Origin of the sequence: Isoptericola sediminis (genome assembly GCF_013085345.1) — a bacterium.
GTDB classification, from domain to species: Bacteria; Actinomycetota; Actinomycetes; order Actinomycetales; family Cellulomonadaceae; genus Isoptericola; species Isoptericola sediminis.
The window spans coordinates 57403-98474 of the sequence record NZ_JABFAJ010000007.1 but is presented as its reverse complement, the minus strand read 5'-3'; the positions used below and the strand labels follow the sequence as shown (position 1 = coordinate 98474).

At 72.9% G+C, this 41072-nt stretch carries 41 protein-coding genes (1 of these 41 running past the window's edge); 23 read left to right on the top strand and 18 right to left on the bottom strand.

Going from position 1 to position 41072, the window contains the following annotated elements; genetic code table 11:
• Positions 1-19: 19 nt before the first annotated feature.
• Genes HLI28_RS04220 through HLI28_RS04210 form a run of 3 tightly spaced genes read right to left on the bottom strand, consistent with a single transcriptional unit; the run spans position 20 to position 2224 of the window.
• Positions 20-187: a hypothetical protein gene (locus HLI28_RS04220; RefSeq protein ID WP_171246258.1), complete on the bottom strand. Its 168-nt coding sequence runs from the start codon at positions 185-187 to the stop codon at positions 20-22.
• Between the two features lie 25 nt (positions 188-212).
• Positions 213-485: a metal-sensitive transcriptional regulator gene (locus HLI28_RS04215; protein WP_171246257.1), complete on the bottom strand. Its 273-nt coding sequence runs from the start codon at positions 483-485 to the stop codon at positions 213-215.
• A 29-nt stretch (positions 486-514) separates the two neighbouring features.
• Positions 515-2224, bottom strand: a complete 1710-nt coding sequence (locus tag HLI28_RS04210) for an FAD-dependent oxidoreductase (RefSeq protein WP_171246256.1) — start codon at positions 2222-2224, stop codon at positions 515-517.
• Positions 2225-2354: 130 nt separating this feature from the next.
• On the opposite strand from HLI28_RS04210, the gene HLI28_RS04205 reads away from it, so the two are divergent.
• The 6 genes from HLI28_RS04205 to HLI28_RS04180 all read left to right on the top strand — a co-directional run bounded on the left by HLI28_RS04205 (position 2355) and on the right by HLI28_RS04180 (position 9024).
• Entirely contained in the window at positions 2355-5138 is a 2784-nt protein-coding gene (locus tag HLI28_RS04205; protein WP_171246255.1) for a cation-translocating P-type ATPase, read from the top strand.
• Positions 5139-5186: 48 nt separating this feature from the next.
• Positions 5187-5447, top strand: a complete 261-nt coding sequence (locus HLI28_RS04200; RefSeq protein ID WP_171246254.1) for a GlsB/YeaQ/YmgE family stress response membrane protein — start codon at positions 5187-5189, stop codon at positions 5445-5447.
• Between the two features lie 116 nt (positions 5448-5563).
• Positions 5564-6514, top strand: coding sequence for a metal ABC transporter substrate-binding protein (locus tag HLI28_RS04195; protein ID WP_171246253.1), 951 nt, complete (start codon positions 5564-5566; stop codon positions 6512-6514).
• Entirely contained in the window at positions 6511-7269 is a 759-nt protein-coding gene (locus HLI28_RS04190; protein ID WP_171246252.1) for an ATP-binding cassette domain-containing protein, read from the top strand. The genes HLI28_RS04195 and HLI28_RS04190 overlap by 4 nt, the downstream gene beginning before the upstream one ends.
• Positions 7266-8132, top strand: a complete 867-nt coding sequence (locus HLI28_RS04185; protein ID WP_171246251.1) for a metal ABC transporter permease — start codon at positions 7266-7268, stop codon at positions 8130-8132. Before HLI28_RS04190 ends, HLI28_RS04185 begins: the two co-directional genes overlap by 4 nt.
• Before the next feature lie 106 nt (positions 8133-8238).
• The gene (locus tag HLI28_RS04180) at positions 8239-9024 is read left to right on the top strand and encodes a CPBP family intramembrane glutamic endopeptidase (RefSeq protein WP_171246250.1); all 786 of its coding nucleotides are present in this window, start codon (positions 8239-8241) and stop codon (positions 9022-9024) included.
• Between the two features lie 57 nt (positions 9025-9081).
• Here the strand turns inward: HLI28_RS04180 and HLI28_RS04175 are convergent, their stop codons facing one another.
• Complete coding sequence (locus HLI28_RS04175) at positions 9082-10098, bottom strand: NADP-dependent oxidoreductase (RefSeq protein WP_171246249.1); 1017 nt, start codon at positions 10096-10098, stop codon at positions 9082-9084.
• Between the two features lie 44 nt (positions 10099-10142).
• Positions 10143-10541, bottom strand: a complete 399-nt coding sequence (locus HLI28_RS04170; protein WP_171246248.1) for a DUF1304 domain-containing protein — start codon at positions 10539-10541, stop codon at positions 10143-10145.
• A 98-nt stretch (positions 10542-10639) separates the two neighbouring features.
• On the opposite strand from HLI28_RS04170, the gene HLI28_RS04165 reads away from it, so the two are divergent.
• From HLI28_RS04165 to HLI28_RS04145, 5 genes are all read left to right on the top strand, one after another.
• On the top strand, positions 10640-11227 hold the full coding sequence (locus tag HLI28_RS04165) for a TetR/AcrR family transcriptional regulator (protein WP_171246247.1): 588 nt from the start codon (positions 10640-10642) through the stop codon (positions 11225-11227).
• Between the two features lie 63 nt (positions 11228-11290).
• The gene (locus HLI28_RS04160) at positions 11291-11563 is read left to right on the top strand and encodes a hypothetical protein (RefSeq protein ID WP_171246246.1); all 273 of its coding nucleotides are present in this window, start codon (positions 11291-11293) and stop codon (positions 11561-11563) included.
• A gap of 44 nt (positions 11564-11607) precedes the next feature.
• Entirely contained in the window at positions 11608-13446 is a 1839-nt protein-coding gene (glmS, locus tag HLI28_RS04155; RefSeq protein ID WP_171246245.1) for a glutamine--fructose-6-phosphate transaminase (isomerizing), read from the top strand.
• 90 nt (positions 13447-13536) lie between these two features.
• On the top strand, positions 13537-14976 hold the full coding sequence (locus tag HLI28_RS04150) for a basic amino acid/polyamine antiporter (protein WP_171246244.1): 1440 nt from the start codon (positions 13537-13539) through the stop codon (positions 14974-14976).
• Between the two features lie 16 nt (positions 14977-14992).
• Positions 14993-16246 carry an arginine deiminase gene (locus tag HLI28_RS04145; protein ID WP_171246243.1) on the top strand — a complete coding sequence of 418 codons (1254 nt, stop codon included), beginning with the start codon at positions 14993-14995 and terminating at the stop codon, positions 16244-16246.
• 6 nt (positions 16247-16252) lie between these two features.
• Here the strand turns inward: HLI28_RS04145 and HLI28_RS04140 are convergent, their stop codons facing one another.
• The 3 genes from HLI28_RS04140 to HLI28_RS04130 form a co-directional block, all read right to left on the bottom strand.
• Entirely contained in the window at positions 16253-16678 is a 426-nt protein-coding gene (locus tag HLI28_RS04140) for a hypothetical protein (protein ID WP_171246242.1), read from the bottom strand.
• An 81-nt stretch (positions 16679-16759) separates the two neighbouring features.
• Positions 16760-18577 carry a Na+/H+ antiporter NhaA gene (gene nhaA / locus HLI28_RS04135; RefSeq protein ID WP_171246241.1) on the bottom strand — a complete coding sequence of 606 codons (1818 nt, stop codon included), beginning with the start codon at positions 18575-18577 and terminating at the stop codon, positions 16760-16762.
• A 136-nt stretch (positions 18578-18713) separates the two neighbouring features.
• Positions 18714-19487, bottom strand: coding sequence for a thioesterase family protein (locus HLI28_RS04130; protein ID WP_171246240.1), 774 nt, complete (start codon positions 19485-19487; stop codon positions 18714-18716).
• A 167-nt stretch (positions 19488-19654) separates the two neighbouring features.
• Between HLI28_RS04130 and HLI28_RS04125 the strand changes: the two genes are divergently transcribed.
• Positions 19655-20119 (top strand): DUF2255 family protein, encoded by a 465-nt coding sequence (locus HLI28_RS04125; protein WP_171246239.1) that lies wholly within the window; start codon positions 19655-19657, stop codon positions 20117-20119.
• Between the two features lie 20 nt (positions 20120-20139).
• Here the strand turns inward: HLI28_RS04125 and HLI28_RS04120 are convergent, their stop codons facing one another.
• The gene (locus tag HLI28_RS04120; RefSeq protein ID WP_343035646.1) at positions 20140-21234 is read right to left on the bottom strand and encodes a PQQ-dependent sugar dehydrogenase; all 1095 of its coding nucleotides are present in this window, start codon (positions 21232-21234) and stop codon (positions 20140-20142) included.
• Positions 21235-21394: 160 nt separating this feature from the next.
• On the opposite strand from HLI28_RS04120, the gene HLI28_RS04115 reads away from it, so the two are divergent.
• Positions 21395-21715: an STAS domain-containing protein gene (locus HLI28_RS04115; RefSeq protein ID WP_246246377.1), complete on the top strand. Its 321-nt coding sequence runs from the start codon at positions 21395-21397 to the stop codon at positions 21713-21715.
• A gap of 13 nt (positions 21716-21728) precedes the next feature.
• Positions 21729-22172 carry an ATP-binding protein gene (locus tag HLI28_RS04110; protein ID WP_171246236.1) on the top strand — a complete coding sequence of 148 codons (444 nt, stop codon included), beginning with the start codon at positions 21729-21731 and terminating at the stop codon, positions 22170-22172.
• Between the two features lie 61 nt (positions 22173-22233).
• Here HLI28_RS04110 and HLI28_RS04105 read toward each other — a convergent pair whose 3' ends face one another.
• The 3 genes from HLI28_RS04105 to HLI28_RS04095 all read right to left on the bottom strand — a co-directional run bounded on the left by HLI28_RS04105 (position 22234) and on the right by HLI28_RS04095 (position 25743).
• On the bottom strand, positions 22234-24486 hold the full coding sequence (locus tag HLI28_RS04105; RefSeq protein ID WP_171246235.1) for a SpoIIE family protein phosphatase: 2253 nt from the start codon (positions 24484-24486) through the stop codon (positions 22234-22236).
• 149 nt (positions 24487-24635) lie between these two features.
• Positions 24636-25259, bottom strand: a complete 624-nt coding sequence (locus HLI28_RS04100) for a vitamin K epoxide reductase family protein (RefSeq protein ID WP_171246234.1) — start codon at positions 25257-25259, stop codon at positions 24636-24638.
• 40 nt (positions 25260-25299) lie between these two features.
• On the bottom strand, positions 25300-25743 hold the full coding sequence (locus HLI28_RS04095; RefSeq protein WP_171246233.1) for an Lrp/AsnC family transcriptional regulator: 444 nt from the start codon (positions 25741-25743) through the stop codon (positions 25300-25302).
• A 116-nt stretch (positions 25744-25859) separates the two neighbouring features.
• On the opposite strand from HLI28_RS04095, the gene ddaH reads away from it, so the two are divergent.
• Together ddaH and HLI28_RS04085 are read left to right on the top strand one after the other, a co-directional pair.
• Positions 25860-26765, top strand: coding sequence for a dimethylargininase (ddaH, locus tag HLI28_RS04090; RefSeq protein ID WP_171246232.1), 906 nt, complete (start codon positions 25860-25862; stop codon positions 26763-26765).
• Positions 26762-27829 carry an ornithine cyclodeaminase gene (locus HLI28_RS04085; protein ID WP_171246231.1) on the top strand — a complete coding sequence of 356 codons (1068 nt, stop codon included), beginning with the start codon at positions 26762-26764 and terminating at the stop codon, positions 27827-27829. The genes ddaH and HLI28_RS04085 overlap by 4 nt, the downstream gene beginning before the upstream one ends.
• A 31-nt stretch (positions 27830-27860) precedes the next feature.
• On the opposite strand, the gene HLI28_RS04080 is transcribed toward HLI28_RS04085, so the two are convergent.
• Positions 27861-28952, bottom strand: a complete 1092-nt coding sequence (locus HLI28_RS04080) for an FUSC family protein (RefSeq protein ID WP_171246230.1) — start codon at positions 28950-28952, stop codon at positions 27861-27863.
• 132 nt (positions 28953-29084) lie between these two features.
• On the opposite strand from HLI28_RS04080, the gene HLI28_RS04075 reads away from it, so the two are divergent.
• Positions 29085-30368: a hypothetical protein gene (locus HLI28_RS04075; RefSeq protein ID WP_171246229.1), complete on the top strand. Its 1284-nt coding sequence runs from the start codon at positions 29085-29087 to the stop codon at positions 30366-30368.
• 63 nt (positions 30369-30431) lie between these two features.
• Here HLI28_RS04075 and HLI28_RS04070 read toward each other — a convergent pair whose 3' ends face one another.
• The 3 genes from HLI28_RS04070 to HLI28_RS04060 form a co-directional block, all read right to left on the bottom strand.
• Positions 30432-31928, bottom strand: a complete 1497-nt coding sequence (locus HLI28_RS04070; protein WP_171246228.1) for a M20/M25/M40 family metallo-hydrolase — start codon at positions 31926-31928, stop codon at positions 30432-30434.
• A 130-nt stretch (positions 31929-32058) separates the two neighbouring features.
• The gene (rlmC, locus tag HLI28_RS04065) at positions 32059-33312 is read right to left on the bottom strand and encodes a 23S rRNA (uracil(747)-C(5))-methyltransferase RlmC (RefSeq protein WP_171246227.1); all 1254 of its coding nucleotides are present in this window, start codon (positions 33310-33312) and stop codon (positions 32059-32061) included.
• 19 nt (positions 33313-33331) lie between these two features.
• Positions 33332-33916 carry a mycothiol transferase gene (locus HLI28_RS04060; protein ID WP_171246226.1) on the bottom strand — a complete coding sequence of 195 codons (585 nt, stop codon included), beginning with the start codon at positions 33914-33916 and terminating at the stop codon, positions 33332-33334.
• Between the two features lie 137 nt (positions 33917-34053).
• Between HLI28_RS04060 and HLI28_RS04055 the strand changes: the two genes are divergently transcribed.
• The 4 genes from HLI28_RS04055 to HLI28_RS04040 all read left to right on the top strand — a co-directional run bounded on the left by HLI28_RS04055 (position 34054) and on the right by HLI28_RS04040 (position 37241).
• Positions 34054-34467: a YciI family protein gene (locus HLI28_RS04055; protein WP_171246225.1), complete on the top strand. Its 414-nt coding sequence runs from the start codon at positions 34054-34056 to the stop codon at positions 34465-34467.
• Between the two features lie 38 nt (positions 34468-34505).
• Positions 34506-35684 (top strand): DUF6596 domain-containing protein, encoded by a 1179-nt coding sequence (locus HLI28_RS04050; protein WP_171246224.1) that lies wholly within the window; start codon positions 34506-34508, stop codon positions 35682-35684.
• A 61-nt stretch (positions 35685-35745) separates the two neighbouring features.
• Positions 35746-36399 carry a biliverdin-producing heme oxygenase gene (locus tag HLI28_RS04045; protein WP_171246223.1) on the top strand — a complete coding sequence of 218 codons (654 nt, stop codon included), beginning with the start codon at positions 35746-35748 and terminating at the stop codon, positions 36397-36399.
• A 32-nt stretch (positions 36400-36431) separates the two neighbouring features.
• A complete protein-coding gene (locus HLI28_RS04040) occupies positions 36432-37241 on the top strand; it encodes a CPBP family glutamic-type intramembrane protease (RefSeq protein WP_171246222.1) in 810 nt (269 codons plus the stop codon).
• A gap of 15 nt (positions 37242-37256) precedes the next feature.
• Here the strand turns inward: HLI28_RS04040 and HLI28_RS15735 are convergent, their stop codons facing one another.
• Complete coding sequence (locus HLI28_RS15735) at positions 37257-37922, bottom strand: DUF305 domain-containing protein (protein ID WP_171246221.1); 666 nt, start codon at positions 37920-37922, stop codon at positions 37257-37259.
• A gap of 142 nt (positions 37923-38064) precedes the next feature.
• On the opposite strand from HLI28_RS15735, the gene HLI28_RS04030 reads away from it, so the two are divergent.
• On the top strand, positions 38065-39513 hold the full coding sequence (locus HLI28_RS04030; protein WP_343035644.1) for an LVIVD repeat-containing protein: 1449 nt from the start codon (positions 38065-38067) through the stop codon (positions 39511-39513).
• Between the two features lie 52 nt (positions 39514-39565).
• On the opposite strand, the gene HLI28_RS04025 is transcribed toward HLI28_RS04030, so the two are convergent.
• Positions 39566-40579, bottom strand: a complete 1014-nt coding sequence (locus tag HLI28_RS04025; RefSeq protein ID WP_343035642.1) for a DMT family transporter — start codon at positions 40577-40579, stop codon at positions 39566-39568.
• 60 nt (positions 40580-40639) lie between these two features.
• On the opposite strand from HLI28_RS04025, the gene HLI28_RS04020 reads away from it, so the two are divergent.
• Positions 40640-41072, top strand: partial view of a YibE/F family protein gene (locus HLI28_RS04020; RefSeq protein WP_343035641.1) — the start only. Its footprint extends 893 nt past the window's final position; the window shows 433 of its 1326 coding nt (coding positions 1-433); its start codon is at positions 40640-40642; its stop codon lies beyond the right edge, outside the window.

Below are 41072 nucleotides of genomic sequence, written 5' to 3'. Positions count from 1 at the left end.
GGGCCGGCCGACAGCCGTCTCAGCGGTTGAAGAGGCGCGAGAAGAAGCTCCCGCCGCCGCGGGGGGCGTCGGCGTGCCCGTCGCACCACTGGGAGGCGGGCACGGAGCGGCGCACGTCGGCGACGTGCTGGCCGCAGCCGCTCCACGTCGTCTTGCCGCAGGTGGAGCAGGTGGCGGGGTAGCACATGGGGTCGTTCTCCTTCGGGTCCGGGTCAGGCGAGGGTGAGGAAGAGCTTCTCGAGCTCGGCGGGCGTGAGCCCGTCCTCGGTGGTGTGGTCGGGGTCGACGAGGCACTCCTGCATCGCGTTCGCGATGACGGCGTAGCCGGCCTTGTCGAGCGCGCTGGCGACGGCGGAGAGCTGCATGACGACGTCACGGCAGCTCCGGCCGTCCTCGACGGCGGTGATGAGCGCGTCGAGCTGGCCGCGCGCGCGCTTCAACCGGTTGACGATCTTGCGCTGGGCGGCAGCGTCCTGTGTCGACATCGGTCAGGTCCTCTCGGGGAAGGTGCGGTTCAGGCCACGGAGCTGGACTCGGTGGAGGCGGCGGGTGCGGTGCTGATGAGCAGGTCGTCAGCGGTGGCGCCGAGGGCGGCGCGCAGCGTGAGCATGCCGCCGGACAGCGAGGCCGAGTCGAACCCGGCCTGCGACAGCACGCGGTGGGCGATGTTGGAGCGCACTCCCGAGGCGCACAGCACGCGGACCGGGTGCCCGGACGCCGCGGCGGTGACCTCGTCGAGCCGCTCGCGCAGCTCGGTGTGCGGGATGTTCAGCGACCCGGGGATGTGCCCGGTGGCGAACTCGTCGCGGCTGCGGACGTCCAGGACGAGCGTGTCGCGCCGGACCTCCTCGAGCTGGTCGACGTGCCAGATCCGCAGGGTGCCGTCGAGCACGTTGCTGGCGGCCATCCCGGCGAGGTTCACCGGGTCCTTGGCCGCCCCGTACGGCGGGGCGTAGGCGAGGTCGAGGTCGATGAGGTCGGCCACGGTCATCCCGGCCCGCACGGCGGTGGCGAGCACGTCGATCCGCTTGTCCACGCCGGCGCGGCCGACGGCCTGGGCGCCGAGCAGCACGCCGTCGCCGGCCCGGAAGTGGATCATCATGTGGATCTGCTCCGCACCGGGGAACCAGCCCACGTGGTGGCCGGGGTGCAGGTGCAGCGTCTGGAAGTAGACGTCCGCGGCCCGCAGGTCGGCACGCGTCGCGCCGGTGGCCGCCGCGGTCATCTCGCCGACCCGCACGACGGCGGTCCCGACGGTGGGCGGCACCGGCCGGGCGGACCCGGGGCGCAGGATGTCGTCGGCGACCAGGCGGCCGGCGCGGTTGGCCGGACCGGCCAGCGCGACCGGGCGGCGCACCCCGGTGACGGCGTCGGTGCTGGTGACCGCGTCGCCGACGGCCCAGATGCCGTCGGTGCTGGTGCGGCCGTGGTCGTCGACGACGATCGCACCGCGTTCGGTGGCGATCCCCGCCTTCTCGAACACGGCGGTGTCGGGGCGGACGCCGACGGACAGCACGACGACGTCGGCGGGCAGGCGGGTGCCGTCGGCGAGGACGACCGTGTCGTGGTCGGCGCCCTGCTCGATGCTGGACGCGCCCAGGCCGGTGCGTACCGTGACGCCGATCCGCTCGAGCTCGGCGGTGACCCGCCAGGCGACCTCGTGCTCCAGCGGGGGCAGCACGTGGGAGGACAGCTCGACGACGGTGACGTCCAGGCCGCGGGCGGCGAGCGTCTCGGCCGCCTCGAGGCCGATGAAGCCGGCCCCGAGGACCACGGCGCGTCCCGCTCCGGCGTCGATGCGCTCGCGCAGCGAGGTGGCGTCACCGATGGAACGCAGCGTGTGCACCCGTGCCGAGTCGATCCCGTCGAGGGGCGGGCGCACGGCCTTGGCGCCGGGGGAGAGCACCAGGGCGTCGTAGTCGACCGTGTCCGTGCCGTCGTCGGTCAGCACCGTGAGCCGGCGTGCCTCGGGGTCGAGGCCGACGACGTCGTGCCGCGTGCGCACGTCGAGGTCGAGGGCGGCGCGGAGCTTCTCAGGGGTCTGGACGAGCAGCTCGTCGGCCTCGGCGATCTCTCCACCCACGTGGTAGGGGAGCCCGCAGCTCGCCCACGAGACGTGCTCGCTGCGGTCCAGCACGACGATCTCGGCGCTCTCGTCGAGCCGCCGGGCCCGGGCCGCCGCGCTCATGCCGCCGCCGACCCCACCCACGATGACGATCTTCATGGCTGCGAGAATATACCCCTTGGGGTATCACATCAAGATGACGTCCGCGTGGGCCTCGTCACCACGATCCAGGGTACGCCCGCCCGGTGGTCGTCTCGCGGGAGTCGCCGATCGGCGGTGAGATGGAGGTATGGGATCCCCGTCGGATCTCGGTCCGGCCGCGGTCGGCACAGCCGTCCCGTCGCCGCCCGAGGCGCCCTGGTCGTCACCGCCCGCGGAGGTGCTGGCCGCCCTGGGGTCCGGGCACGCGGGCCTGAGCGCCGAGGAGGCCGCCGACCGGCTGGAGGCGGTCGGGCCGAACCGGCTGTCCACCGTGCAGCGCGACCCCCTGTGGAAGCGGGTGGCGGTCCACTTCGACGACGTGCTCATCGAGATCCTGCTCGTGGCGGCGGTGCTCAAGGCCTTCCTCGCCGACTGGGTCGACGTGACCGTCATCCTCGCCGTCGCGGTGATCAACGCCGCCGTCGGCTTCGTCCAGGAGGGCCGGGCGGAGAAGGCCCTGGAGGGCATCCGGCGGATGCTGTCGGCCTCGGCCCAGGTGCGGCGCGACGACGCCTGGACCGAGATCGGGGCGGACGGCGTCGTGCCCGGGGACCTGCTGCGCGTGGGGTCCGGCGACCGGGTGCCGGCCGACGTGCGCCTGCTGCGCGCGACCAACCTGCGGGTGGACGAGTCCGCGCTGACCGGTGAGTCGGTGCCCGCGGACAAGGGCGTGGACGCCGTGCCCGAGGGCGCCGGCATCGGGGACCGCACCGACATGCTGTTCTCCGGCACGTTGGTCGCCGCGGGCCAGGGGGTCGGCGTCGTGACCACGACCGGGCGGGCGACCGAGATCGGCCGGATCCAGACGATGATCTCCGAGGTCCAGGCCCTGGAGACACCGCTGACCCGACGGCTGGACCGGTTCGGCAAGATCCTCGCGGCCGGGATCGTCGCGATGGCCCTGGTCATGGTGGCCGTCGGCCGGTTCGTGCACGGGTTCGGCGTCGACGAGCTGATCTCGGCCTCGATCGGCTTCGCCGTGGCCGCCGTGCCCGAGGGGCTGCCGGCCCTCGTGACGATCACGCTGGCCCTGGGGGTGCAGCAGATGGCGCGGCGCCGGGCGATCACGCGCAAGCTGCCGGCCGTCGAGACGCTGGGGTCGGTGACGACGATCTGCTCGGACAAGACCGGCACGCTGACCAAGAACGAGATGACCGCGCGCACCGTCCGCACCGCCGCGCGGTCCTTCCTGGTGTCGGGGGCCGGCTACGCCCCGCACGGGGTGGTCGAGCTCGCCCCGGACCACGGCGGCCGCCCGGTCGACCCGGACGCCGACCCGGACCTCGTGGCCGTCGCCGAGGTCATGATGCTCTGCAACGACGCCCGCATCGTCCCGGACGGCTCCGACGAGGGCGGCTGGGCCCTGGTCGGCGAGCCCACCGAGGGTGCGCTGCGCTCCCTCGGCCACAAGGCCGGGATCGAGCCGGCCGGGTGGCGCCGCGTCGACCTGGTGCCGTTCGAGTCGGACACGAAGTTCATGGTCACCCTCGACGAGGACCCGGACGGTCTGCTGCACGTGCACCTCAAGGGCGCCCCGGACCACGTGCTGGACCGCTGCACGACCCAGGTCGGCCCGGACGGCTCGGCGCAGCCGCTGGACCGCGCGTTCTGGGACGCGCAGATCGACGCGCTCGGTGAGCAGGGGCTCCGCGTGCTCGCCGCCGCACGCTCCGCCGCGCCGGACGGCACGACCGAGGTCGACGTGCCCGACGTCGACGGCGGCATGGAGCTGTGCGGGCTGGTGGGGATCCTCGACCCGCCCCGTCCCGAGGCCGTCGACGCCATCGCCCGCTGCCGCGACGCCGGGGTCCAGGTCACGATGATCACCGGCGACCACGCGGGCACGGCGATCTCCGTCGGCCGCGAGATGGGCATCGGCGACACCGCGGTGCTGACCGGCGCCGAGCTGGAGGCGATGAGCGACGCGGAGCTGCGCGCCGTCGTGCGGGACGTCCACGTGTACGCCCGCACCAGCCCCGAGCACAAGATCCGCATCGTCTCGGCGCTGCAGGCCCACGACGAGGTCGTGGCCATGACCGGCGACGGCGTCAACGACGCCCCGGCGCTGACCCAGGCCGACGTCGGCGTGGCGATGGGGATCAAGGGCACCGAGGCCACGAAGGAGGCGGCGGACGTCGTGCTGGCCGACGACAACTTCGCCACCATCGAGCGGGCGGTGGAGGAGGGGCGGCGGATCTACGACAACATCCGCAAGTCGGTGCTGTTCCTGCTGCCCACCAACGGTGCCGAGTCGCTGGTGATGCTGGTGGCGGTGCTGTTCGGTCTCGCGCTGCCGCTCGAACCGGTCCAGGTGCTGTGGATCAACCTCATCACGGCGATCACCCTGACCCTCGCCCTGGCCTACGAGCCCGCCGAGCGCGACATCATGGCCCGCCCGCCGCGCCCGGCCGACACCCCGATCCTCGACGGCGTGCTGCTGCGCCGGGTCGTGCTGGTCTCCCTGCTCATCGGCGGCGCGACCCTGTTCCTCTTCTACACGGCCCGGGCGTCCGGCGTGCCCGTGCCCGAGGCGCAGACCGTGGCGGTGACGATGCTCGCCCTCGGCCAGCTCGCCTACCTGTTCAACAGCCGTCTGCTGGACCGCTCCAGCCTGACCGTCGACGTGCTGCGCGGGAACCCTGCGGTGTGGATCTCCGTCGCGGTGCTGCTGCTGCTCCAGGCGGCGTTCGTGTACGCGCCGTTCATGCACACGTGGTTCGGCTCGGCGCCCATCGGCCCGGCCGACTGGGCCGTGGCGGCCGCGCTGGCCGCGGTGGTGTTCGTCCTCGTCGAGGGAGCGAAGTGGTGGGGGCGGCGGCACGGTCGCTCCCGGCCGCGTCCCGAACATGCACCTTCGTCCGACGTGTCCTAGGTTCACTGGTGTCCGGCCCACCGTTCGACCCTGGAGAGTGAACCGCGCATGGAAGTGACCGGGATCATCACCGCCATCATCATCGGCGCCATCATCGGCGTCCTGGGACGACTGGTGGTGCGCGGGAAGCAGAACATCTCGATCATCGCCACGATCCTCGTCGGCATCGTGGCCGCGCTGGTCGGCACCTGGCTCGCCAGCCTCGTCGGTGTGGCCGACACCGGCGGGATCGACTGGATCGAGCTGGCCTTCCAGATCGGCCTCGCGGCGATCGGTGTCGCGATCGTGGCGGGTGCCGGTCGCCGCTGATCCGCCGGACCTGCCGCACCCGGACGGGGTGCCGCCGACGCCTCCGGGCGGACGGCGGCACCCCGTCGGTCGTCGGAGCTGGAGCGCGCGGCGGTCCATGAACTACAGTTTTCGGTATGCCGAAAACTCTGACGCGGACCTCCGGATCAGCGCTCTCCCTGGCGGCCGCCGCGGCGCTGCTCGCCGGGTGCGCCGTGCCGACCGGCCAGGCCGCCGACGGGGACGACCGTCCCGTCGTGCTGACCACGTTCACCGTGCTGGCCGACATCGCCGAGAACGTCGCCGGTGACCACCTGCGCGTCGAGTCCATCACCAAGGTCGGCGCCGAGATCCACGGGTACGAGCCCACGCCCGGGGACGTGCGCCGCGCCGCCGACGCCGACCTCATCCTCGACAACGGCCTCAACCTCGAGGCGTGGTTCGGCCAGTTCGTCCAGGACGCCGACGCCCCGCACGTCGTCGTCTCCGAGGGGGTCGAGGTGCTCGACATCGCCGAGGACGCCTACGCCGGCACCCCGAACCCGCACGCCTGGATGAGCCCGCTGAACGTCCAGACCTACGTCGACACCATGGTCGACGCGTTCTCCGACCTCGCGCCCGAGCACGCCGAGGACTTCGCCGCGAACGCCGAGGCCTACGACGCCGAGCTCCAGGCGGTCCAGGACGACCTCGTCGCGGCGCTGGAGACCCTGCCCGCCGAGCAGCGGGCGCTGGTCACCTGCGAGGGCGCCTTCTCCTACCTGGCCCGCGACGCCGGGCTCAGCGAGCAGTACCTGTGGGCGGTCAACGCCGAGCAGCAGGCCACGCCGCAGCAGGTCGCCGACGTCATCGAGTTCGTCGGGGCGAACGACGTGCCCGCCGTGTTCTGCGAGTCCACCGTCTCCGACGCGGCGATGCAGCAGGTCGTCGAGGCCACGGGCGCCCGGTTCGGCGGCACGCTCTACGTGGACTCGCTCTCCGAGCCCGACGGGCCCGTGCCGACCTACCTGGAGCTGGTGCGGCACGACGCCGACCTCATCGTCGCGGGCCTGACCGGCGCCGCGGCGGGCGACGGGGCCGGCTCGTGACGGAGGCGGCCCCGGTGATCGAGGCCGACGACGTCACCGTCCGCTACGGGGACGTGCTGGCCCTCGACGGGGTCACCCTGCGCGTGGGCGCCGGGACCGTCTGCGGGCTGGTCGGGATGAACGGTTCCGGCAAGTCCACGCTGTTCAAGGCCCTCATGGGCATGGTCGACGTGACGCACGGCGGCGTGCGGGTCGCGGGCCACACCCCCGCGCGTGCCCGGCGCCAGGGCCTGGTGGGCTACGTGCCCCAGACGGAGGCGGTCGACTGGGGGTTCCCGGTCTCCGTGCACGACGTGGTGATGACGGGACGCTACGGCCACCTCGGCCTCACGCGCCGCCCCCGCCCCGCCGACCGGGAGGCCGTCGCCGAGGCGCTCGACCGGGTCGAGCTGACGGACCTGGCCGACCGTCAGATCGGCCAGCTCTCCGGCGGCCAGCGCAAACGCGCCTTCGTGGCCCGCGGCATCGCCCAGGACGCGCGCCTGCTGCTGCTCGACGAACCCTTCGCGGGGGTGGACAAGCGCTCCGAGGCCACGATCGTGCGCCTGCTGCGCGAGCTCGCCGCGGACGGACGGACGGTCCTGGTCTCCTCCCACGACCTGCACGCCCTGCCGCAGCTCGCCGACGAGGCGGTCCTGCTGCTGCGCCGGGTGCTGTTCCACGGGTCGGTCGCCGAGGCGCTGGAACCGGACCACCTGGCGCGGACCTTCGGCCTCGAGGTGCCGCCGGACGCGCTCGGAGGGGAGGCCTCGTGACCCTCCTCGACCTGCTCCTCGAACCGCTGTCCTACGACTTCATGGTCCGCGCCTTCGTCACGACGACGGTCGCCGCCGTCGTCGCGGCGCTGCTGTCCTGCTGGCTCGTGCTCGTCGGCTGGTCGCTCATGGGCGACGCCGTCTCGCACGCCGTGCTGCCCGGCGTCGTCATCGCCTACATCCTGGGAGCCCCGTTCGCGCTGGGTGCGCTCGTCTTCGGCGGGCTGGCCGTGGTGCTCATCGGTGCCGTGCGCGACTCCGGCCGGGTCAAGGAGGACGCCGCGATCGGCATCGTGTTCACCACGCTGTTCGCCCTCGGGCTGGTGCTCGTCTCGGTGACGCCCAGCCAGACCGACCTGAGCCACATCATCTTCGGCAACGTCCTGGGGATCTCGTCGGTCGAGCTGGCGCAGGTGCTCGCGCTCGCCGTCGTCGGCTCGACCGTGCTGCTGGTCAAGCGGCGCGACCTCGTGCTGTTCGCCTTCGACCCCACCCACGCCCACGCCATCGGGCTGTCGACCCGTCGGCTGTCCGCACTGCTCCTGGGCGTCCTCGCCCTGACCGCCGTCGTGACGCTGCAGGTGGTCGGTGTGATCCTGGTCGTGGCGATGCTGATCATCCCCGGGGCGACGGCGTCGCTGCTCACCCAGCGGTTCGGACGGATGCTGGTGCTGGCGCCGACGATCTCGGCGCTGTCCTCGATCATCGGGATCTACCTGTCGTACTGGCTCGACGCCGCCTCGGGCGGGATGGTCGTCCTGGTGCAGGGGGCGGTGTTCACCGTGGTGCTGCTGACCAGTCCGCGGTACGGCCCGCTGCGTCGGTGGCGGGCGCGGTCGGTCCCGGCCGGCGTGCGGGCCTGAGACAGCGGGTGAAACCGGGGGGATCGCGTTCCCGCCGCGCGCGGGCGCGCCATGCCGGTAGGAAGGGACCTGTCGGGCAGTGCACCCTCCGGAGACGGGAGCCTTCATGGCGACGACCGACCCGACCGGCTCGACCGAGTCCCGCACGGCGCAGGAGCCGGCCACGAGGGACTTCCCCTTCTATGCCGGCGACCCGGTTCTGCTGCGCGGTCCTCAGTGGGCGGTCGTCCTGGTCGGCGTCGCGGTGGCCTTCGTCCTGCTGATCCTGCTGCCCGTGCCGGGCGCACCGTTGGTCGGCCAGTGGGTCCGGGCGCTGCTGTTCGCCGGGGTCCCGCTGGCGGCCCTGGCGGTCGTCGCTGGGCGGCACTGGACGGCGCTGTTCCACCGCGTGGGGTGGAAGGACGTGGGGATCATGGTCGCCTTCGCCGCGTTCAACGTCGTCGTGACGCTGGTCGTCGGGGGCATCGTCCGGGCGACGGTGGGGGCGGCGACCAACGCGGCGGGCGCCGAGATCCAGGAGATGGGCGCTGGGGAGCGCGTGCTGCGGTTCGCCTCGATGGTCCCGCAGCTCGTCGGCGAGGAGCTGCTGACGATCCTGCCCTTCCTGGCGCTGCTCTACCTCGGGGTGACGCGGCTGGGCTGGTCACGCCGCGCCACGATCGTGACCGCGTGGATCGGCACGGCGCTGCTGTTCGGCGCGGTGCACCTGCCGACCTACGACTGGAACGTGGTGCAGTGCTTCGTGGTCATCGGGACCGCCCGGCTCATCCTGACGATCCCGTACCTGCTGACCAAGAACCTCTGGGTCTGCGCGGGGGCGCACGTCCTCAACGACTGGACCCTGTTCGGCGTCGGCCTCCTCGGCGCCGGCGTCCCGTTGCTCGCGGGGTGAGTGCCGCCGTCCGGCGGGCAGGCCCGAGCGGCCCGCGCGCCGGACGGCGCGGTGGCCTCAGGCGCCGGTGCGGACCAGCATCTTGCCGACGTTGCCGCCGCTCATCATGTCGAGGAACGCCTGCGGGGCCTTCTCGATGCCGTCCACGACCGTCTCGTCGTAGGCGATCTTCTCCTCGGAGAACCAGCCGGTCATCAGCTCGCGGAACCGGGGGGCGTGGTCCAGGTAGCCGCCGAGGGTGAATCCGCGCAGGGTGAGGCCGCGCGTGATCGCGTTCGCCAGGTTGTCCGGGCCGGGCGTGCGCTCGGTGTCGTTGTACTGCGAGATGGCACCGCACAGGGCGATGCGTCCGCCGGTGTTCATCCGGTCCAGCGCCGCCTCGAGGTGGTCGCCGCCGACGTTGTCGAAGAACACGTCGACGCCGTCGGGGGTGACCTCGCGCAGCTGTTCCCGCACCGGGCCGTCCTTGTAGTTGAACGCGGCGTCGTAGCCGTACCGGCTGGTGAGCAGCTCGACCTTCTCGGCCGAGCCCGCGGAGCCGATGACGCGTCCGGCGCCGAGGAGGCGCGCGATCTGGCCGACGGCCGTGCCGACAGCACCGGCGGCACCGGAGACGAACACGGTGTCGCCCTCGTGCAGGTCGGCGATCGTGGTGAGACCGACGTAGGCGGTCAGGCCGGTCATGCCGAGGATGCCGAGGTAGAGGGACGACGGGACGCCGGGGATCTCGGGGAGGACCTGGAACCCGCCGGCGTCCTCCTGGACCACGTCGCGCCAGCCGTACTGGTGCAGCACCAGGGCGCCGACGGGGACGTCGTCGGACGCGGACTCGACGACCCGGCCGACGGCGCCGCCGGTCATGGTCTCGTCCAGCGCGAACGGCGGGACGTAGCTCTTGACGTCGTTCATCCGACCGCGCATGTAGGGGTCGACGGACACGTACTCGTTGGCGACGCGGACCTGGCCGGGCTCGAGGTCGCCGTAGGTGACCTCGACGGTGCGGAACGTCTCCGCAGTGGGCCAGCCGGTGGGACGGGCCGCGAGCTGGATCTGGGTGGAGGTGGCCTGGGACATGGGGGAACTCCGAGAAGGGTGGGGTGCTGCGGTCGGTCGGTGGGTCAGGAGAGGAGGGCCGCCGTCACGGCGACGACGGCGAGCAGCGGCAGCGTGCCCTGCACGACGGCGGCGCGGCGCTTGTCCGGCGAGGAGACCAGGAGCACCATCGCCGCCGCCGTCATCGCGCCGGTGCCCGCGAGGAGGAGCGACGCGCCGGCCGGGCTCGGGTCGTCGGACGCTCCGGTCAGCAGCGTCAGGACGATGCCGGTCACGGCGATGATCGCGAGGAACAGGTTGTAGAACCCCTGGTTGAAGGCGAGCTCGCGGGTCGCGGCCGCCTGGTCCGCCGTCGTGCCGAACACGGCGCGCGCCCGGGTGGTCCAGGCGAAGGACTCCAGCCAGAAGATGTAGACGTGCAGTGCAGCGGCGAGGCCGGCCAGGACCAGTCCCGTGACGATCATCGGAGTCGCTCCTCGGTCGGTGGACGGCACGGTCGTTCTGCACTGCTCGTTCCACAACGTATAGTGGAATGATCGTTGCAGCAAACGGGGAGCGTGGCATGGGTAGGGCGCAGACCTTCGAGACCGCCGAGGTGGTGCGCGCCGCGCTCGGCGTGTTCTGGAGGTCCGGGTACGAGGCGACCTCCGTCCCCGCCCTGGAGCGGGCCACCGGGCTGAACCGCTCGAGCCTGTACCACGCCTTCGGGTCCAAGCGCGGCCTCTTCGACGCCGCCGTGCAGGCCTACCTCGACGACGTCGTGCGTCCCCGGTTGCGCCCCCTCGTCGTCGACCCCGTCGGCCCGGACGTGGTCGTCGACTACGTCGTGGGCCTGCGGTCGGCGCTCCTGCGCGCCGACTCGATCCAGGCGGACAGCGGCTGTCTGCTCGTCAACACCTCCGGGTCGCCGATCTCCCGCGACGAGACCGTCCGTCGGACCGTCGCCGCCTACCGGGCCGAGCTGCGGTCCGCGCTGGGCCGCGGCGTGGACGCCCGGTTCGGCGATCGGGACGTCGCCGAGCGGGACCGCGTCGCGGACCTGTGCACGGCGCTCGTGGTCAGCGCCTTCGCCACCGTGCGGGTCGACCCCGCCGGGGCCGTCAGCGCCCTCGACGGAGTCCTCGGCCTGCTCGAGGCCGAGTCGACATAGCGCTTCCTGCCCGAAATCGGGCAGGAAGTGGACAGTCGGCCCGCCGTGGCGCACCATGGCGGGATGCAGGAGCACGGCATCGACCCCGAGCTCGTCGCGCGCATCGCCGCGACGACCGGCCTCACGGCGTCCGAGGGCGCCCGCGTGGTCGAGGACGTCCTGGCCTGGTACGCCGAACCCGTCGAGGACTACGTCCGCCGCCGGCACGCGAGCCTGCGGGCCGCCGGCCACCGGAACGACGCGGTCTACGCCCGGATCGTCGCCGAGCTGCGGGCCCGGGTCGTCGCCGCTCCGGTCCTGACCGAGCGGCAGGTCCGCCGCATCGTCACCGGCTGACCTGCTCGTCTACCCGTCCAACCACACCCTCCGGAGCAGCAACCATGTGCGGAATCGTCGGCTACGTCGGCCCCCAGCAGGCCGCCCCCGTCCTCGTCGAAGGCCTCACGCGGCTCGAGTACCGCGGCTACGACTCGGCGGGCGTCGCCGTGCTCAACCCGCGGTCCTCCGTGCACCCGTCACGCGTGGTCCGCGCCCGGGGCCGCGTCCGCGACCTCGAGGCCGCGCTGCCGGCCCGGCTCGCCGGCACCACGGGGATCGGGCACACCCGGTGGGCCACGCACGGTGAGCCCAGCGAGCGCAACGCCCACCCGCACACCTCGGCCGACGGCCGGGTGCACGTGGTCCACAACGGGATCATCGACAACTTCGCCACGCTGCGCAGCCGTCTGGCCGACGACGGTGTGGACCTCACCTCGGACACCGACACCGAGGTCGTCGCCCACCTCGTGGCCCGCGAGCTCGACGCCGGGCTGAGCGTCGAGGACGCCGTCCGGGCCGCCGTCGCGCAGATCGACGGCACCTACGCCCTCGCCGTGCTCGACGTCGAGACCCCCGACCGCGTCGTGGTGGCCCGCAACGGGTCCCCGCTGCTGCTGGGCGTGGGTGACGGCGAGATGTTCGTGGCCTCCGACCCGGCGGCGATCGTGCGGCACACCAGCCAGGTCGTGCTGCTCGACGACGGCGACTTCGCCACCGTGACCGCCGACGGATTCCACAGCTTCACCGCCGGCGAGGAGCGAACGGCCCGGTCCGCCGTCACCCTCGACCTCACCGTCGAGGAGCTGGAGCTCGACGGCCACGCGCACTTCATGCACAAGGAGATCCACGAGCAGCCCGACAGCGTCGAACGGATGCTCACCGGCCGCCTCGACGACCGGTTCGGCACCGCCAAGCTGGCCGGCCTCAACCTCGAGCCGCGCGACCTGCGCCGCTTCGACCGGGTCAAGGTGCTGGGCTGCGGGTCGGCGTACTACGTCGGCCAGCTCGGCGCCTCGATGATCGAGGACCTCGCGCGGATCCCCGCCGACGCCGAGCCCGCCAGCGAGTTCCGCTACCGCAACCCGATCATCGAGCCCACCACGCTGTACGTCGTGGTCAGCCAGTCCGGCGAGACCGCCGACACCCTCTTCGCGGTCCGCGAGGTGCAGCGCAAGGGCGGCACCGTCGTCGGGCTCGTCAACGCGGTCGGGTCCTCGATCGCCCGCGAGGTCGACGGCGGCATCTACCTGCACGCGGGGCCCGAGGTCGCGGTCGCCTCCACCAAGGCGTTGACGCACATGTCGATCGGTTTCGCGCTGCTCGCCCTCGTGCTGGGCCGGGTCCACGACCTCTCCTACGCCGACGGCCGGCGCATCATCGCCGGTCTGCGGGCGATCCCCGGGCAGATCCGCGAGATCCTCGCCGACGAGGAGGCGCTCGCCGAGGCGGCGCGCGAGCTCGCGACCGCCGCGAGCCTGTTCTTCGTGGGCCGGGTGCGGGGCTACCCCGTCGCCCGCGAGGGCGCGCAGAAGTTCAAGGAGATCACCTACCGGCACGCGGAGGCGTACCCGACCAGCGAGCTCAAGCACGGCCCGCTCGCGCTCATCAGCCCCGAGCTGCCGTCGGTGGCGATCATCCCCGACGACGACCTGGTGGAGCGCAACATCACGGCGGCGCAGGAGATCCGCGCCCGGGGCGGTGCCGTCGTGGCGATCACCCACCCGGGTGTCGAGCTCGGCGACGCCGCGACGTCGCGCATCGAGGTGCCGCGCAACGAGGTCGAGCTCGACCCGATCCTGCTCACCATCCCCACCCAGCTCCTCGGGTACCACGCGGCCGTGGCGCTGGGCGAGGACGTCGACCGCCCCCGCAACCTGGCCAAGTCCGTCACCGTGGAATGACGCCCGGCACGGGCCCCTGGTGCGGAGTGCCGACCTGCCTGCCACGATGGCGGCACGTGGATCCACCGGCAGCGTGACGGGGGGCTGACGATGACGTCGCAGGAGGACACGCGGGCGACCCGGACGACGGTCGGCGTCTGGACGCTCACGGCCATGGTCGTCGGTTCCATGGTCGGCGCCGGCGTGTTCTCCCTGCCCAGCCGGTTCGCCGAGGAGACCGGGGTGGCCGGCGCGCTGATCGCCTGGGCCGTGGCCGGCGGCGGCATGCTCACCCTGGCGCTCGTCTTCCAGCGCCTCGCCGTGCGCCGCCCGGACCTCGACGCCGGGGTGTTCGCCTACGCCAAGGCCGGGTTCGGCGAGTACACGGGGTTCTTCTCCGCGGCCGGCTACTGGGCCAGCGCCTGCGTGGGCAACGTGACCTACTGGGTGCTCATCATGTCCACGCTCGGCGCCTGGGTCCCCGCCCTGGGCGAGGGGGACACCCTGGTCGCGGTGGCCGTGTCGTCGGTGGGCCTGTGGCTCTTCTACCTGCTGGTGCGCCGCGGCATCACCGAGGCCACGGCCATCAACCGTGTCGTGACGGTCGCCAAGCTGGTCCCGATCGTCGTGTTCGTCCTGCTGGCGCTGTTCGTGTTCGACCCGGCGGTCTTCGCCGCCAACTGGGGCGGGGAGTCCTACGGTTCCCTCTTCGACCAGGTGCGGGACACGATGCTGATCACGGTCTTCGTGTTCCTCGGCGTCGAGGGGGCGAGCGTCTACTCGCGGCACGCGCGGCGGCGCGAGGACGTCGGCCGGGCCACCCTGCTGGGCTTCGGCAGCGTCCTGGCGATCTTCGCGTCGGTGACGATGGTGTCCTACGGCGTGCTGCCCGTCGAGGAGATCGCCGAGCTGCGGCAGCCCTCCATGGCCGGTGTGCTCGACGCGGCGGTCGGGGAGTGGGGCACCGCGTTCGTCAGCGTCGGCCTGATCATCTCCGTGCTCGGCGCCTACCTGGCCTGGACCCTCATGGCGGCCGAGGTGCTGTTCGTCGCCGCCAAGGACCGTGACATGCCCCGATTCCTGTCCCGGACCTCGGCGCGCGACGTCCCGATCAGCGCCCTGCTGCTGACCACCGTGCTGTCGCAGGTCGTGCTCGTCATCACGCTGTTCAGCGCCGACGCCTTCGACTTCGCCCTCGACCTGACGGCGGCGATGACCCTCATCCCGTTCCTGCTGGCCGCGGCCTACGCGCTCAAGCTCCGGCTCCGGCGCGAGACGTACGACGGCGCGCCCGCCCGGACGCTGCGCGCCGACCTCGTCATCGCCGTCCTGGCGACCCTCTACACGGCGTTCCTGGTGTTCGCGGCCGGGCTCGACCTGCTGCTCCTGTCGCTGATCTTCTACGCGCCTGCCACGCTGCTCTTCGTGATGACCCGGCGTGAGCAGGGCCGGGCGGTGTTCCGCCCGCCGGAGCTCGTCCTGTTCGGGGTCGTCACGGCCGGCGCGGTGCTCGGCGTCGTCGGGTTGGCGACCGGCTGGGTCACCCTGTGAGACAAGGAGAAGGACCGTGACGGGAACCACCGGAGCGACTGCCCACGGCGTGCACTCGGAGGTCGGGCGGCTGCGCAAGGTCCTGGTCTGCCGACCGGGTCTGGCGCACGAGCGGCTCACCCCGACCAACAGCGACGACCTGTTGTTCGACGACGTGATGTGGGTGGAGGCCGCCCAGCGCGACCACGCCGACTTCGTGGAGAAGCTGACCTCCCGCGGGGTCGAGGTCGTCGAGCTGCACGACCTGCTCGCCGAGACGATGGCGATCCCGGCCGCCCGCGCCTGGCTGCTGGACCGGCTCCTGGTGCCGAACCGGGTCGGGCTGGGACTGGTCGACGGCACCCGGGCCTATCTCGAGTCGCTGGCGCCGCACGAGCTCGCCCGGTTCCTCATCGGCGGGCTGTCCACGGCGGACATGCCCCAGGACTACCTGACGGGGTACGTCTCCCTGGCGCGCGAGTCGCCCGACGCCCGGGAGTACCTGCTGCCGCCGCTGCCCAACACGCTGTACACCCGGGACACGACCTGCTGGATCTACGGCGGGCTGACGCTGAACCCGCTGTACTGGCCGGCCCGCAAGGACGAGACGCTGCTGATGACGGCGATCTACTCCTTCCACCCGGGCTACAAGGACTCCACGATCTGGTGGGGCGACCCGGAGGTCGACTGGGCGCAGGCCTCGCTCGAGGGGGGCGACGTCATGCCGGTCGGCGACGGCGTCGTCCTCGTCGGGATGAGCGAGCGCACGTCGCGCCAGGCCATCAGCCAGTTCGCCAAGGCGCTCTTCGACGCCGGTGCGGCCCGGCAGGTCGTCGTGGCCGGCATGCCGCGGCTGCGGGCCGCGATGCACCTCGACACGGTGTTCACGTTCGCCGACCGCGACCTGGTGACGGTGCACCCGCAGATCGTCGACGGCATCCACCCCTACGTGCTCTACCCGAGCGACCGGTCACCCGGGATCGAGGTGGTCGACGCCCGCGGCAAGTCCTTCGTCGACGTGGTCGCCGAGGCCATGGGGCTGCCGCGGCTGCGGGTCGTCGAGACGGCCGGGGACCTGTACGCCTCCGAGCGCCAGCAGTGGGACTCCGGGAACAACGCGGTCGCCCTCGAGCCCGGCGTGGTGTTCACCTACGACCGCAACACCCTGACGAACGCGGCGCTGCGGCGCGCCGGGGTCGAGGTGATCGAGATCGTCGGCGCGGAGCTCGGCCGCGGCCGCGGCGGCGGGCACTGCATGACGTGCCCGATCGTGCGCGACCCGCTGGACTGACCCGCCCTAGCCGCCGATCGTCAGCGCGTCCGAGACCACGGACGCACCCTCGGTGACCGTCAGCTCGACGGTCACCTGGGCGCCCTCGGCGAGGTCCGGCGGCAGGGCGACCTGCATGTCGAACGTGCCGTCCTCGGACGCCGCGAGCGTGCCGGGGATGGCCGGCCCCGGTTCCACCGGTTCGCCGTCCACGACCAGGGAGGCGGCGCTGAACTCGAAGGGTTCCTCCGTGTCCCCGGACCCGTCCTCGCAGCCGGAGTGCATGCCCTCGCCGTGCAGGGCGACGGCGTCACCCGCCGCAGCGGTGTCGGTGGCCCAGGTCAGCTCCGGCGCGGCGCACGCTGACGCGCTACCGGGCTCGGGGCCTGCGCACCCGGCCGTGAGCAGGGGGAGGAGTGCTGCGGTGGTCAGGAGGTGGCGTCGGCGCGGCATGGCCCGACCGTAGTGGCGGCCTGCGGCGACTCGCCAGCACCACCCGCGTCCCCCGGCGCTGCGGGACCGGACGACCCCGGTCTACCGCGCGTCGTCCGGCTCCGCCGCCTCGAGCTCCTCGATCGCCGCGATCAGCGTGGCGGCGTCGTGCGGCCCGCGATGCCGGCTGCCGTCCAGGAAGAACGTCGGGGTGCCCTGCGCGCCGCTGGCCCGGGCGCTCTCGGCGTGGTCGGCCACCCGGGCGTGCAGCGCCTCGTCGGCCAGGTCGGCGTCGAACTGCTCCGGGTCCAGGCCGAGCTCGTCGGCGTAACTCCGCAGGTCCTCGGCCTCGAGCGCGGTCTGGTTCGCGAAGAGCAGGTCGTGCATCTCCCAGAACTGTCCTTGCCGGGCGGCCGCCTCGGCGGCGACGGCGGCGAGCCGGGCGTGCGGGTGCACGTCGTCCAGGGGCAGGTGCCGCACGACGTACCGGACCCGGCCGTCCAGCGCGTCGCGCAGGTCGCGCCACATGCCGGTGGCGCGGGCGCAGAACGGGCACTCGAAGTCGAGGTACTCCACGATCGTGTGCGGCGCGTCAGGGTTGCCGCGGTAGTGGTCGTGGCGCAGGTCGACCGCCGGGTCGAGCGTCGTCGGCAGGTCGGCGCTCTCCTCGCCCCAGCGCACGCGCGCCAGCCGGAACAGCACCCAGCCCAGCAGCGAGGCGAGCACGAGCGCCAGCAGCACGCCGACGGTCGCGGCCTGGACCTGGGACTCGTCGTCGAAGGCGAGGCCGACCACCAGCAGCGACACGGTGAAGCCGATGCCGGACAGCGCCGCACCACCCAGCACGCTGCCGGGCCCCACGCCGTCGGGCAGCGTGCCCAGGCCCAGCCGGACGGCCACCCAGGTGCCGAGGCTGATGCCGACGAGCTTGCCGACCACGAGCCCGGCGACCACGCCCCACGTGATCGACGAGACGAGCGCCTCGCCGAGGGCTCCGCCGCGCAGGTCGATCCCCGCGTTGGCCAGGGCGAACAGCGGCACCACCACGACGTTCACCGGGGTGTTGAGCACCTCGTGCAGACGGTGGTTCACCGAGATGGAGCGGGAGAGCCCGAGCTGGACGTCCCGGGCGACGGCGGCGCTGGGGGACTGCCAGTAGGCGCGGTAGAGGTTCTTGGTGCGGACCACGTCGGCCCGCTTGGTCAGCGCGGCGGGCACCAGCAGCCCGGCGAGCATCCCCGCGATGGACGGGTGGATGCCGGCCTGCATCGTCGCGCCCCAGAGCACGACGACGACGAGGACGTAGGGGGTGCTGCGCCACTCGCGCATCCGGCCCAGCAGCCACAGCGCGACGAGGCACGCCCCGGCGAGCAGCAGCGGGCCCACCTGGACGTCCTCGGAGTAGACGACGCCGATGATCGACACCGCGAGGAAGTCGTCCACCACGGACAGCGTCAGCAGGAAGACCCGGAGCTGGTTGGACATCCGCGGACCCACCAGCGCCAGGACACCGAGCAGGAACGCCGTGTCCGTGCCGACCACGGCACCCCATCCCTGCGGTGCCGCGCCGCCGACGATCGCCAGGTAGATCAGCGCGGGCACCACGACCCCGGCGGTGCCGGCGACGAGCGGGACGAGCCGCTGGCTCCGTCGTCGCAGGGACCCGATCGTCAGCTCCTGACGCACCTCGAGCCCGACGACGAAGAAGAACAGCACCATGAGCCCGTCGTTGACCCAGTGGTGCAGGTCCATGTCGAAGGCCAGGTCGCCGAGGTCGACCTGCACCGGGATCTCCCACAGCGAGGTGTACGACGCCGAGAAGGGGGAGTTGGCCCACAGCAGGGCGAACAGCGTGACCGACAGCAGCAGCACGGCCGCACCGGTGTCGGTGCGCAGCCGCTGCGCGATCTTCAGGGCCATGGGGACTCCTTCGGGGGGCACTGGGAGCCTACGACGGCCGGGCGCGGTGCGCTGCCGGTGCTGGGCCGTCGTCGCGTCGCCCGCAGGGAGCACCGCGCGGACGGAGGGACCCTGCCCCCGTCCGCGCGGTCCGTCGTCAGCCGAGCGGGCGCACCACCAGGGACTGCGCCAGGCGGCCGAACGGGCCGTCGGTGTCGTGCAGGACGGAGCTGGTGATCCCGGCGCCGTCGGCACCGAACGTGACGGTCGTGTCCAGCCCCAGCCACCCGCCGGCCGGGGCACGGAGCAGGTGGGCGGTGAGGTCGAGGTTGGGGAAGGCGACCCGGCGGGGGTCCGCCCGCACGGTCATGCCGTTGGCGACGTCGAGCAGCCCGACGGTCCGCGCGAGGGCGCCGACCTCCTCGTCCTCGACCAGCGGCACGTCGGTCCGCACCCACACCGTGCCGCGGCCGGGCTCGGCGAGCGTACGCCGCACGTCGATCGAGGCGATGAACTCGCCGGGCCAGTCCGTCGTGGGGTCCCAGGGGGTCGTGTCCTCGGGTCCGGGGATCGCGGGCGGGGCACCGGCGGCGAGCTCGCTCGTGTCGGTCGTGCCGGCGAGCCAGGCCCGCAGGGTGGCGACCGTCCGGCCCGCGCACGAGACCTCGGCCTCGACGAGCTCCACCCCGCGTCCGGGGCGCAGCACGCGGACGGCGGTGTCCATGAGCTCCAGGGGGTAGGGACCCCACACGTCGAAGGTCAGGCGGACAGGGGTGAGGTCGTCGCGGCCGCGGGTCACGCGGTCGGTCTCGACGAGATGGGTGAGCAGACCGAACGTCGGTGCGACGTGCTGCTCGTCGGTGCGCCATGCTCCGCCGACCAGATCGGTGGGGGCGAAGGTCGAAGCGTCCTTGCGTCGGAAGTAGGCCATGGAGCACATCCTGACAGCCCCGCGACGGGACACCGCACCGCTCCGGGGCGGGACATGCCCTGTCAGGACACCCCTGCGGGCCGGCCGGCCGGAATCTTTTCGGCCTCCCGGTGTTGTGACCCGTGAGCCCACCGAGGCTCGCCGCCACCGCCGACCCGAGGAGTCACATGACGATCGCCACGACCAGACCGGAGACCGACGCGCTACCCACGGGTGGAGTCGTCCACCTGCTCGGCGAGGAGGTCCCGGCCCCGGCGTGGCTCGTCCGTGTCGGTGAGGAGACCTTCCTGCGGTCGACGACGCCGCACGCCGTCGTCGACGCCCGCGGTCGCGGTCGGGTGCGCGTCGGCGCCACCGACCGTCACGTCGTGCTGAGCGAGGTCGCGCCGGAGATGCACGACCTGCTCGACGACGCCTTCCGCGCCACCTACGGGCGGTGCCGGCCGGACCAGGTGGCGGACATGGTGTCCGACGACGCGGCGGCCTCCACCTACCGGGTCCGCGGACGCCGGCCCACCGTGGCCGAGCGGCTCGGGGACCTGGTCGTGGCCTGGCGGGCGCGGACCACCGCACCGGGCCGCGGGGTGCCCGGGGTGCGGCGCGGAGCCGACGCCTGCCCCTGCACCCCCTGACGGCCGCCGGGCCGCCGGGGTCACGGAGCGGCGATCTCCAGCCGCAGGATCCGGTCGTCGTCCTCGCCCGGTGACCCGCGCCCGTCGGTGTTGTTGGTGAGGACCCACAGCGACCCGTCCGGGGCGACCACGGCGTCGCGCAGCCGGCCCTCGTCGTCGACGACGACGGCGGAGGTCGACGGGTCGTCGACCGGCACGGCGCGCAGGGCCTCGCCCCGGAGGTTCGCGACGAAGAGCGTGCCCCCGCGCTGGGCCAGGCCGCTGGGGCTGGCGTCCTCGGGCCGCCACTGCTGGACCGGGTCCACGAATCCTTCGACGCCGGCGATCCCCTCGACGTCGGGCCAGCCGTAGTTCGCCCCCGGTTCGACGACGTTGAGCTCGTCCCACGTGTTCTGGCCGAACTCGGTGGCGAACAGGGTGCCGTCGTCGGCCCACGCCAGACCCTGGACGTTGCGGTGCCCGGAGCTGTACACGAGCGACCCGGGGGAGGGGTTGTCGCCCGGCGCCTCGCCGTCGGCCGTCATCCGCAGGATCTTGCCGGCGAGCGAGTCCGGGTCCTGCGCCCGTTCCGGGACGCCGGCGTCACCCGTGCTGGCGTACAGCATCCCGTCGGGTCCGAACGCGAGCCGCCCGCCGTCGTGGAACGAGGCCGCCGGGATGCCGTCGACGAGGGTCACCGGCTCGCCCAGCGTCAACGCACCCGGGTCGCCACGCAGGTCGTAGCGTTGGATGCGGTTGCCGTCGGCGCCGGTGGAGTAGACGAACAGGCGTCGCCGGTCGTCGACCGCCAGACCCAGCAGCCCGCCCTCGCCCGAGCCGTCCACCCCCGCGACGACACCGACCTCGCGCGTCGTCCCGTCGTCGGCGACCTCCAGGACGCGGGCGCTGTCGCGCTCGCTCACGAGCGGCGTGCCGTCCACGAACGCGATCGACCACGGCGCCGCCAGTCGCGTCGTGACGGGGAACGGCTCGCCGTGCGGGGAGGCGGGCAGCGTGCTCGCCGCGTTCTCCGGGGCGGCGCCGTCCGCCGCGCCACCGGCGCCGGAGGCGGTGCACCCCGCGATCAGCAGGCTGACCAGGGCCGTCGGGACGGCGGCGCGGACGGGTCTCGGCACGGGGTCTCCCTCGGGTCGCTCCTGTCGGGCGAACGCCGCTCGGGCGCCGGTGATTCCCGCCCCCGGGAGGGTGACGGCGGCCGTGGTGCGCAACGGGCGAGCATCGGGCACTATGTGGACGGCCGCGGAGTGGACGCGGCCACCGGAAGATCGAGTGAGGATGACCTTGGACGACCAGACACCCCACGGCGGGGTCCGTTTCGACACCGACCACGCCCGCTGGACCATGTGGGGGGAGGTCGACGCGGCCGTGAAGAAGCGGGCCGGCGACGACCTCGAGGCGCACCTGCTCGCCACGGCCGACGACCCCCTGACGATCGACCTCGCAGAGGTGACCTTCATCGACTCCGGTGGTCTGCGGCTGCTGTACATGGCCGCGGAGAAGAAGTCGTCCCCGCCGGTGCTCGTCAACGTGCCGACGCGGGTCCTCGACCTGCTGAAACTGAGCGGTGTGGATACGCTGTTCGTTCTCGCGGACTGAAGGAGGCGAGATCGTGGATCCCAGGATCACCGCCGCGCCCGCGCCGCACGGGTTCCGTGAGGTGAGGTCGTGGCCGCTCCTGACGATCGAGCAGCTTCCCGCCCTGCGAGGCGACCTCGAGGCGAACCTGCCCGCCGCGGAGAGCGCGAGCCTCGACGCCGTGCCCGAGGCGATCGTGCTGGTGGCGAGCGAGCTCGCGACCAACGCGATCGAGCACGGTGACGGCCCGGCCGCCGTCCGCCTGCTGGAGAGGGACGGAGAGCTGCTGCTCGACGTCGCCGACCGGGCGTCGGGGACGACGCCGAGGATCACGACCGACCCGTGCGCCTCCGGGGGGTTCGGCCTCATGCTCGCGGCACGGCTCGCCGACGCCGTCGGCTGGTACGCGACGCAGGCCGGCAAGCACGTGTGGGCCCGGTTCACGATCGAGACCCGCGAACCGTCCCTGACCGCCTGACCGACCGGCCCGGCCCTGCCGGCCCGTCGGACGTGCCGACGAGCCGCCCACCGGGCGGCCGTCAGTCGCGGCGCACGACCACCGCGGTGGCGTCGTCGTCGGAACCCGGGTCGCGCACCAGCGCGACCAGCGTCGCAGCGCCCAGCGTCTGCTCGGTGGCGCTCCGCAGCCGCTCCAGGGAATCCACGATCGACTCGTCGCGACGTTCCACGAGGCCGTCGCTGAAGAGCACGAGGGCGCCACCGTGCGGCACCTGCACCGTCGCGGTGCGACTCTCGCGCCGACCGACCCCGAGGGGAGGCGTTCCGAGGGTCTCGGCCACGACCGCGCCGTCCGGACCCACGATGACGGGCGGCGGGTGCCCGGCGGTCACGTACTCGGCCTCGCCGGTGGTCGGGTCGACGAGCGCCACGACGAGCGTGGCGACCTGCTCGGGCATCGTCGAGCGCAGGAGCTGGTCGACCTGCTCGACCGCGAGCCCCGGCCCGCTACCCGTGAGCAGCAGCGCGCGCAGCGCGTTGCGCATCTGCCCCATCGTCGCGGCCGCCGAGAGGCCGTGACCGGTGACGTCACCCACCACGACGGCCAGCCGGCCGTCGTCCAGGACCAGGGCGTCGTACCAGTCCCCGCCGGCCAGACCGCCCCCGGACGGCTCGTAGACGGCGTCCACGGTCCAGCCCGGGACGGTCGGCAGCTCGGTGGGCAGCAGGCTGCGCTGCAGCATGGCGGCGGCACGGATGTCCCGGCGGCCCCGCAGCAGCAGGCCCTCGGCGAGGTAGGACCGCAGCGACGTCGCGACGTCGACCTGCTCCTCGGCCCACGGCTCGCTCGTCCCGCGCACGACCTCGCGCCAGCGGTCGAAGGACTTGCGGGGGGAGAGGCGCACGGTGTCGCCCTCGCGTCGGGCGATCGCCTTGTTGCGGGGGTCGCCGCCCCAGTCCACGCTCTGCACGACCTCCGGGCGCAGCCACACGACCGCGGCACCGCCCGGCACGACCAGCGCGAGGATCCCCGCGACGTCGGGCACGATCTCGGCCAGCTCGGGTTCGCGCTCGGCGAGCCGGTCGGTGACGAGCACCTCGGTGTCGAGCTCACCCAGTGCCCGGGCGAGCCGGAGACAGGTCTCCTCGTCGGGTACCGTCCCGATACGGTTGACGCGGCCCTCGGCCGCGACGAACGCGCCGTCGGCCGCCACGAGGTCGAGCAGACCGGGTGACCCCGTCAGGGCGTCGGTCAGGGGGACGTCGTCGTCGCGGGTCACGGCCACGAGCCGGGCCAGGACGCCGGCCGAGCGGCGCGCGGCCGAGGCGCGGTCGTCCTCGGCCTGGGTGACGAGCCGGGCCGAGAGCGTCGAGCCGAGGAACTCGGCCGCGGCACGGGCCCCGTAGGACGGGGTGTGCGGGCCGGAGTAGTGGTGGCACGCGAGCAGGCCCCACAGCCGGCCGTCGCGCAGCAGCGAGATCGACATGGAGGCGCCCACGCCCATGTTCTGCAGGTACTCGACATGGATCGGCGAGACGCTGCGCAGCGTGCCGTAGGTGAGGTCCAGGGGCTGCCCGTTGACCGGGTCCGCCACGGGGACGACGTCGGCGGGGCGGTAGCCCACGTCCGAGATGAGCCGGATCCAGTTCTTCTCGTAGAGCGCGCGGGCCTGCGGGGGGATGTCGGAGGCGGGGTAGTGCAGCCCGAGGAACGGGTTGAGGTCCTCCCGTCGCGCCTCGGCGACGACCTCGCCGTTGTAGGACGCGTCGAAGCGGTAGAGCATCACGCGGTCGAACCCGGTGAGCTCGCGGACCCGTCGCACCGCGATGTCGTACAGCTCCTGCAGCGAGCTGGCGCGGTCCAGCTCGGTGAGGGCGTCACGCACCGGCTCGAAGGTGCTCGTGTAGGTCAGCGAGACGTGGCCCGAGAACGGTTCGAGCTCGACGACGAGCGCGGCGGGGCGGTCCGCGGTGGCCGACCCCGGAGCGTGGTGCAGCACGGCCTCGAACGGCCGGGAGGCGCCCCGGACCTCGATCTCGATCTCGATCGGGTTGCGCAGCCGTGGGTCGTCGACCGACGCGACGTGCCCCAGCAGCCGGTCGGCGGCCTGGTCGCCGACGGCGGCGGCGAACGGCGCGCCGAGGACGGCGTCCAGCTCGACGCCGAGCACCTCCGCCACGTTCGCCGAGCACTGCGTGACGACGGCGTCGTCGGTGCGCAGGGCGAGCAGCACCCCGCGGGGCTGGATCCGCCCGGGGATGTGGATCGGTTCACGAGCGCAGTTGTCGAGGTCGACGGTCTCGTCGGGGGCGAGGAACCCCTGTTCGGTCACACCCACCTCCGATGGTTCGTCCGAGGAGAGCAGGATACGGCCGACCGGCGACGAGGACGACCGGGCGGGGCGCCGTCCGGCGAGACGCCGCTCACTCGTGTCACCAGCGCGCGCGTCGCGCGCGTGCGCACGAGGGCGCGACGCCGTTCTCAGCCGAGCAGCGCGTTGCCGTACCGCAGCAGGACGGCGGCGACCAGGAGGACGATCCACGCCGCCGTCAGGTACACGTCGGCGTCGATCCGGATCATCGAGACCGCCCAGCGCTGCACGCGGCGGGGCAGGTAGAGGTTGTCCTGCATGACGTTCCAGTGCAGCAGCGTCATGAAGACCACCGTCGTGGAGAGGGTGACCAGCAGGCACCACGGGCACAGGGCGTGGATGACGAAGTACGACTGCGCGAAGAGCCAGTAGGCGAACAGCAGGCCGATCGTGTACACCCCCTGCGCGGCGGCCATGAACCAGCGCGGGAACTGCACGCCGCCGAGCCCGGCGACGGCGATGGTGATGACCACCGGCTCGGCGATGAGCCCGAGGAACGCGTTGGGGAACCCGAGCAGCTGGGCCTGCCAGGACAGGGCGACGCTGCCGCACGACAGCACGGAGTTGATGTCGCAGGCCAGCTCCGTCCCCGGGTCACCGGCGAGCTTGACGGCGTCGATCGACAGCACGAGGGAGGCGGTCAGGCTGATGAGCGCGGAGAACAGCATCCCGGCGAAGACCCAGGTGCGGGAGTGGCGTCGACCCGACAGCTGCGACATCTCGCGTGGCTCCATGGCAGGAGCCTATCCAGCCCGGACCGCGCCGTCGGACGGGTCAGTCCAGCCGTGCGGGCCGGTCGATCACCCGCGACATGACGATCGCGGTGCGCGTCTTGTCCACGCGGGCGTTGACCCGGAACGACTCGACGATCCGCTCGACGTCGGACATCGAACCCGCCATGATCTGCACCAGCGCGTCGGCCTCCCCGGTGACGGTGTCGACCCGCACGACCTCGGGGATCGGTCCGAAGTCCCGCTCCAGCGCCGCCGGCGAGATGTTCCCGCGGCAGAAGATCTCGACGTAGGCCTCGATGCCCCAGCCGAGCTCCTCCGGCGCCACCCGGACCGTGAAGCCGGAGATCTCCCCGCGCGCCTGCATCCGGTCGACACGGCGCTTGACCGCCGTCGCCGACAGCCCGACGGCGTCCCCGATCTCGGCGAACGACGCCCGGCCGTCACGCAGCAGGATCGACACGATCTCGCGGTTGGTCTGGTCCATCCACTCCTCCTCGACGCAGGTTCGTTGCGACCAGCGTACGGAACCGTGCGATATCCATCGTCCATGTGCAGGAAAAGTGCCGTTCGGGTTCACGTCTGTCCCCCTAGCCTCGCAGCATGACGTTGCTCACACCGCCTGTCGCCGAGTCGGAGCCGACCGGCTCCGCCCGCACGCCGACCGCCCGCCACTACCTCATGTGCCCGCCCGTCCACTTCGACGTGGTCTACGCGATCAACCCGTGGATGGACCTGTCCGTACCGGTGGACGCCGGTCACGCCGTCGTGCAGTGGCAGGCCCTCAAGGATGCCTACGAGGCGCACGGCCACACCGTCGACGTCATCGAGCCCGAGCCCGGGCTGCCCGACATGGTCTACGCCGCCAACGGCGGCATCGTCGTCAACGGTCAGGCGCTCGCCGCGCGGTTCACCCACCCCGAGCGGCAGCCCGAGGGCGTCGCCTACGACGCCTGGCTGCGCGGTTCCGGCGCGCAGCATGGTCTGGTCGGGCTCGGGCAGGCCGCCGAGCAGAACGAGGGCGAGGGCGACCTCCTCTGGGACGGCGAGGTCATGCTCGCCGGCACCGGCTTCCGTACCTCCCGTGCCGCGCACGCCGAGGTCGCCGAGCGCCTGGGCGTCGAGGTCGTCACCCTCGAGCTGGTCGACCCGCGCTTCTACCACCTGGACACGGCCCTCGCGGTCCTGACCACGGCGTCGGACGACGGCACGCGCCCGGAGGTCGCCTACTTCCCCGAGGCGTTCACCCCGGAGGCCCAGGCCGTCCTGCGCGAGCGCTACCCGGACGCGATCATCGCCACCGAGGCCGACGCGGAGGTGCTCGGCCTCAACGCCGTCAGCGACGGCAAGCACGTGTTCCTGTCCGACCGCGCCACCGGGATGCACGCCGCGCTGCGCGAGCGCGGCTTCACGCCGGTGGGAATCGACCTGTCCGAGCTCCTCAAGGGCGGCGGCTCCGTCAAGTGCTGCACCCTCGAGCTCCGTCCCGCCCCGGAGGTGCGCGCATGACCACCGTCGACCTGCTGGACGTCGCCGCTGCTGCCCGCTGGGTCGCCGAGCGCGGCCCCGAGCGCATCATCACCGAGCTCGCGGACGCCCTCGCCGAGGACTTCCGTCGCTGGCCCGAGCTCGACAAGCGTCCCCGGATCGCCTCGCACTCGCGCGACGGCGTCATCGAGCTCATGCCGACGTCGGACGACGTCACCTACGGCTTCAAGTACGTCAACGGCCACCCGCTGAACCCGACGCGCGGCTACCAGACCGTCACCGCGTTCGGCGTGCTGTCCGAGGTGCACAACGGCTACCCGACGTTCCTGGCGGAGATGACGCTGCTCACCGCCCTGCGTACCGCGGCGACGTCGGCCCTGGCGGCGCGGACGCTGGCCCGCCCCGGCGCCCGGACGCACGCCCTGATCGGCACCGGGACGCAGGCGGAGTTCCAGGCGCTCGGGATGCGCGCCGTCCTCGGTGCCACGCAGGTCCGTGCCTGGGACGTGGACCCGGCGGCCCGCGAGAAGTTCGTCCGCAACGGCCGCGCCCTCGGGTTCGACGTGCACGAGGCGACCAGTGCCGAGGACGCCGTCGCGGGTGCCGACGTCGTCACCACCTGCACCGCCGACAAGCGCAACGCGACCGTCCTCACGGCCGCCATGCTGGCCACCGCCGCGCCGGGCGTGCACGTCAACGCCATCGGCGGCGACTGCCCGGGCAAGACCGAGCTCGAGGCGAGCATCCTCACCGCACCGGGGACCGCCGTCGTCACGGAGTACACCCCGCAGACCCGGATCGAGGGGGAGATCCAGCAGCTCGCCGACGACTTCGCCGTCACCGAGCTGTGGGAGATCCTCACCGGTCGGGCCCCGGGCCGGACCGACCCGGACCAGGTCACCGTGTTCGACTCCGTCGGGTTCGCCGTCGAGGACTGGACCACGCTGAAGTTCGTGCACGCCGCGCTCCGCTCCGACCCGGCCGGACGCGAGCTGCTGCAGCAGGTCGACCTGATCGCCGAGCCGACCGACCCGAAGGACCTGTTCTCCCTCGTGGCGGCGCCGCTCCTGCAGCCGCAGGGCTGACGGCACGGACGCCCCCCGGGCCCGTGCGGGCTCAGGTCCGCACGGGCCGGGCGGTCGCGACGTCGTCGACGACCTCGATGATCGCCTGCAGGTTCGCGATCAGGGCGCCGTAGAGCGGCCAGTACCGGCCGGAGAGGTCCTCGTCGGACAGGTCGTCGGCCAGCTGCCGGACGTCACGGCGCAACGGCGCGACGTCGACGTCGGGGTCGGCGACGCCTCGACCGGTCCGGTCGAGCAGCTCGATGTACCGGTCGCGGAAGCGCGGGTCCCAGTCGTGCGCCTCACGGCTCGAGTCCCGCACCTGCCGCGCGATGCTCTGGGTCTGCGCCACACCCTCCTCGAGCCGTCGGAGCACCTCCGGGTAGGAGTGGATCTCGTCACCCGGGTGCAACCGCCGTCGGGGGTTCCACCAGCCGGCCTCCCGCGCGTGCCGCACGAGCGACCACGCGTGGTCGATGTCGCGCTGGACGGACCGGGTGCGCTCGATCCAGTCCTCCTCCTCCTGGGAGTTCCACGACCGGTTCATCTGGACGGCCATGTCCTGCAGCAGCTGGCCGAGGCGCTCGTCCGCGTCGTCGATCTGGCGCTGCGCGCTGGAGTCGTTGAGGGGCGGGAACACGACGAGGTTGATCAGCATCGCGACGACGACGCCGATGACGGTGTCGAACAGCCGGTCCGGGAGCAGGTCGATCGCCCGCTGGTCGGACAGGTCGTACCCGGTGGTCATGACGAACAGCACCGTCGTCGCGACGGTCATGCCCTCGTCCCGCCACCAGCGGAACCGCCCCAGCACGAGCCCGACGAGCACTCCGAGGCCGAACGACCACACCGTCGACTCGAAGAGCACGACCACGACCAGGGAGACCAGGATGCCGGTGCCGACGGCGAGCACCATCTGGAAACCCCGGCGGAACGTGCGGTGGACGGTCGCGTGCACGGTGAGCAGGGCGACCCACGGTGCGAGGAACGACTGCTCCAGCCCGAAGACGAAACGCGCCAGGGCCCACGCCGCCATCGCGGCGACGACGGCCTTGAGCATCTGCAGGGCGTCGGTCTGGTTCGCGGGCGATGCGAGCCAGTCGCCGACGCGCGACCAGGGGCGGGTCTTCTCGTGGCTGGGCATGGATCCAGTCAAACCGATCCCCGGCCGGAAATCCTGCGCACACGCTTGCCAGCACCGGGTGTCGCGCTGCCATCATGTCCCCGACGTGCGCGGATGTCGGGCGCCGGGGCGACCGGCAGGGGGAGAGGGCGCGTGAGCGCGAGGAAGAACGCCGCCGAGCGGTCGTCGAAGGCCGTCTCGCGGGTACAGCAGCTGCGCGCCGCGGCTGCGGCGGCCGGTCGCGACGACGGCCCGGGCGCCGACGGCACCGTCGACCCGGACGTCGTCCGGACGGCGCTGGCGACCCTGTCGCACGACGACCAGCGGCTGCTCGCGGACCGGTACGTCGGGGGCCGGCGGCTCGAGGTCGTGGCCCGTGAGCTCGGGATCCCCGGTCGGTCGGCACCACGTCGGCTGCAGCACGCCGAGGACCGGTTCGCCCGGGCGCTGGCGGCCGCGCACGCCCGCGGCGGGGCACGCCGCGCGTGCGTGGAGACGTGCCACGACCTGCCCGCCTACGTCGGGCACCGGCTCGGCGGCGGGCGTCGGGAGCTCCTCGAGGACCACCTGCTCGGCTGCAGCGGCTGCCTCCGCGCCTTCGTCGAGGTCCACGGGGTGGCCTGGGCGCTGCAGGACGTCGCTCCCGTCCTGCGCGGTGGGCCGGTCCCGACCGCACGGTCGGTGCCGCCCGTGCTGGGCGCCGCCCTCACCCGCGCGCCACGCCGAGGGTTCCTCCCCGGGCCGGTACCGGCCGCGATCGGACGCCCGGTGGCGGTCGCCGCGGCGGTCGGCGTCGTCGCGGTCGCGATCGCGGCGGGGACCCTGCTCGACGGCGACGGTGCGCTCGTCGCCGCGCCGTCGCCGGTCCCGGCGGCGATGGGGGGCTCCTCGACCGCGCCGGCACCCCAGGTCACGATGCTGCTGTCGCCGGACGCCTCCGCCGCGGCCCCGTCGCCGGACGTGTCGCTGACCGCGTCGCCGTCGCCGTCGTCGGGTCCGGTGCCCGACCCGGAACCGACGTCCTCCGCGTCGACGACGTCCCCGGGCGACGAGCCGACGTCGCAGGAGTCGTTCGCGTCGGTGCCGCCCGCCTCGACGCCGCCTCGTGGACCGTCGCCCGGGACGACCTCCGCACCGTCCCCGGCACCGACCCGGTCCGCGTCGTCGCCGTCGGCCCCGGCCCCGGCCCCGGCCTCCGAGCCCGTCACCACCACCGTGGCCCTCGACGTCTCGGGACGCGGGACGTTCCAGGTGATCCCCACGGGAGGCGGCCAGATCGTCGACGTCTCACCGCGTGACGGCAACGTGCGGGTCCAGCGCGCCGCGGACGGCTCCTGGTCGGTGTCGACCCGCGGGTCCTCGACGGGTGTCCTGGACGTGCGGGTCACCGGACCGGGCGGGTCCGCACCGGGTGCCCTCCTCGTGCCTGTCGACTGACACGGACCGGGGCGGCCCCGCGTGATGCGGTGACCGCCCCGGTCCGTGGTGTCGTCGCTGCGCTCAGCGGCGCAGGCCCTTGCCGGGCGGCTCCGGGGCGTTGCCCGGGCCGCCGCCCACCTCACCGTTGACGTCCTCGGTGCTCCACGCGAGCTGCTGGGCTGCGTGACCGATCGCCCGGGACATGATGTCGAGGGCCTCCATCGACACGTTGTCGATGTCGTCGGCGGGGGTGTGGTAGTTCGGGTCGAGCAGGATGCCCGCCGTCCCGCCGAACATCTCGACCTCTTCCTCGGTCTTGACGCCGTCCGCGCCGGTGAACAGGCCCGAGGCGGGGATGCCGACCTCGATGAACGCCTGGTAGTCGGAACGGCCCGAGAACGGGGAGTCGACCCACGGCTGGTCGATACCGTCGAAGTAGTCGGTGAAGATCGACTCCACCGCGACCGACCCGTCCGGCACGGTCACCGGGGCCTCGAACGTCGACTCGTTCGCGTCGTACACGCCGATCGTGTAGTTCGGCGAGCCGACCATGTCGAAGTTGAGGTAGGCCGAGATGTCCTCGAGCTCCTCGGGGCTGTTGAAGTAGAGGTCCTCGATGTAGTGCCACGAGCCGAGCAGGCCGAGCTCCTCGGCGCCCCACCAGGCGAAGCGGACCTTGTTGTTCAGCGGACCGCCCTTGGAGAGCTGGACGGCGGTCTCGAGGATCGCCGCGGAGCCGGAGCCGTTGTCGTTGATGCCGGCGCCCTCGTCCACGCTGTCGAGGTGGGCGCCGAGCATGACGACGTTGTCGTCACGGCCCGTGCGCGTCTCGGCGAGGACGTTGAAGGTCTCCTTGGTCTCGAGCGAGGTCTGCAGGTCGAAGAACACCTCGAGGTCCGGGTTCGCCTCCCACGCCTGCAGGATGAGGTCCCCCTCGGCCTGCGTGACGCCGACGGTCGGCGCGAAGTTCGCGTCCGGGCCGCCGAGGGTGCCGTTGAGGGCGCCCGCGGCGTTGTTGTAGATGATGACGGCCTCGGCACCCGCCGTGGCCGCGTTGAGCGACTTGGCGGCGAACGTGCAGCCGCCGCGGGAGACGAGGGCGATCATGCCCGTGGCGTCGATGCCGCCCCAGTCGCTCGTCTCGCAGCCGGTGACGACGGACGGCTCCACCAGCATGCCCGTGACGCCGTCGTCCGGGGTCGAGGTGGAGTAGGTCATCGGACGGGGCTCGAGCGTGACCCCGGGCACCTCCACGGTGAGGTCGAGGACGCTGAACTGCTCGACCTCGAAGTACTGCCGTTCGGTCTCGTAGCCGGCCTTCTGCAGCACCGACTCGACGTAGGCGCCGGACGCCTCGTAGCCGGGGGTGCCCATGGCGCGGTTGCCACCGTTCTCGTCGGCGATCTCCTGGAAGGCCTCCAGGTGGTCCCAGACCCGTTCGCCGGTCACCTTCTTGGCCAGGTCGCGGCCCGGGATCTCGGGGGGTGCAGCGGTGGCGGGTGGCGCCAGGAGCGCCGCGCCGAGGAGCCCGGTCAGGGCCACGGACGCGACGGTTGGCGTGAGGAGCTTGTTGCGCACGAATCAACCTCCAGGTCGAGCACCCGGGGCCGGTCGGCCCCCTGTCCACCCGTGCACGACGCGCGGATGCGGGTGCGGTTGCCCGCGACACTAGAGCCTCAGGGTGATCTACGTCACCCCCGACACGCGCTCAGATCCGCTCGAGCAGGACCAGCACCTCGAAGTGGGAGGTCTGGGGGAACATGTCCAGCAGCACCGCCCGCCGCGGCCGCAGCGACGGCATCTCGGCCAGGTCGCGGGCGAGCGTGCTCGCGCGGCAGCTCGAGTACAGGACGTGCCGCACCGCCGAATCCTCGAGGCGGTGGGCCAGGTCGGCGCCGATGCCGCGGCGCGGTGGGTTCACCACGACCAGCTGCGGGTCGTTCCCGGTGCCGAGCGCGAAGTCCGTCGCGTCGCCGGCGACGAACCGCACCTCCCGCACGGCGTCCCGCCACCAGGCCGCGTCGTGGTCGCCGACGACCGCGCCGGGAGGCAGGGTCGCGAGCTCGGCCGCCGTCGTGGTCGCCGAGGCGACGGCCTCCGCGGAGATCTCGATCCCGGTGACGGCCCGGCCCGGCGCGGCGGCGTGCAGCGCGAAGCCGCCGACCCCGCAGTACAGGTCCCACAGCGACGTCGGCCCGATCTCGTCGACCCAGGCGCGTGCCTGCCGGTACAGGGCCGCCGCGACGCCCGTGTTCGTCTGGAAGAAGCTCTGCGGTCGCAGGTGCAGGGTGATCCCGTCCACGCGCATCGGCAGCGTCGACCGCTCGGTGAGCACGATCTCCTCGTCGCCCTCGAGCACGGCGGCGTGCGCGGGCTGGACGTTGACGCTCAGGACTGCCAGCCCGGGGAGCTGCTCGTGCAGCCAGGGCAGGTGCTTGCGGATCCGGTCCACCGCCTCGGTGGAGCGCAGCACGAGCCGCACCATGAGCTCGCCGTCGGGGGACAGGGTGACCAGCACGTGCTTGAGTTCGCCACGCCGAGCGGCGTCCCGGGGGGTGACCCGGCGCCGGCGCGCGACACCGTCGGCGCCGGCCTCGGGGGGCGACAGGTCGTACGGCTGGATCCGTGCGCGCATGACCAGCTCGCGCAGCGGGCCGAAGGAGGCCTGGAGCGCGGCGGGGTAGAGGCCGCAGTCGGTGAGGTCGACGCTCTGCCCGGCGTACGGTCCGGGGGGTCCCACGATCCCCAGCACCGGGTCGTCGACGGTGCCGGTGACCACCATCTTCGCCTTGTTGCGGAACCCGCGCTCGGGGCCGACGACGGGCGGCAGCCAGACGAGGTCGTCGTACCCTGCGAGCAGCTCGCGCACGTGCGACTCCTTGTCGCGGACCTGCTCGGGGCGCGGGATCTCGATGAGGGTGCACGACCGGCACCGGCCGGCGTCGTAGTGGGGGCACTGCACCGACCCATTGTCGCCCGGGTCAGGCGGGGAACTGCTCCGCGATCGCGCGCAGCCGGGCGACGTACGCCGCCTGGTCGACGTCGGGGATGTTCGTGTTCCGCGGCAGGAGCCCGACGGCGCCGTCGATGCCCTCACGGAGGATGTCGGCGTGGCCGGCGTGCCGTTGCAGGTCGGCGAGCACGTGGACGACGACCCGCTCGAGCGTCACGTCACCACGGTCGCCCCACCACGGGACCCGGCCGGGGGAATCGAGCGGCAGCGACTCGATCGTCTCGTCCGCGAACGCGGCGATGCGCCGGTACAGGTCGATGATCTGCTCGGCCGACTCCTCCGCGGCCGCGAAGAAGTCGGCGTTGGGCTCCTCGTCGAAGCGCTCCGTCCAGGCGATCTCCTCCGGCGTCGGCCACTCCCGGCCGAAGACCTCCCCGAAGTAGCCGACCTCGACGCTCGCGGCGTGCTTGACCAGTCCGAGCAGGTTGGTGCCCGTCGGGGTGCGTGGCATGCGGAGCTCCCGCTCGGAGAGTCCTTCGGTCTTCCACACCAGCGCCTCGCGCGCGCCGCGCAGGTAGCGCAGCAGGGTGACCTTGGCGTCGTCCTCGTCCACGGGGACCTCCTCGTCGTCACCGGAGAGCCTAGGCCGCCCCGGGGACACGGGTCTGCCGCATGTCGAGAACCGTCCGGTGGCTCCGTCCCCCGGGTGTCGGCACGATCGACGAAGGACCCCGGACGAAGGAGATGACCATGGCGAAGTACCTGATGCTCAAGCACTACCGCGGCGGCCCGGAGCAGCGGCCGAACGCGGTGCAGCCGATGGACCGCTGGACGCCGCAGGAGGTGTCCGACCACATCGCGTTCATGGACCACGTCATCGACGTCCTCACCGAGCGTGGTGAGTTCGTCGACGCCCAGGCGCTGTCCCCGGAGGGCACGTTCGTGCGGTTCGACGGCGAGGGGCGCCCACCCGTCACCGACGGACCGTTCGCCGAGACCAAGGACGTGATCGCCGGATGGATGATCATCGACGTCGACTCGACCGAGCGGGCGCACGAGGCGGCGGCGTTCCTGTCGTCGGCGCCCGGTCCCGGTGGGCTGCCGCTGGAGGAGTGGATCGAGGTGCGCCCGTTCCTGCAGGACGCGCCGGCCGGGGCGGAGTGACCGGCCCGGGCGACGGAGTGGCCGCGGACCGGACGGACGTGGCCGGGCTCCTGCGCGAGCTCGGCCCGCCGGTCCTCGGCGCGCTCGTGCGCCGCGGTGCGGACTTCGCCACCGCGGAGGACAGCGTCCAGGAGGCGCTGGTCGAGGCCGCACGCCGCTGGCCGGCCGACCTTCCGGCGGACCCGCGCGCGTGGCTCGTCACCGTGGCCTGGCGCCGGTTCCTCGACGCCCGGCGCGCGGACGAGGCCCGACGGCGGCGCGAGGAGCAGGTGACGGCCGCCCCGGGGCAGGGCCCGACCGAGCAGGACGACGACACGCTGCTGCTGCTGAGCCGGTGCTGCCACCCGTCGCTGAGCCCGGCCTCGGCCGTGGCGCTGACGCTGCGCGCGGTCGGCGGGCTGACGACGGCGCAGGTGGCGCGGGCGTACATGGTCCCGGAAGCCACGATGGCCCAACGCATCAGCCGCGCGAAGCGTGCGCTGTCCGGTCAGTCCTTCGACCGGCCAGGTGATGTACAGAACGTCCTGCGCGTGCTGTACGTGATGTTCACCGAGGGGCACACGGGCGAGGTGGACCTGGCCAGGGAGGCCGTCCGGTTGACGCGGCAGCTCGCCGTCGCCACGGCCGACCCGGAGGTCGCCGGCCTGCTCGCCCTCATGCTGCTCACCGACGCCCGTCGCGCGGCCCGGTGGACGCGGCGTGGCGAGCTGGTGCCGCTCGCCGAGCAGGACCGCTCGGCCTGGGACACCGCGGCGATCGCCGAGGGGGTGCGGCTGCTGCAGGCCGCGCTCGCCCGGGACCGCCTGGGGGAGTACCAGGTGCAGGCGGCCATCCAGGCGCTGCACGACGACGCGGCGACCGCCGCGGAGACCGACTGGGTGCAGATCCTCGAGTGGTACGACGAGCTCGTGGCGCTCGCGGACACCCCGGTGGTGCGCCTCAACCGGGCGGTCGCCGTCGGGCACGCCGACGGTCCACCCGCCGGGCTGAGGGCTCTCGACGCCGTCGCCCCGGACGTGCCACGACGGGTCGCCGTCGAGGCGTACCTGCACGAGCTCGCCGGTGCGCGGGTGCTGGCGGCGGACCTGTACGCACGGGCCGCCGGGACGGCCACGTCCGTGCCGGAGCGGCACCACCTGCTGCGTCGCGCAGCAGCGTTGCGGAACGCCCCCGAGGACCGCGCGGTCGCGCCGCCGGCGGAGGATAGGTATACCTAAGTGCTGCGCTATCGTGGAGGGGTCCCGACACGTCGTCACCATCCGTCCCGGTGGAGGTCCCATGCCCGTCGTCGCCCCGGAGCGCACCCTCTCCGCCCTGCTGCGCGACGGCACGCGCGAGGAGCACGAGCGGGCCGAGAACGAAGGCTTCGTCTCCCTGCTCCTGGGTGGTCGGCTCGACGTGGACGCCTACGCCGACCTGGCCGCCCAGCAGCACGCCGTGTACACCGCCCTGGAGCAGGTGGGCGAGACCGTGCGCCAGGATCGGCGCGGCACGGGCCTGGTGTTCGACGAGCTGAGGCGCGTCCCGGCCATCGAACGCGACCTGGCGTTCCTGCGCGGACCGGCCTGGCGGGACGAGATCCGGGTGCTGCCGGCCACCGCGACCTACATCGCCCGGCTGCACGACGTCGGGACCCGGGTGCCGGAGTACGCCGCCCACGCCTACACCCGCTACCTGGGCGACCTCTCGGGCGGGCAGATCGTGCAGCGGATGATGCAGCGCCACTACGGCCTGGGGGCCGACGGCCTGGAGTTCTACGACTTCCCCGCGATCCCGCGGCTCAAGCCGTTCAAGGACCTGTACCGGGCCCGGCTCGACGACCTTGCGCTGACCCCTGACGAGACGGCGACGGCCGTCGCGGAGGCCCAGGAGGCGTTCCGCCTCAACCGCGCCGTGTTCGTCGAGCTCGGCGACGCGCACCCGGCGCCCTGACGTCGCCCGTCCGCACCGTTAGGGTGCCCGGCATGGCCGCCGTCCTCGCCCGCTACAGCGCTGCCGTGCTCGTGTGCGGTGCCGCGGTGCTCCTGTTCGCCGTGCACGTGCGCCCGCTCGGCTACGTGCCGCTGCTGGCAGGTGTCGTCCTCGGTCTGGTCGCCGACCGCCGCCTCGGGCGGGACCTCGCCCTCATCGCGCTCGGCATGTCGATCGTGTCCTCGATCTCGCTGGAGGCCGACCTCTCGGACGCCGGCATGGCGAGGTTCACGGTCGCGCTGTCGCTGGCGGTCCTGGTGCCCTGGGCGCTGTCCCGCTACGTGTTCCGCGACGACGACGGCAAGGGTGCGGTGCAGTTCCCCGTCCTCACCGGGCGCCGGTGGACCCGCGGGCAGTGGCTCTACCTGGTGGTCGTGGTCGTCGTCGGCTACCTCGTGCTGCCCTGGTACTTCCTGTCCTCCGGGGCGTACCTGAACTGGCCGCCGCTCGAGGAGGACGGTGCGATCGGGAGGCTGTTCGTCGGCGTCAACGCGGTCGGCATCTGGGACGAGCTGTTCTTCATCTGCACGGTGTTCGCGCTGCTGCGCCGTCACTTCCCGCTGCAGGCGGCCAACCTGCTCCAGGCCACGGTGTTCGTGTCGTTCCTGTGGGAGCTCGGCTACCGCGAGTGGGGGCCGCTGCTGACGATCCCGTTCGCGCTGGTGCAGGGCTGGATCTTCGCCCGGTACAAGTCGTTGCCGTACGTCGTCACGGTGCACCTGCTGTTCGACGCGGTGGTCTTCGCCGTGCTGGTGCACGGCCACCACCCGGAGCTGTTCGACATCTTCGTGACGGCTCCCTGACCCGCCGCCGGCCGGTCACAGGCCGTCCAGCATCTCCTGCATGCGGTCGATCTCGGCGAGCTGGCCGGCGCCGATGTCCGCGGCCAGCTCCTGGGTGCGCAGGTTGGTCCCGGCGCCGACGAGATCGGTGGACATCGTGACCGCACCCCGGTGGTGCTGGATCATGCCCTCGAGGTAGAGCCGGTCGAACTCCGCACCGGTCGCCGCCTCCAGCTCGGCCATCTGGGCGTCCGTCAGCATGCCCGGCATGTCCTCGTGGTCGTGCTCGGCCGGTACCCGGGGCCCGGAGCCGTCGCCCCCCTCCAGCGGGACGGGGACCGGCAGGCCGTGCCCCTGCAACCAGCCCGCCATGCCGTGGATCTCCGCACCCTGGGTGTCGCGGATCCGGTCGGCGATCGCCAGCACGGAGGGGTCCTCGGCCCGGTCGGCTGCGAGCGCGGACATCTCCAGGGCCTGGGCGTGGTGCACGATCATGTCGCTCACGAACGTCGCGTCGGCCTCGTTCCACCGGTCCTCGGGCTCGGTGGCCTCGAAGTCCTCGGGCTGCACCGTCGTGCTGTCCTCGCCGGGGCGGCCCGGCTGCACGACGACGCTCTCGGGTGCGGCCGTCCCGGCAGCCTCCTCGGGCGCGCCGCCCGTGCAGGAGGTCACGGCGGTCACGGCGACCAGCGTGGTCACCACGGCGGGCCACCTGTCCCGGCGAATCCTGAGCGTTCTCTGCACGTCCACTGTCACCATCCGGAAATTTTTCTGGTTCCCCCCTGGTGACGAACGTCACATCAGGTGATGCTAGGGGCACACTACCCAAGGAGGTGTGACGCCTGTGCGTCAACTGACCACCGGACAGCGACGTCGTGCGCTGGCGACCGGAGCGCTCACCAGCGTGCTCGCGGTCGGGTCCTTCGCCGTCGCGGCCCCCGGCTTCGCCGAGCCGAGCGACGGGTCCGAGCTGCCTGCCCAGAGCATCGCGGCCCTGGACGACGGCGCGACCCCGCTCTCCCTGAGCGAGCCGGGCACGACGGACTCGATGAACATGGAGCTGATCGCCAACATCCCCAAGAACGGGGCGTTCGCGGCGGAGAACTCCTACAGCTCCGACCTGGCGTTCCAGGGCGACTACGCCTTCGCCGGCAACTACAACGGGTTCACCGTGTACGACATCTCCGACCCGGAGGCCCCGACCCAGGCCGCCCAGGTCGTCTGCCCGGGCTCGCAGAACGACGTCTCGGTGTACGGCGACCTGCTCGTGCTGTCCACGGACTCGTGGCGCACGGACGACTCGTGCGAGAGCGAGCCGATCTACCCGGTGGGGGTCGACTACTGGGAGGGGCTGAAGGTCTTCGACATCTCCGAGCCCACGGAGCCGCAGTACGTCGCCGCCGTCGAGACGGCGTGCGGGTCGCACACGAACTCCCTGGCACCGAGCAAGGACGGGCAGACGCTCTACGTCTACGTCTCCTCGTACTCGCCGAACTCGCTGCTGTCCGGGTGCCAGCCGCCGCACGACAAGATCTCCGTGGTCAAGATCCCGATGAAGGCCCCCGCCGAGGCCGCGGTCGTCTCCGAGCCGGTGCTGTTCCCCGAGGGCGGCTACACCAACACCTCCGGCTGCCACGACATCACGACCTTCGTGAAGCTCGACCTCGCGGCGGGCGCCTGCATGGGCGACGGCATCCTCATGGACATCTCGGACCGTGAGCAGCCCGAGGTCGTCTCGACCGTCCGCGACACCGAGAACTTCGCGTTCTGGCACTCGGCGACGTTCAACAACGACGGCACCAAGGTGGTGTTCACCGACGAGCTCGGCGGCGGCGGCGCGGCGACGTGCAACGAGTCGGTCGGCTCCAAGCGCGGCGCCAACGGCATCTACGACATCGTCGACGGCGAGCTGGAGTTCCGCAGCTACTACAAGATCCCGCGGACCAACACCAACACCGAGAACTGCGTGGCGCACAACGGGTCGCTCATCCCGGTCAAGGACAAGGACATCATGGTCCAGGCCTGGTACCAGGGCGGGATCTCGGTGTTCGACTTCACGGACTCGGAGAACCCGACCGAGATCGCCTGGTTCGACCGGGGCCCGCTGTCCGCCGAGCGGCTGATCCTCGGCGGGTCGTGGTCGGCGTACTACTACAACGGGTACGTCTTCTCGAACGACATCCAGCAGGGCTTCGACGTCCTGGAGATCGACGACGCGGCCGGTGTCGGCAAGCAGAAGCCGAACACCTACCGTGAGCTCAACCCGCAGGGGCAGGTCCGCTTCCACGGCTGACCCCGGACGACGCGACCGAGCGCCCGGCGCTCGGTCGCGTCGTCGACCGGGGTCAGCGCCGTCGCCGGAGTCGCGACTCCACGAGCGGGACGGCGACCGCCACCAGGGTCAGGGCGGCGCCGACGTACATGGCCGCACCGGGAGCCGCGGCCCCGGGGACGAGGACGTCGAGCAGGAGCGCGCCGACGACCTGCCCGGCGATGAGCCCCAGACCGAGCAGCAGCACACCGATGCGGTGCACCACGGCCGCCTGGATCGCGATGAACACGATCCCGAGCAGCCCGCCGGAGTACAGCACGAGGTCCAGGGGCCAGCGCGTCGGCAGCGCACCCGCCGGCCATCCGCCCACCAGCACCGACACGGCGAAGGCGACCACCAGCGCCGTCGTGCCGACGAGGAAGTTCATGAACGTCGCCGCCGCCACCCCGGGGAACGTGGACGACGGCGGTGCCCCCGGTGCGGCCGCCGGGACGGCCGCACCCCGTACCCGCCCGTTCATCGCCTGCTGCCAGGCCTGGAAGACCCCGGCGAACAGCGGGACCACGGCCAGCCACACGTCCTCGACGCGGTCCACCGACCCGGACACGGCGACCGCGACGGCGACCACGGTCAGCGTCGGGCCGACGGCGCGGCCCACGGTGACCAGGCGGACCCCGCCCGGGGCGAGCCCGAGCCGGTCCACGACCAGAGAGCTCACGGACTGCCCGGCCACGATCGCCACCATGAACAGCGCGACGCCGAGGGAGGAGACGGTCAGGCCCTGGGCCGCGACGTAGAACCCGCCGCCGAGTCCGCCCAGCACCTCCCAGGGGCGCAGCCCCCCGGTGCGCAGGGCGGTGCGGACGCGACCGAGGGCGGTGCGCGCCGCGGGCCAGCACAGCACCGCGATCGTCAGCCAGAGCAGCCCCGAGCCGAAGGAGACGACGGCCGCCCCGAACCCGCTGCCGACCTCGGTGGCCAGGGTCCCGTTGACCCGGGACTGCGTGGCGGCCGCCAGACCGCCCAGCACGGCGGCCGCGACGCCGGCGACGGTGCCGACGTTGCGCACCGGGTCTGGGGTGATCACCCGCGGAGTGTACGGCGCGGGGTGCGGGACGCCCGAGCGCGGCGTGGCAGGATGCCTGCCGTGACGACCGACGTCGGCGCCCGGCACGCCCGGACCGCCGAGCTGACCACCGTGACCGGCGGTGGGCACGGGCACGGGCACGGTCACGGAGGCCCGGCCCCGCCCGCCCCGCTGCGGACGCGGGTCGTGCTTGCGCTCCTGGTCCTTCCCGCCCTCGTCGCCACCGCCCTGGGGCTGTGGCAGCTGTGGCCGTCGGCCGCCGACGTGCCCGACCGGGTGCCCGTCGTCGTCGAGGGCAGCGAGCTGGTGTCCGCGACCGTCGTCGGCCCGCTCGAGGGCGAGGCCGCCGGGGACGCCTCCTGGCCGACCACGGAGGACTCGACCACCGGCAACGTCGCGATCCGGCTGCCGGACGGGAGCACCTCCGGGATGCAGGCGGAACCACGGTTCGCGCTCGAACCCGGCGACCCCGTCGTGGCGCTGTACATCGGCG

Excerpts from the sequence above, each read along its gene's own strand:
- HLI28_RS04220 (WP_171246258.1), bottom strand. The coding sequence starts at position 187 with ATGTGCTACCCCGCCACCTGCTCCACCTGCGGCAAGACGACGTGGAGC.
- HLI28_RS04215 (WP_171246257.1), bottom strand. The coding sequence starts at position 485 with ATGTCGACACAGGACGCTGCCGCCCAGCGCAAGATCGTCAACCGGTTG.
- HLI28_RS04210 (WP_171246256.1), bottom strand. The coding sequence starts at position 2,224 with ATGAAGATCGTCATCGTGGGTGGGGTCGGCGGCGGCATGAGCGCGGCG.
- HLI28_RS04205 (WP_171246255.1), top strand. The coding sequence starts at position 2,355 with ATGGGATCCCCGTCGGATCTCGGTCCGGCCGCGGTCGGCACAGCCGTC.
- HLI28_RS04200 (WP_171246254.1), top strand. The coding sequence starts at position 5,187 with ATGGAAGTGACCGGGATCATCACCGCCATCATCATCGGCGCCATCATC.
- HLI28_RS04195 (WP_171246253.1), top strand. The coding sequence starts at position 5,564 with ATGCCGAAAACTCTGACGCGGACCTCCGGATCAGCGCTCTCCCTGGCG.
- HLI28_RS04180 (WP_171246250.1), top strand. The coding sequence starts at position 8,239 with ATGGCGACGACCGACCCGACCGGCTCGACCGAGTCCCGCACGGCGCAG.
- HLI28_RS04175 (WP_171246249.1), bottom strand. The coding sequence starts at position 10,098 with ATGTCCCAGGCCACCTCCACCCAGATCCAGCTCGCGGCCCGTCCCACC.
- HLI28_RS04170 (WP_171246248.1), bottom strand. The coding sequence starts at position 10,541 with ATGATCGTCACGGGACTGGTCCTGGCCGGCCTCGCCGCTGCACTGCAC.
- HLI28_RS04165 (WP_171246247.1), top strand. The coding sequence starts at position 10,640 with ATGGGTAGGGCGCAGACCTTCGAGACCGCCGAGGTGGTGCGCGCCGCG.
- HLI28_RS04160 (WP_171246246.1), top strand. The coding sequence starts at position 11,291 with ATGCAGGAGCACGGCATCGACCCCGAGCTCGTCGCGCGCATCGCCGCG.
- glmS (WP_171246245.1), top strand. The coding sequence starts at position 11,608 with ATGTGCGGAATCGTCGGCTACGTCGGCCCCCAGCAGGCCGCCCCCGTC.
- HLI28_RS04150 (WP_171246244.1), top strand. The coding sequence starts at position 13,537 with ATGACGTCGCAGGAGGACACGCGGGCGACCCGGACGACGGTCGGCGTC.
- HLI28_RS04140 (WP_171246242.1), bottom strand. The coding sequence starts at position 16,678 with ATGCCGCGCCGACGCCACCTCCTGACCACCGCAGCACTCCTCCCCCTG.
- nhaA (WP_171246241.1), bottom strand. The coding sequence starts at position 18,577 with ATGGCCCTGAAGATCGCGCAGCGGCTGCGCACCGACACCGGTGCGGCC.
- HLI28_RS04130 (WP_171246240.1), bottom strand. The coding sequence starts at position 19,487 with ATGGCCTACTTCCGACGCAAGGACGCTTCGACCTTCGCCCCCACCGAT.
- HLI28_RS04125 (WP_171246239.1), top strand. The coding sequence starts at position 19,655 with ATGACGATCGCCACGACCAGACCGGAGACCGACGCGCTACCCACGGGT.
- HLI28_RS04115 (WP_246246377.1), top strand. The coding sequence starts at position 21,395 with ATGACCTTGGACGACCAGACACCCCACGGCGGGGTCCGTTTCGACACC.
- HLI28_RS04100 (WP_171246234.1), bottom strand. The coding sequence starts at position 25,259 with ATGGAGCCACGCGAGATGTCGCAGCTGTCGGGTCGACGCCACTCCCGC.
- HLI28_RS04095 (WP_171246233.1), bottom strand. The coding sequence starts at position 25,743 with ATGGACCAGACCAACCGCGAGATCGTGTCGATCCTGCTGCGTGACGGC.
- ddaH (WP_171246232.1), top strand. The coding sequence starts at position 25,860 with ATGACGTTGCTCACACCGCCTGTCGCCGAGTCGGAGCCGACCGGCTCC.
- HLI28_RS04085 (WP_171246231.1), top strand. The coding sequence starts at position 26,762 with ATGACCACCGTCGACCTGCTGGACGTCGCCGCTGCTGCCCGCTGGGTC.
- HLI28_RS04080 (WP_171246230.1), bottom strand. The coding sequence starts at position 28,952 with ATGCCCAGCCACGAGAAGACCCGCCCCTGGTCGCGCGTCGGCGACTGG.
- HLI28_RS04055 (WP_171246225.1), top strand. The coding sequence starts at position 34,054 with ATGGCGAAGTACCTGATGCTCAAGCACTACCGCGGCGGCCCGGAGCAG.
- HLI28_RS04045 (WP_171246223.1), top strand. The coding sequence starts at position 35,746 with ATGCCCGTCGTCGCCCCGGAGCGCACCCTCTCCGCCCTGCTGCGCGAC.
- HLI28_RS04040 (WP_171246222.1), top strand. The coding sequence starts at position 36,432 with ATGGCCGCCGTCCTCGCCCGCTACAGCGCTGCCGTGCTCGTGTGCGGT.